This window comes from Bradyrhizobium sp. AZCC 1577 (genome assembly GCF_036924575.1).
Classification (GTDB): Bacteria; Pseudomonadota; Alphaproteobacteria; order Rhizobiales; family Xanthobacteraceae; genus Bradyrhizobium.
Genome location: NZ_JAZHRQ010000001.1, coordinates 911022 through 967916, shown reverse-complemented (window position 1 = coordinate 967916; position 56895 = coordinate 911022). Strand labels below are relative to the sequence as shown.

The 56895-nt window shown below is 63.0% G+C and carries 53 protein-coding genes, 1 tRNA gene and 1 pseudogene (2 of these 55 running past the window's edge); 34 read left to right on the top strand and 21 right to left on the bottom strand.

Annotated features, from left to right (window positions below):
- The 9 genes from V1278_RS04550 to V1278_RS04510 form a co-directional block, all read left to right on the top strand.
- Positions 1-513: the final stretch of a hypothetical protein gene (locus tag V1278_RS04550; protein WP_334379828.1), read on the top strand. 1221 nt of this gene lie to the left of the window's left edge; the window shows 513 of its 1734 coding nt (coding positions 1222-1734); the start codon falls outside the window, past its left edge; the stop codon is at positions 511-513.
- Positions 514-800: 287 nt separating this feature from the next.
- Positions 801-1532: a thermonuclease family protein gene (locus tag V1278_RS04545; protein ID WP_334379827.1), complete on the top strand. Its 732-nt coding sequence runs from the start codon at positions 801-803 to the stop codon at positions 1530-1532.
- A gap of 78 nt (positions 1533-1610) precedes the next feature.
- Entirely contained in the window at positions 1611-2414 is an 804-nt protein-coding gene (locus V1278_RS04540; protein ID WP_334379826.1) for an LssY C-terminal domain-containing protein, read from the top strand.
- Between the two features lie 152 nt (positions 2415-2566).
- The gene (locus V1278_RS04535) at positions 2567-3751 is read left to right on the top strand and encodes a pyridoxal-phosphate-dependent aminotransferase family protein (RefSeq protein ID WP_334379825.1); all 1185 of its coding nucleotides are present in this window, start codon (positions 2567-2569) and stop codon (positions 3749-3751) included.
- 594 nt (positions 3752-4345) lie between these two features.
- Positions 4346-5590 (top strand): IS4 family transposase, encoded by a 1245-nt coding sequence (locus V1278_RS04530; protein ID WP_334384097.1) that lies wholly within the window; start codon positions 4346-4348, stop codon positions 5588-5590.
- A gap of 142 nt (positions 5591-5732) precedes the next feature.
- Positions 5733-6794 (top strand): ABC transporter ATP-binding protein, encoded by a 1062-nt coding sequence (locus V1278_RS04525; RefSeq protein WP_334379824.1) that lies wholly within the window; start codon positions 5733-5735, stop codon positions 6792-6794.
- A gap of 25 nt (positions 6795-6819) precedes the next feature.
- Entirely contained in the window at positions 6820-7887 is a 1068-nt protein-coding gene (locus V1278_RS04520; protein ID WP_334379823.1) for a substrate-binding domain-containing protein, read from the top strand.
- Positions 7888-8471: 584 nt separating this feature from the next.
- Positions 8472-9788, top strand: coding sequence for an ABC transporter permease (locus tag V1278_RS04515; protein WP_334379822.1), 1317 nt, complete (start codon positions 8472-8474; stop codon positions 9786-9788).
- Positions 9789-9995: 207 nt separating this feature from the next.
- The gene (locus tag V1278_RS04510) at positions 9996-12113 is read left to right on the top strand and encodes a S9 family peptidase (RefSeq protein WP_334379821.1); all 2118 of its coding nucleotides are present in this window, start codon (positions 9996-9998) and stop codon (positions 12111-12113) included.
- Positions 12114-12278: 165 nt separating this feature from the next.
- Here V1278_RS04510 and V1278_RS04505 read toward each other — a convergent pair whose 3' ends face one another.
- The 6 genes from V1278_RS04505 to V1278_RS04480 all read right to left on the bottom strand — a co-directional run bounded on the left by V1278_RS04505 (position 12279) and on the right by V1278_RS04480 (position 18745).
- Positions 12279-12998: a ribonuclease activity regulator RraA gene (locus tag V1278_RS04505; RefSeq protein WP_334379820.1), complete on the bottom strand. Its 720-nt coding sequence runs from the start codon at positions 12996-12998 to the stop codon at positions 12279-12281.
- Positions 12999-13132: 134 nt separating this feature from the next.
- A complete protein-coding gene (locus V1278_RS04500) occupies positions 13133-14224 on the bottom strand; it encodes an SMP-30/gluconolactonase/LRE family protein (protein WP_334379819.1) in 1092 nt (363 codons plus the stop codon).
- Positions 14225-14359: 135 nt separating this feature from the next.
- On the bottom strand, positions 14360-16096 hold the full coding sequence (gene araD, locus V1278_RS04495; protein ID WP_334379818.1) for an L-arabinonate dehydratase: 1737 nt from the start codon (positions 16094-16096) through the stop codon (positions 14360-14362).
- Positions 16093-16956, bottom strand: coding sequence for an ABC transporter permease (locus tag V1278_RS04490; RefSeq protein ID WP_334379817.1), 864 nt, complete (start codon positions 16954-16956; stop codon positions 16093-16095). The genes araD and V1278_RS04490 overlap by 4 nt, the downstream gene beginning before the upstream one ends.
- Positions 16957-16967: 11 nt before the next feature.
- Positions 16968-17732 carry an ABC transporter ATP-binding protein gene (locus V1278_RS04485; protein ID WP_334369064.1) on the bottom strand — a complete coding sequence of 255 codons (765 nt, stop codon included), beginning with the start codon at positions 17730-17732 and terminating at the stop codon, positions 16968-16970.
- A gap of 5 nt (positions 17733-17737) precedes the next feature.
- Positions 17738-18745, bottom strand: a complete 1008-nt coding sequence (locus V1278_RS04480; RefSeq protein ID WP_442893784.1) for an ABC transporter substrate-binding protein — start codon at positions 18743-18745, stop codon at positions 17738-17740.
- A 108-nt stretch (positions 18746-18853) separates the two neighbouring features.
- Here V1278_RS04480 and V1278_RS04475 point away from each other — a divergent pair, with 108 nt between their 5' ends.
- The 3 genes from V1278_RS04475 to V1278_RS04465 all read left to right on the top strand — a co-directional run bounded on the left by V1278_RS04475 (position 18854) and on the right by V1278_RS04465 (position 23724).
- Complete coding sequence (locus V1278_RS04475) at positions 18854-19573, top strand: GntR family transcriptional regulator (protein WP_334365542.1); 720 nt, start codon at positions 18854-18856, stop codon at positions 19571-19573.
- Positions 19574-19725: 152 nt separating this feature from the next.
- On the top strand, positions 19726-20163 hold the full coding sequence (locus V1278_RS04470) for a response regulator (protein WP_334379816.1): 438 nt from the start codon (positions 19726-19728) through the stop codon (positions 20161-20163).
- A gap of 57 nt (positions 20164-20220) precedes the next feature.
- Positions 20221-23724 (top strand): PAS domain S-box protein, encoded by a 3504-nt coding sequence (locus V1278_RS04465; protein WP_334379815.1) that lies wholly within the window; start codon positions 20221-20223, stop codon positions 23722-23724.
- A 75-nt stretch (positions 23725-23799) separates the two neighbouring features.
- On the opposite strand, the gene V1278_RS04460 is transcribed toward V1278_RS04465, so the two are convergent.
- The 7 genes from V1278_RS04460 to V1278_RS04430 all read right to left on the bottom strand — a co-directional run bounded on the left by V1278_RS04460 (position 23800) and on the right by V1278_RS04430 (position 32246).
- Positions 23800-24441 carry a response regulator transcription factor gene (locus V1278_RS04460; protein ID WP_057841383.1) on the bottom strand — a complete coding sequence of 214 codons (642 nt, stop codon included), beginning with the start codon at positions 24439-24441 and terminating at the stop codon, positions 23800-23802.
- 343 nt (positions 24442-24784) lie between these two features.
- Complete coding sequence (locus V1278_RS04455) at positions 24785-25108, bottom strand: PilZ domain-containing protein (RefSeq protein WP_334365545.1); 324 nt, start codon at positions 25106-25108, stop codon at positions 24785-24787.
- Positions 25109-25111: 3 nt separating this feature from the next.
- Complete coding sequence (locus tag V1278_RS04450) at positions 25112-25984, bottom strand: CheR family methyltransferase (RefSeq protein ID WP_334379814.1); 873 nt, start codon at positions 25982-25984, stop codon at positions 25112-25114.
- Between the two features lie 29 nt (positions 25985-26013).
- Positions 26014-26403 (bottom strand): response regulator, encoded by a 390-nt coding sequence (locus V1278_RS04445; protein ID WP_334379813.1) that lies wholly within the window; start codon positions 26401-26403, stop codon positions 26014-26016.
- A gap of 24 nt (positions 26404-26427) precedes the next feature.
- A complete protein-coding gene (locus V1278_RS04440; RefSeq protein ID WP_334372052.1) occupies positions 26428-26901 on the bottom strand; it encodes a chemotaxis protein CheW in 474 nt (157 codons plus the stop codon).
- 72 nt (positions 26902-26973) lie between these two features.
- Positions 26974-29712 carry a hybrid sensor histidine kinase/response regulator gene (locus tag V1278_RS04435; protein ID WP_334379812.1) on the bottom strand — a complete coding sequence of 913 codons (2739 nt, stop codon included), beginning with the start codon at positions 29710-29712 and terminating at the stop codon, positions 26974-26976.
- A gap of 254 nt (positions 29713-29966) precedes the next feature.
- Positions 29967-32246 carry a DUF1522 domain-containing protein gene (locus V1278_RS04430; protein ID WP_334379811.1) on the bottom strand — a complete coding sequence of 760 codons (2280 nt, stop codon included), beginning with the start codon at positions 32244-32246 and terminating at the stop codon, positions 29967-29969.
- Here V1278_RS04430 and V1278_RS04425 point away from each other — a divergent pair.
- Positions 32236-32397, top strand: a complete 162-nt coding sequence (locus V1278_RS04425) for a hypothetical protein (RefSeq protein ID WP_334365551.1) — start codon at positions 32236-32238, stop codon at positions 32395-32397. The two genes, V1278_RS04430 and V1278_RS04425, sit on opposite strands and share 11 nt — an antisense overlap.
- Before the next feature lie 74 nt (positions 32398-32471).
- Here V1278_RS04425 and V1278_RS04420 read toward each other — a convergent pair whose 3' ends face one another.
- Complete coding sequence (locus V1278_RS04420) at positions 32472-32888, bottom strand: response regulator (RefSeq protein ID WP_334379810.1); 417 nt, start codon at positions 32886-32888, stop codon at positions 32472-32474.
- 459 nt (positions 32889-33347) lie between these two features.
- On the opposite strand from V1278_RS04420, the gene V1278_RS04415 reads away from it, so the two are divergent.
- The 3 genes from V1278_RS04415 to V1278_RS04405 all read left to right on the top strand — a co-directional run bounded on the left by V1278_RS04415 (position 33348) and on the right by V1278_RS04405 (position 35114).
- Entirely contained in the window at positions 33348-34073 is a 726-nt protein-coding gene (locus V1278_RS04415) for a Crp/Fnr family transcriptional regulator (RefSeq protein WP_334365553.1), read from the top strand.
- A 278-nt stretch (positions 34074-34351) separates the two neighbouring features.
- A complete protein-coding gene (locus V1278_RS04410; RefSeq protein ID WP_028348548.1) occupies positions 34352-34744 on the top strand; it encodes a response regulator in 393 nt (130 codons plus the stop codon).
- A gap of 124 nt (positions 34745-34868) precedes the next feature.
- Entirely contained in the window at positions 34869-35114 is a 246-nt protein-coding gene (locus tag V1278_RS04405) for a hypothetical protein (protein WP_334365554.1), read from the top strand.
- Between the two features lie 100 nt (positions 35115-35214).
- Here V1278_RS04405 and V1278_RS04400 read toward each other — a convergent pair whose 3' ends face one another.
- Positions 35215-35781, bottom strand: a complete 567-nt coding sequence (locus tag V1278_RS04400) for a response regulator transcription factor (protein ID WP_442893689.1) — start codon at positions 35779-35781, stop codon at positions 35215-35217.
- 463 nt (positions 35782-36244) lie between these two features.
- Between V1278_RS04400 and V1278_RS04395 the strand changes: the two genes are divergently transcribed.
- The gene (locus V1278_RS04395; protein ID WP_334379808.1) at positions 36245-36643 is read left to right on the top strand and encodes a hypothetical protein; all 399 of its coding nucleotides are present in this window, start codon (positions 36245-36247) and stop codon (positions 36641-36643) included.
- An 8-nt stretch (positions 36644-36651) separates the two neighbouring features.
- Here the strand turns inward: V1278_RS04395 and V1278_RS04390 are convergent, their stop codons facing one another.
- The gene (locus V1278_RS04390; protein WP_028348539.1) at positions 36652-36858 is read right to left on the bottom strand and encodes a hypothetical protein; all 207 of its coding nucleotides are present in this window, start codon (positions 36856-36858) and stop codon (positions 36652-36654) included.
- Positions 36859-36956: 98 nt separating this feature from the next.
- A complete protein-coding gene (locus tag V1278_RS04385) occupies positions 36957-37961 on the bottom strand; it encodes a glycoside hydrolase family 3 N-terminal domain-containing protein (RefSeq protein ID WP_334379807.1) in 1005 nt (334 codons plus the stop codon).
- A gap of 333 nt (positions 37962-38294) precedes the next feature.
- Between V1278_RS04385 and V1278_RS04380 the strand changes: the two genes are divergently transcribed.
- From V1278_RS04380 to V1278_RS04365, 4 genes are read left to right on the top strand one after another with little or no spacing between them, the layout of a single operon-like run.
- Entirely contained in the window at positions 38295-39056 is a 762-nt protein-coding gene (locus V1278_RS04380) for a tetratricopeptide repeat protein (protein WP_334379806.1), read from the top strand.
- A 15-nt stretch (positions 39057-39071) separates the two neighbouring features.
- A complete protein-coding gene (locus tag V1278_RS04375) occupies positions 39072-40277 on the top strand; it encodes an efflux RND transporter periplasmic adaptor subunit (RefSeq protein ID WP_334379805.1) in 1206 nt (401 codons plus the stop codon).
- 5 nt (positions 40278-40282) lie between these two features.
- On the top strand, positions 40283-41521 hold the full coding sequence (locus V1278_RS04370) for an ABC transporter permease (RefSeq protein ID WP_334379804.1): 1239 nt from the start codon (positions 40283-40285) through the stop codon (positions 41519-41521).
- Positions 41518-42237, top strand: coding sequence for an ABC transporter ATP-binding protein (locus tag V1278_RS04365; protein ID WP_334379803.1), 720 nt, complete (start codon positions 41518-41520; stop codon positions 42235-42237). The genes V1278_RS04370 and V1278_RS04365 overlap by 4 nt, the downstream gene beginning before the upstream one ends.
- A gap of 179 nt (positions 42238-42416) precedes the next feature.
- Here the strand turns inward: V1278_RS04365 and V1278_RS04360 are convergent, their stop codons facing one another.
- The 3 genes from V1278_RS04360 to V1278_RS04350 form a co-directional block, all read right to left on the bottom strand.
- Entirely contained in the window at positions 42417-42803 is a 387-nt protein-coding gene (locus V1278_RS04360) for a hypothetical protein (protein WP_334365566.1), read from the bottom strand.
- A gap of 52 nt (positions 42804-42855) precedes the next feature.
- Positions 42856-42945: transfer RNA gene (locus V1278_RS04355), tRNA-Ser, on the bottom strand.
- Positions 42946-43252: 307 nt separating this feature from the next.
- A complete protein-coding gene (locus V1278_RS04350; protein WP_334365567.1) occupies positions 43253-44353 on the bottom strand; it encodes an ROK family protein in 1101 nt (366 codons plus the stop codon).
- A gap of 334 nt (positions 44354-44687) precedes the next feature.
- Between V1278_RS04350 and rplU the strand changes: the two genes are divergently transcribed.
- The 3 genes from rplU (at position 44688) to V1278_RS04335 (ending at position 46224) form a co-directional block, all read left to right on the top strand.
- Entirely contained in the window at positions 44688-45068 is a 381-nt protein-coding gene (gene rplU, locus V1278_RS04345) for a 50S ribosomal protein L21 (protein ID WP_334365569.1), read from the top strand.
- A gap of 159 nt (positions 45069-45227) precedes the next feature.
- Positions 45228-45497 carry a 50S ribosomal protein L27 gene (gene rpmA, locus V1278_RS04340; RefSeq protein WP_028348532.1) on the top strand — a complete coding sequence of 90 codons (270 nt, stop codon included), beginning with the start codon at positions 45228-45230 and terminating at the stop codon, positions 45495-45497.
- A 124-nt stretch (positions 45498-45621) separates the two neighbouring features.
- On the top strand, positions 45622-46224 hold the full coding sequence (locus tag V1278_RS04335; protein WP_334379802.1) for a GNAT family N-acetyltransferase: 603 nt from the start codon (positions 45622-45624) through the stop codon (positions 46222-46224).
- Between the two features lie 179 nt (positions 46225-46403).
- Here the strand turns inward: V1278_RS04335 and V1278_RS04330 are convergent, their stop codons facing one another.
- Entirely contained in the window at positions 46404-47318 is a 915-nt protein-coding gene (locus V1278_RS04330; RefSeq protein WP_334365570.1) for a DMT family transporter, read from the bottom strand.
- Positions 47319-47535: 217 nt separating this feature from the next.
- Between V1278_RS04330 and V1278_RS04325 the strand changes: the two are divergent.
- The 10 genes and pseudogenes from V1278_RS04325 to V1278_RS04280 form a co-directional block, all read left to right on the top strand.
- A pseudogene (locus V1278_RS04325) lies at positions 47536-48019 on the top strand (MaoC family dehydratase).
- A gap of 203 nt (positions 48020-48222) precedes the next feature.
- A complete protein-coding gene (obgE, locus tag V1278_RS04320) occupies positions 48223-49275 on the top strand; it encodes a GTPase ObgE (RefSeq protein ID WP_065744722.1) in 1053 nt (350 codons plus the stop codon).
- Positions 49276-49365: 90 nt separating this feature from the next.
- Positions 49366-50508, top strand: coding sequence for a glutamate 5-kinase (gene proB, locus V1278_RS04315; RefSeq protein WP_334379801.1), 1143 nt, complete (start codon positions 49366-49368; stop codon positions 50506-50508).
- Positions 50509-50614: 106 nt separating this feature from the next.
- The gene (locus V1278_RS04310; protein ID WP_334379800.1) at positions 50615-51907 is read left to right on the top strand and encodes a glutamate-5-semialdehyde dehydrogenase; all 1293 of its coding nucleotides are present in this window, start codon (positions 50615-50617) and stop codon (positions 51905-51907) included.
- A 31-nt stretch (positions 51908-51938) separates the two neighbouring features.
- Positions 51939-52571, top strand: coding sequence for a nicotinate-nucleotide adenylyltransferase (locus tag V1278_RS04305; RefSeq protein WP_334365575.1), 633 nt, complete (start codon positions 51939-51941; stop codon positions 52569-52571).
- Between the two features lie 231 nt (positions 52572-52802).
- Positions 52803-53156, top strand: coding sequence for a ribosome silencing factor (gene rsfS, locus V1278_RS04300; protein WP_334369066.1), 354 nt, complete (start codon positions 52803-52805; stop codon positions 53154-53156).
- 108 nt (positions 53157-53264) lie between these two features.
- Positions 53265-53747 (top strand): 23S rRNA (pseudouridine(1915)-N(3))-methyltransferase RlmH, encoded by a 483-nt coding sequence (gene rlmH, locus V1278_RS04295; RefSeq protein WP_334379799.1) that lies wholly within the window; start codon positions 53265-53267, stop codon positions 53745-53747.
- A gap of 148 nt (positions 53748-53895) precedes the next feature.
- On the top strand, positions 53896-55170 hold the full coding sequence (locus V1278_RS04290; protein WP_334384095.1) for a murein hydrolase activator EnvC family protein: 1275 nt from the start codon (positions 53896-53898) through the stop codon (positions 55168-55170).
- Complete coding sequence (locus tag V1278_RS04285; protein WP_334365576.1) at positions 55167-56522, top strand: S41 family peptidase; 1356 nt, start codon at positions 55167-55169, stop codon at positions 56520-56522. Before V1278_RS04290 ends, V1278_RS04285 begins: the two co-directional genes overlap by 4 nt.
- 172 nt (positions 56523-56694) lie before the next feature.
- Positions 56695-56895 carry the 5' end (the start) of a divergent polysaccharide deacetylase family protein gene (locus tag V1278_RS04280; RefSeq protein WP_334379798.1) on the top strand. The gene runs 1002 nt beyond the window's last position, so 201 of the gene's 1203 nt are visible here — the first part of the coding sequence; the start codon lies at positions 56695-56697; its stop codon lies off the right edge, out of view.

Below are 56895 nucleotides of genomic sequence, written 5' to 3'. Positions count from 1 at the left end.
ACGCCGCAGCGGCTGCAGACGGTGCATCGCATCCTGGGCTTCCAGCGGCGGCTCGCCGAAAGCGGCGCGTTCAAGAACCCGCGCTCGCACATCTATTACCTGCCGGAACTCTACTCCGCCTATTTCGGCCGCTGCCATGCCGCGTTCATGGCATTGCCCGAGCCCGCGCGGCAGGCGATCGATCCGGACGGAACGTTTGCGTTGATCCGCGAGAAGGTGCTGGCCTATGTCGAGGGTGAACTGATCGCGCGCGAGATGAACCCGTTCGACGCCGCGCTGGCGCTGATGGCGCTGGCGCATCTCGGCGCCGACGTTTCGACATTCGCGCCGGCGCTGCACTGCATCGTCGCAAGTCTCGGCGAGGGCGGCAGGCACGGGCCGTACCGGGCGTACGAGTGGAACAAGATGAAGACGCCGACGCGGATTCTGGTCGGCGGCCCGGAAGTGACGTCGGCGTTCGTGCTGATGGGGCTGGCGTTGGCGCGGCGGGCGATGACGAAGGGCAATGCGTGACACGCGGTGCTTACCCTCCCCTGGAGGGGTCCGAGACGAGCGAAGCTCGCTCGTGGGTCGGCACGGATCGAGCGAAGCGAGATGCGTGACGGGGTGGGGTGATCTCTCCACTCGGGCACTGATCGAAACGAGAGACCGTCACCCCACCCCGCCGCTTCGCGGCGACCCTCCCCCTCCAGGGGAGGGTGAGTATCTCGCGGGAAGTTGAAAGCGGTGCGACACCCCCGCTCTGGCAAGACGGCTCCATTGTCCGCACAATCCGCATCATTTCGCCACCGGGATTGCCGATGAAATTACGGACGTTGCTTTCTGCGTTCCTGCTGCTGTCACTGCCCGCCACCTCACACGCGGCCGACATCACCGGCATTCCAAAAATCCGCGAGGGCGATCAGCTCCAGATCGGCAACCATCGCATTCGCCTCGGCGGCATCGACGCGCCGGCCGTCGATCAGCTCTGCCTCAACACGAGGGCTGAGCGCTGGACCTGCGGCGCCGCCGCGCGCGACGAGCTGATCAAGCGTTTCGGAGCCAGGAGCTGGACCTGTCACACACGGGCGGTGGCGGATCGCCGCGGCCGCACGGTGGCGCGCTGCGAGGCCGACGGTGAGGACATCCAGAAATGGCTGGTGTCTAACGGCTGGGCGCTGGCGCAGACGCGCCTCTCGCGCGACTACGAGGCAGACGAGAAGGCCGCGCGCGAGGCCAAGGCCGGCATGTGGCAGGGCGCGTTCATCGCACCGTGGGACTGGCGCATCCGCAACAAGAAAACCGCCGTTCTCGGCGCCGTCCAGCCGCCGGAGAATGCGCGGGCCGTCCTCTTGGCCTCGGCATCCGGACCGGTGGCGCCCTCGCCCGACTGCACCATCAAGGGCAACGTCAATCGCTCCGGCGAGTGCATCTATCACCAGCCGACAAGCCGCTGGTATGCGAAGATCGAAATGAAGATCTCAAAAGGCACGCGCTGGTTCTGCTCGGTCGAGGAGGCCGAAGCCGCCGGTTGTCGCGAGACGCGGCGGTAGCGGTGCTCTTCAACTGCGCCCCGCCCGCGGGGAGAGGGAGCGGCATCTACGGTGTCCGATCAACGCATCGAAAAACGAATGCAGCAACGACGCGGCTTGCGGCGGGCAATGTTGCTCGCGCTCGTCATCCTCGGCGGTTACGGCTTGCTCGCCTATCTGGTGCTGCCGGGCTTCTGGACGCATTACGAGCATCAGCGCGGGCTGACCAGCATGCCGATGGTGACGCGCACCGCGCAGGGCATTCCCGGCGATCCCATGAATGTCGGGCTTATCGGAGACCAGCGCGACGTGGTCTGCGCCATGCACGCGGCGGGCTGGTATCCGGCCGACCGGATTACGCTGAAATCCTCGATCGAGATTATCGGCAGCGTACTGCTCGATCGCCCCTACAAGGAGGCACCTGTGAGCAACCTCTATTACCTCGGCCGCCGCGAGGATCTCGCCTATGAAAAGCCGATCGGGAGCAGCGCCGACCGCCGCAACCATGTGCGCTACTGGAAGGTGCTGGAGAGCGGCGAGGAAAAGCGACCGGTCTGGCTCGGAGCTGCGACGGAGGATCGCGGCGTCGGCGTCAGCCGATACACCGCCGCCGTCACGCACCACATCTCGCCCGATCTCGACGCCGAGCGCGCGCTGCTTGCGACTGACCTGGAAAATGCCGGCATGGTGGACGCGAAATACCAAGTCACCGGCATCGGCCCCACGATCGCAGGGCGGAACGGCGGCGGCGACGCCTATTACACCGACGGCGAAATCTGGGTGCTGCGGCTGGTCGAGGCCTGCAAGAAGCGCGAGGGGCCTGCGGTGACGATCCCGAGCCCGCGGGCGACCGAACTCAAGGATCAAATCTGGCGCGCGATCGCGAATGCCGTCGGCAAATAGCCCGCCAGGCGCGGAGCAATCAGAGCAATTTGATCTTTTTGCGACTCTGGATTGCTTCGCTGCGCTCGCAATGACCGCTGCGATCCAATATTGTGTTGCCACGTCTCCAACGCCTCCATTTCGCGTATCTGCCGATTAAGGAAAACCAACAAATGACCGTTCGTGCGGGCCGGGAATTTCTGGCCATCCCGGGACCTACCACCATGCCCGACGAAGTGCTGCAGGCGATGCATCGCCCGGCGCTCGACATCTATTCCGACCAGATGCTGGAATTGACCGACGGCCTGCTCGCCGATCTCTCAAAGCTGTTCGCCACCAAAGGCAAATCCTACATCTACATCGCCAACGGCCATGGCGCGTGGGAAGCGACGCTTTCCAACGTGCTGTCGCGTGGCGACAAGCTGCTGGTCCTGGAAAGCGGACGGTTTGCGATCGGCTGGGGCCAGGCGGCGGCGGCGATGGGCGCCGAGGTCGAGGTGCTCAGGGGCGACTGGCGCCGCGCGATCCGCGCGAGCGAGGTCGAGGCGCGGCTGCGGCAAGACAAGGACCGCACCATCAAGGCCATCGTCGCCGTGCAGGTCGATACCGCGTCCGGCGCCTATAACGACATCGAGGCGATCAGCAAGGCGATCAAATCGACCGGGCATCCCGCGCTGTTCATGGTCGACACCGTGGCTTCGCTCGGCTGCATGCCGTTCGAGATGGACGCGTGGGGTATCGACGTCGCGATGTCCGGCTCGCAGAAGGGCCTGATGACGCCCCCCGGCCTAGGCTTTGTCGCCGCCAACGACCGCGCCCGCGAGGTGCATAAAAAGGCCAACCTGCGCACGCCCTATTGGGACTGGACCGAGCGCGAGGGCAGCGAGCATTACCGCAAATATGCCGGCACTGCCCCGGTGCATCTATTGTTCGCGCTGCGCAAGGCGATCGACATGCTGCAGACGGAAGGGCTGGAGAACGCGTTTCAGCGCCATCGTTTGCTCGCCGAGGCGGTGCGCCGCGCGGTCGCGGTCTGGAGCGAGGGTCAGGTGATTGGCTTCAACATCGCGGAGGCCAATGATCGCTCCAACACCGTGACGACCGTGACCATGAACGGCTACGATCCGGCCGCGCTGCAGCGCTACTGCAAGGAGAAATGCGGCGTGGTGCTCGGCACCGGCATCGGCGATTTGTCCGGCCAGGCTTTCCGCATCGCCCATATGGGCCATGTCAATGCGCCGATGATCCTGGGCACCCTCGGCGTCGTCGAGGTCGGCCTCAACGCGCTGAACATTCCCCACGGCAAGGGCGGAACCGAGGCCGCAATCGAGTATCTCGGCGAAAACGTCGAGGCGTAGAAACTGTCGTCCCTGCGAACGCACTAGTGGATGCACACATGTTGCAGTGCGATTCAGGCTTCATATGCAATTTTAGAATCGAAGATGCGCGCTCATCGAAATTTTGGAATCGAGGCTGGCGTTTTCGCGCAAGATCGGAATCCAGCGCTTCGGTGGGGTGGAGAGCGCGCGCAGCAAAACTACGTCGCAACACTTGAGAAGTGCAAAAACCCTTGGCTTTTCATGAGTATTTGCGGCGCAACAAGTGTGCATGCCCTAGTGCGAACGCAGGGACCCATAACCACGACTGTTTGTTGTGAGATGAAGCCGTCTCGCGTAGTGCCATTTCCGCGGGCCGCGGCGTATGGGTCCCTGCGTTCGCACTAGGGCATCTACACGTCTTGGGGACGCGACAGATTGACTCGGGGCGGCATGATGTGCGTTCGCCGCAGCGTTTTGTATGATTCTCTCTCTGGCGCTTTGATTCGAAGGAGCGCCAGAGATGCAGCAGGAACCGGATTTGTCCCTGGGTAAGTTTGGAGACGTTCGCCTCGATAAAAGGGGGCGGCGCTTCTCCGGGCTATGCTTTGCACGCGCAGTGTCTGTTTGCGCCAGATGGCGCAGGGCAACTGGGCCGCGAACATGGCGTTCTGGCGGTTTGTGAACAATCCGCAAGTCACGATCGACAAGCTGATTGAAGGCTGGAGCCTGCAGACGTCGATGGCGGTCAGCGGGCGTCATGTGCTGTCGATCCAGGACACCAGCGAGATCAACTTCCACACTCGTCCGGGACATCGGCGCGACTTGGGCAAGGTCGGCAAAGGCAATGCTCGCGGCGTGCTGCTGCATGCCATGATGGCGGTCGATGCCGATAGCGGGGTCTGTCTCGGGCTCACCGGCGGTGAGGTGTGGACGCGCAAGCGCAAGGCCAGGATCGCTCACGAGAAGCGCGCCTTGGCCGACAAGGAATCGGCGCGCTGGGTGACGACGGCTAAGCAAGGCTGCGAGGTTCTGGTCGCTGCTCGTATGATCACCGTCGTCAACGACCGCGAGGGGGATTTCTTTGCTCACTGGTCGCTGACACCCGCTGACAATGTCCACCTCCTGTCGCGCGCCATGCACGACCATGCGCTGGTCGATGGCGGCACGCTTTATCAGGCGGTCGCGCGGGCCCGCTTCTGCGACAAGGCGGTGATCGATCTACCAAAGCGAATGGATCGCCACGGTCGCCAGGCCCACCTCTCCATGCGCCTGGGAACCGTTGTGCTCAAACGACCGCAGCGCCCCGGCGTGAAAGACCTGCCACAGGGCGTCAAAGTCAGCTTCGTGGAGGTCGTCGAGTTGCACCCCCCGAAGAGCGCCAAGCCCATTCATTGGTTGCTCCTGACCACTCATCCGGTCGTCACCGCCGCCGATGCCTGGCGGATCGTCTCCTGGTACAAGCAGCGCTGGATCATCGAACAGCTCTTTCGCTCGCTGAAGAGCCAGGGTCTGCGCATCGAGGATAGTCAGCTCGACAGCGCTGAAGGCCTGATCAAACTCGTGGCGATCGCCACCAGAGTAGCATGTATCGTCATCCAGCTCGTTCAAGCCCGCAATGGCGGCGAACAATTGCAGGTCGAATTTGTGTTCACGCCGGACGAGATCGAAGCGCTCAAGGCCATCAACAAAACCCTGAAAGGCCGCACCGAGCTCCAGAAGAACCACCATCGCCCCAACACTGTCGCCTGGGCGGCATGGATCATCGCAAAGCTCGGCGGATGGACCGGTTACGCCTCTCATCGCCCACCTAGACCAATCACCTTCCACATGGGAATGGCTCGCTTCCAACTCCTCGTATATGGCCCGGCAAGCGTGTAGATGCCCTAGTGCGTTCGCAGGGACGACAAAAGTTGCTGGTCGTCCTCCAAGCCAACTCTCTTTTCCAAGCCGCATTAGTGCGTATACTGGCATACCAAGCCGGGCGCTGATCCGTGCAAGAACAAGAGTGGGAGTGAGGCGATTGGCGTCCGTTGATTTGCGCGGCCTGACCAAGCGATTTGGCTCGCTTGCGGTGGTCGATAACGTCTCCCTGAAAATCGATCACGGACAACTGGTCTGCCTGCTGGGGCCGTCGGGCTGCGGCAAAACCACCACGCTGCGGCTGATCGCGGGCTTTCTGGAGCCTTCCGACGGCGAGATCCATGTCGGCGAGCGGCTGGTGTCCTCGCGCGCGCGCACGCTGCCGCCCGAACAGCGCAACATGTCGATGATTTTTCAGAGCTACGCGCTGTGGCCGCACATGACGGTGACCGAAAACATCGTCTACGGCCTGCGCCTGCGCAAGCTCGACCGCGACACCATCGCGAAAAAACTGGCGGCGATCCTGGCCACGACAAAACTCGAGGCGTTGGCGCAGCGCTATCCCGGCGAGCTCTCCGGCGGGCAGCAGCAGCGCGTGGCGCTGGCGCGCGCTCTGATCGTCGAACCGGAGACGCTGCTCCTCGACGAGCCGCTTTCGAACCTCGACGCGAATTTGCGCGAGGAGATGCGGTTCGAAATCCGCCGCCTGCACGACGAATATCGCTACACCACCGTCTACGTCACCCACGACCAGTCCGAGGCCATGACCACGGCCGACCTGATCGCGGTCATGAACGGCGGCCGGATCGACCAGCTCGGCACGCCCGAAGACATCTACGCACGGCCGGAGTCCGAATTCGTCGCCCGCTTCATCGGCGCCAGTAATGTCATCAAGGGCACCGCGCGCGATGCCAACCATGTTGCCTTCGCGGGCGCGACGCTGAAGGTGGTCGGCGCACCGCTCACCGCAGGTGAGGGCGCCGTGGTCGCGATCCGCCAGCACGATATCAGGCTTTCGACGCAGGCGCCGGCTTCACCAGAGAATGCGGTCAAGGCGGTCGTCACGCGGCAGGTCTATCTCGGCGCAGTGCGGGACTACATGGTCGAGGTGGCCGACGGCACCAGTTTGCGCGCCACCACGCCGACCGAAACCAGCGTGCAAAAGGGCAGCGAGGTCTGGCTGACGCTGCCGCCCGAGCGCTGCCGGGCATTGAGCCGATAGCCACGAAACGAGACGGGAGGACGCGATGAGGGGACGAAAGCTTTCAAGACGCGACATCCTGCAAGGCTCGGCGGCGCTGGCGGTTGGCACGGTATTCGCCTCCCCTGTTCGCGCCCAGGCGCCGGAGCCGGTCGCGATCACATCAGCGCTGGTGGATGCGGCGAAGAAGGAAGGCAAGCTGATCTTTTATTCGTCGATGGACCTGCCGGTCGGCGAAAAGCTCGGCAAGGCATTCGAGGCCGCCTTTCCGGGCGTAACCATCCAGATCGAGCGCTCCGGGTCGGAGCGGCTGTTTCAGCGTATCGACCAGGAATTTGCGAGCAACATTCGCGCCGCCGACATCGTCAACTCCTCCGACGCCTCGCACTTCATCAGTTGGAAGAAGAACGGCTGGCTGATGCCGTTCGTGCCGGAGGACGTCGCAAAACATTTTCCGGAAAGCTATCGCGATCCCGACGGCATGTTTGCGACCTCGCGGGTGTGGCTGTCGTCGATCGCCTACAACACCAATCTCGTCAAAGCGGAAGACGCGCCGAAGAGTTTTGCCGACCTGCTCGACGCCAAATGGGCGGGCAAGATGGTCAAGGCCCACCCGGCCTATAGCGGCACCATCATGACCGCGACGTTTCAGCTCGTTCGCGAACTCGGCTGGGAGTACATGGAAAAACTGGCGAAGCAGCGCGTGATGCAGGTGCAGTCGTCGACCGATCCGCCGAAGAAGCTGTCGCTCGGCGAGCGCGCCGTGATGGCCGACGGCAACGAATACGGCATCGTGCTGTTGAAGGAAGCCGGCCAGCCGGTCGAGCCGGTGTACCCGACCGAAGGCACGCCGACGATTTCGGGGCCGACCGGCATCTTCAGGAGCGCGCAGCATCCCAATGCCGCGAAGTTGTTTCAGGCATGGCTGCATACGCGCGAGACGCAACAATTCTTCATCGACTTCAGCGCGCAATATTCGGTTCACGCGCAGGTGCAGTCGAAGCCGGGCCGGCGGAAGATTTCCGACATCAAGCTGATGAAGGAGGATGCCGAGGGCGTGGAGAAAATGACGGAAGAAATCAAGACGCGCTATGCGCGGCTGTTCAGGGTTTGAGGATGCAAGTGGCGACGCTCTCTGTCTTGCCTCGCCCCGCTTGCGGGGAGAGGCCGACGCGCATCGCCAGATGCGCGGCGGGTGAGGGGGCTCTCCGCGAGTCCGAATCCGCGGATAGAGCCCCTCACCCCAACCCTCTCCCCGCAAGCGCGGGGCGAGGGGGCTGCACCGCGCCTGCGGGAATAACATGACCGCCATCACCACCGACACCCCAAGATCCCGCCTCGACCTCACCCGCCCTATCCTGTGGCTGTTCGCAGCCTTCATGATCGTGCTGATCGTGCTGCCGCTGTCGTGGCTGGCGGTCTTTGCATTCACCGACAAGGCGCGGCATCCGACGCTGCAGAATTTCGTCACGCTGTTCACCGACCCCGCTTTCCTTGACCCATTGCTGACGACAGCGATCATCGCAACCACTTCCGCGATGGCCTGCTGCCTTGTCGCCGCCCCTATCGGCTGGCTGGTGTCGCGCACCGACATGCCGGGGCGGCAGATCATCCGCGCGCTGGTGACGGCTTCCTTCGTGACACCCGCCGTTTCTGGGCGCGGTTGCCTGGGAACTGCTGGCGGCGCCCAACAGCGGCATGCTGAACCAGCTCTATCGCTACCTCACCGGCGCCGAAGATCCCTTGTTCGACATCTATTCGCTGACCGGGCTGATCTTTGTGATCTCCTGCTACACCTTCCCATTTGTGTTCGTGCTGGTCGCCAATGCGCTCGACAACATGCCGGGCGAACTGGAAGATGCCTCCGCCATTCTCGGCGGCAAGGCTTGGACCACGGCGCGGCGCGTCACCATTCCGCTTGCGCTGCCGGCGCTGGTCGCTGGCGCATTGATCGCGTTCCTGCAGGCGATGACGCTGTTCGGATCGCCGGCGATCCTGGCGCTGCCGGCCGGTTTCCACACCATGACGACGAAGATCTGGAGCCTGTTCCAGTATCCGCCAAAGCTCGAACTGGCGGCTGCCGCCGCCGTGCCGCTATTGCTGCTGACGATCCTGCTGCTGCAGGGCCAGAAAGTTTTGCTCGGCCGCCGCGGCTACTCCGTGCTCGGCGGCAAATATGGCCCGCCGCGGCCGATCGAAATGGGAGCATGGCGCTGGGCCGCGCTGGCATTCTGCCTCCTCGTGCTGCTCAATCCGGTGTTCCTGCCCTATTTCGCGCTGCTCAACGCAGCGTTCTCGCCGAACGCGACCACGCTGGTGACGCCGGCGACGGCGACGCTGCACAACATCGTCTTCGTGTTCACCGAATTGTCGTCGACCCAGCTCGCGCTGAAGAACACGGTGATCCTGGGTGCATCGACGGCGACCATCGGCACCACGCTCGCGCTCGTGGTCGCCTATGTCACGACCCGCCGCGTCATCGCAAGCCACCGGGTGCTCGGCTTTCTCGCCACCGCCCCGGTGGCCGTGCCCGGCATCGTGCTCGGCGTCGGATTGTTCTTGAGCTACACGCGGCCGCCCTTCGTGCTCTATGGCACGCTGTGGATCCTGCTGCTGGCGTTTCTCACCATCAACCTCCCTTCGGCCTATCAGCAATTGCAGGCGGCGTTCGCGACCATTCATCCCGAACTGGAGGACGCCAGCCGCATTCTCGGGGCGAGCCGGCTGCAATCGCTGCGCCAGATCACCGCGCCTTTGTTGCGCACCGGCGTGATCGCAACTTGGTGCTTCATCTTCATCGGCGTGATGCGGGAGTTATCCGCGGCGATCGTGCTGTTCACCTCGCAGACCAAGGTGCTGTCGGTTTTGATCTACGACCTCAACGAAAGCGGCGACCTCGCCGCGATCTCGGTGCTCGGCATCGCGATGCTGGTGATCACCTTTGCGGTGGTGCTCGCGGTGAACCGGATCCCGATGTTCGGCGGCGGCGCCGGGGCGAAGCTGCGGAATAGTTAGGATCGGCTCTGTCGGCTCGTCGTTCCTGCGAAAGCAGGGACCCATAACCACCGCTCAGCGGTGTGAGAGAAACCGTCTCCCGTTGTGCCACTTTCGCAGGCCGCGGCGTATGGGTCCCTGCGTTCGCAGGGACGACGGTTAGCGCATCTGGTAATCCGCCACATTTGCCCCGATATAAGGCGCACCATTGAGCCATGTGAGGACCGCGTGACACAAGCCGCCGCCAAAAAGCCCGCCCTCTCGCCGCCGGTCGCCCCGCGCCGGCCGCATACTTTCACCACGCACGGCATCACCGTGCAGGACGACTATGCCTGGCTGAAGGACCCGAAATGGCAGGAAGTGCTGCGCGACCCCTCGATCCTCGACCCGGACATCCGCAAATATCTGGAAGCCGAGAACGATTACACCGAGAGCCTGCTCGGCCACACCGCCGTCTTGCAGAAGAAGCTGGTCGCGGAAATGCGCGGACGGATCAAGGAAGACGATTCCAGCGTGCCGTCACCGGACGGCCCGTTCGCCTATTTGCGAAAATTCCGCGAAGGCGGGCAGCATGAAATGTTCGGCCGCACGCAGCGTGATGGCGGCGCGGTAAGAATCGTGCTCGACGGCGACGCCCTCGCCAAGGACCATGAGTATTTCAAGTTCGGCGGCGCGCGGCATTCGCCTGACCACACACTGCACGCGTGGAGCGCCGATACCAAGGGCTCGGAATATTTCTCGATCCGCGTGCGCGACTGGGAGACGGGGATCGACCGCGACGATCTTGTCGAAGAGACCGACGGCGGCATCGTCTGGAGCAAGGATTGCCAAAGCTTCTTCTATGTCAAACTCGACGACAACCATCGCCCGATGCAGGTCTGGCGCCATCGGCTCGGCACCAGGCAGGCGGACGACACGCTGGTTTATGAGGAGCAAGACTCCGGCTGGTTCACCCATCTGCACGAGAGCTCTTCCGGCCGTTTCTGCGTGATCGCCGGCGGCGATCATGAGACGTCGGAACAGCGGCTGATCGATCTCGCCAATCCCGAAGTGCCGCCGCGGCTGGTGGCGGAACGCGAAGAAGGCGCGCAGTATTCGATCGCCGACCGCGGCGATGAATTGTTCATTCTAACCAATGCGGATGACGCGATCGACTTCAAGGTCGTCACCGCGCCGCTCGCCTCGCCCGAACGCGCCAACTGGCGCGAATTGATTCCGCATCGCGCCGGCATCTATGTGCTCGATGTCGAACTCTATGCCGGCCACATGGTGCGGCTGGAGCGCGCCAACGCGCTGCCCGCGATCATTATCCGCGATCTCGGTAACGGCGAGGAACATGCCATCGCCTTTGACGAGGCGGCGTATTCGCTGGACACCATGGGCAGCTACGAATTCGAGACCACCAATCTGCGGTTTTCCTATTCGTCAATGACGACGCCGTCGGAAGTCTATGACTACGACATGGCGAAGCGAACGCGCGTCTTGCGCAAGCGGCAGGAGATTCCGTCCGGCCATGACCCGGCCGACTATGTCACCACGCGGATCATGGCGAGGTCGCATGACGGCGCGTCAGTGCCGGTCTCGATCCTGCACCGCAAGGACCTCGTGCGCGACGGTAGCGCGCCGCTGCTGCTCTATGGCTACGGCTCCTACGGCATGGCGATGCCAGCCTCGTTCTCAACCAACCGGCTGTCGCTGGTCGATCGCGGCTTTGTCTATGCGATCGCGCATATCCGCGGCGGCGCGGACAAAGGCTGGGGCTGGTATCTCGACGGCAAGCGCGAGAAGAAGACCAATTCATTCGACGATTTCGCTGCCACCGGGCGCGCCTTGATCGAGGCAAAATACACCAGCGCCAAGCGCATCGTCGGCCATGGCGGCAGCGCCGGCGGCATGCTGATGGGAGCTAGCGCCAACCGCGCCGGCGAATTGTTCGCCGGCATCGTCGCCGAAGTGCCGTTCGTCGACGTACTCAACACCATGCTCGACGACACGCTGCCGCTGACGCCGCCGGAATGGCCGGAATGGGGCAACCCTATCGAGAGCGAAAAGGATTTTCGCACCATCTTGTCGTACTCGCCCTACGACAATATCGCGGCGAAGGAATATCCCGCTGTGCTCGCGATGGGCGGCCTGACCGATCCGCGCGTCACCTACTGGGAGCCGGCGAAATGGATCGCGCGGTTGCGCGCGACCATGACCGGTGGCGGGCCGGTGCTGCTGCGCACCAACATGGGCGCCGGCCACGGCGGCGCGTCGGGCCGCTTCAACCGGCTCGATGAAGTGGCGATTGCTTATGCGTTTGCGCTATGGGCGGTGGGGCTGGCGGAGAAGGGTGAGGCGTGAAGGACGCTACAACCGAGCTGTCGTCCCTGCGAACGCAGGGACCCATACCGCGGAATCTATCTGTGTCGCTCGGTGGTCGTCGATCTTCGTAACAATGCAAGCCTGTGGTTATGGGTCCCGGGTCGCGCTTCGCTTGCCCGGGACGACAGCGTGAGTGGGCGAAAGTCACCGCCCGTTCTTCTTTCGCCACTCCGCGAAATCGGTCAGCGTCTGCGGATCGGTCGCCGGATAGAGCCCGAAAATGCCGCGGCCGTTCTGGACCTGCTCTGTCACGAAATCCTCAAACGCCGTCATCTCGACCGCCTCGTCGGCGATTTCGTCGGCCAGATGCGCGGGGATCACGATCACGCCGTCGGCATCGCCAAGAATAACGTCGCCGGGAAACACCGGCGCGTCGCCGCAACCGATCGGCACGTTGATCTCGATCGCCTGATGCAGCGTGAGATTGGTCGGCGCGCTTGGGCGGTGGTGATAGGCAGGGAAGCCGAGCTTTGCGATCTCGGCGGAGTCCCGAAAGCCGCCGTCGGTGATGACGCCGGCGCAGCCACGCTGCATCAGCCGCGTCACCAGGATGGCGCCGGCGGACGCGGCGCGGGCGTCCTTGCGGCTGTCCATCACCAGCACTGCGCCGGGCGGGCAATCCTCGATCGCCTTGCGCTGCGGGTGGCTGCGGTCGCGGAACACGTCGATCTTGTTGAGGTCCTCGCGCGCCGGCATGTAGCGCAAGGTAAAGGCCTCGCCGACCAGCACCGGTTGATCGGGACCCAAGGGGTGCACATCCTGGATCATCTGAATGCGGAAGCCGCGCTTGAACAACGCGGTGGCGACGGTGGCAGTGGAAACCGTCTTCAGCTTGTTGCGGGTGACGTCGCTCAGTTTTGTCATGGTGTTCTCGCTTTCTTGGTCGTCATTCCGGAGCGCTCGCGTCAGCGAGCGAATCCGGAATCTCGAGATTCCCCGGTGCGCAATTGCGCACCTGAGGTCTGATCCTTCGGACCATCCCGGAATGCCAACATCAATCACACCGCCCCGTGCGCTTCCACGTACAGTGCATAGACCGAGTGGCAGCTTGTCATGTAGAGGCGGTTGTTCTTCGGGCCGCCGAAGGTGAGATTGGCGCACCGCTCCGGCAGCCGGATGTGGGCTAGCGGCTTGCCGGCGGGGCTGAATACCATGACGCCGTCGAGATCCTCCGGCTTGCCCTTGAGCTGATACACCCGGCGGCCGCCAACCTCCGTCGGCTCGGGCTGCAGCGCGCCGTTGGAGCCCCAGCCGCACCATAGATTGCCGTCGCGGTCAACGCGGAAGCCGTCGAGTGCGCCTTGATCGGCGGCGTCGATCAGCTTGGTCTTGCCGCCCACCGTGCCGTCGGCGTTGACGTCAAAACTCCAGATGCTGCGGTTCGGCGTGCCCTTCCATTCCACGACATAGAGCTTCTTCTCGTCGGGCGAGAACGCCAGGCCATTGGGATTGACGATGTCGGTGATCACGGCGGTGAGCTTGCCGTCCTTGGTCAGGCGATAGACGTTGGTAGTCGCCTGCTCGGGCTTTTCCTTCTTGCCTTCCCACTCGCCGTTGATGCCGAACAAGGGATCGGTGAACCAGATGGTGTCGTCGGTTTTCACCACGATGTCGTTCGGCGCGTTCAGCCGCTTGCCCTCGAACTTGTCGGCCAGCACGGTGATCTTGCCGTCCTTCTCGGTGCGGGTGACGCGGCGGGTGACCGAATGCTCGCAGGTGACGAGGCGGCCCTGACGATCGCGCGCGTTGCCGTTGGCGTAGTTGGCATTGGCGCGGAAGACCGAGGTCTGGTTGGTCTTCTCGTCGAACTTCATGATGCGGTTGTTGGGAATGTCGGAGAACAGGAGATAGCCTCCTTCCGGAAAATACGCCGGCCCTTCGGCCCAGCGCATGCCGGTCGCAACCTGTTCAATGGTCGAGGAATAGATCCGATACTTTGCAAAACTCGGATCGAGGATCTGCACCGCCGGATCGGGATAGCGCTGGTTCGGCGTGAACGGGAAAGATTGCGCGAGGGCGGTGCGCGCGAGCAGCGTCGTGGCGGCAGCGGCGCCGGCGCCGGCGAGCAGGTTGCGTCGGGTGATGTTCATTTGTCGTCCTCCCCTGTGATGCTTTTTGTTTGGTGTCGTCTATCCCGTCATTGCGAGGAGCGAAGCGACGAAGCAATCCATTCTTTCTTTGGGTCGTGAGATGGATTGCTTCGCTGCGCTCGCAATGACGGAGGGCTAGTAAATCGGCGGCTCACTCACCGGTGCTCCAAATCCGGTCTCCAGAAAATCGAAGTCGCAGCCTTCATTGGCCTGCTTGATGTGGCGGGTGAACATCCAGCCATAGCCGCGCTCGTAACGCGGCTCCGGCGCCTTCCACTCGGCGCGGCGCATTGCGAGCTCCGCCTCCGGCACATCGAGGTTGATGGTACGGGCGTTGACGTCGAGCGTGATCTTGTCGCCGGTTCGCACCAGCGCCAGCGGCCCGCCGATGTAGGATTCCGGCGAGACGTGCAGGATGCAGGCGCCATAGCTGGTGCCGCTCATGCGCGCATCCGACAGCCGCACCATGTCGCGCACGCCCTGCTTCACCAGTTTCGTCGGGATCGGCAGCATGCCCCATTCCGGCATACCCGGCCCTCCCTGCGGACCGGCATTGCGCAGGATCAGCACGTGATCCGCCGTGACGTCGAGATTGGGATCGTCGATCGCTTTCTTCAGCGAAGGGTAATCGTCGAACACCAGCGCCGGCCCGGTGTGCTTGAGGAAGCGCGGCTCACAGGCACTCGGCTTGATCACGCAGCCATCGGGCGCGAGATTGCCCTTGAGCACCGCAAGCGCACCTTCCTTGTAGATGGGATTCTCGATGGTGCGGATAACGTCGTCATTATAGACTTCGGCGCGCGCGATGTTCTCGCCGAGCGTCTGGCCAGTGACCGTCATGACGTCGAGATGCAGATGCTCCTTGATGCGGCTCATCAGGCCCGGCAGGCCGCCGGCGTAGAAGAAATCTTCCATCAGATATTTGTCGCCGCTCGGCCGCACATTGGCGATCACAGGCACCTTGCGGCTGGCCTTCTCGAAATCGTCGAGCCCGATGTCCTGGCCGGCACGGCGCGCCTGCGCGATCAGATGGATGATCGCATTGGTCGAGCAGCCCATCGCCATCGCGACCGTAATCGCGTTCTCGAAGGCTTTTCGGGTCTGAATCTTCTCCGGCGTCAGGTCCTCCCACACCATCTCGACGATGCGGCGGCCGCATTCGGAGGCCATGCGGATGTGGCCGGCATCGGCTGCGGGAATCGAGGAGGCGCCCGGCAGCGTCATGCCGATCGATTCCGCAATCGCCGTCATGGTCGACGCCGTGCCCATCGTCATGCAGGTGCCGTAGCTGCGGGCGATGCCGGCCTCGACGTCAACCCAGTCCTTGTCGGAGATTTTTCCGGCACGGCGCTCGTCCCAGTATTTCCAGGCATCCGAGCCCGAACCCAGCGTCTTGCCCTTCCAGTTGCCGCGCAGCATCGGCCCGGCCGGCAGATAGATCGTCGGTAGGTTCATGCTGGTGGCACCGAGCAGCAGGCCGGGCGTGGTCTTGTCGCAGCCGCCCATCAGCACCACGCCATCGACCGGATGGCCGCGCAACAATTCCTCGGCATCCATCGCCAGCATGTTGCGGTAGAGCATGGTGGTCGGCTTCAGGAACGATTCCGACAGCGACAGCGCCGGCAGTTCCATCGGGAAGCCGCCCGCCATCAGGATGCCGCGCTTGACGTCGTCGACGCGGCTCTTGAAATGCATGTGACAGGGCTGCGCATCCGACCAGGTGTTGAGGATCGCTATGACAGGCCGGCCCTTCCATTCCTCCGGCGTGTAGCCCATCTGCATGGCGCGCGAGCGGTGGCCGAAGGCGCGGAGATCATCAGGCGCGAACCAGCGCGCGCTGCGGAGATCAGCGGGGTTCTTCTTGTTGCTCATGACTGAGTCCCCCATTTCTGGACGGTGTTGCGCTCGATCGTGCGGAAGATCAGGTTCTCCACGATCAGGCCAATGACGATCACGGTCAACAGGCCGGCGAACACGGCGGGGATATCCAGCAAGTTGCGGTTCTCGAAAATGAACCAGCCGAGCCCGCCCTGCCCCGACGACACGCCGAACACCAGTTCGGCGGCGATCAGCGTACGCCAGGCAAACGCCCAGCCGATCTTCAGGCCCGTCAGGATCGAGGCGAATGCCGCGGGGATCAGGATGCGGAATACGTAGGGCAATCCGCGCAGGCCGTAATTGCGGCCGACCATGCGCAGCGTGTTCGAGACGCTCTTGAAGCCGGAATGGGTGTTGAGCGCGACCGGCCACAGCACCGAATGGATCAGCACGAACACGAGGCTGCCGTTGCCGAGACCGAACCAGATCAGGGCCAGCGGCAACAGCGCGATTGCCGGCAAGGGATTGAACATCGCCGTGATGGTTTCGAGGAAATCCGTGCCGATCCGGGTCGAGATCGCGAGAATCGTGAAGATAGCAGCCAGCGCAATGCCGGCGGCATAGCCCATGAACAGCACCTTCAGCGACGCCCAGGCGCGCAAGGGGATGGTGCCGTCGCGCACCTTGTCGAACATGGTGACGATGGTGTCGTGGAAGGTCGGGAACAGCAGCGGATTGTTCAGGATGGCGCCGTAGGCCTCCCAGGCCGCGGCGAGGAAGATGATGATCACGGCCTTGCGTACAAAGCCGTCGTTCCACAACAGCTCCAGCACCGTCAGCTTGCGCTCGACCTCGGCCGGCACCGCCGCCGTCAGTTCGGCGGCATCGCGCAACAGAATTCTGGCCTCACCCATCGCGCGCTCCTTTAGTGTGCCGTGACAGCGTCGGCGAACAAGAGATCATGGATCTGCTTTTCCAGCCGCGCCGCGCTGCCGTCCTCGCCGGAAACCTTGTCGACGTCGATCACCTCGGCCTTGACCCGGCCGGGATGCGGCGACAGCAGCAGGATGCGGTTGCCGATCTTGATTGCCTCCGCGATCGAATGGGTGACGAACAGCACGGTGAATTTGGTCTCCGCCCAAAGCTGCAGCAGTTCGTCCTGGCAGGTGCGCCGCGTCAGCGCATCGAGGGCTGCAAACGGCTCGTCCATCAGCAAAATATCCGGCTCCATCGCCATGCCGCGCGCGATCGCGACGCGCTGCTTCATGCCGCCGGATAGGGTGTGCGGATAGGCATCGACGACGCGGGTGAGGCTGACTTTTTCGATATAGGCGCGCGCCCGCATCTCCGCTTCCTTGCGCGGCAGTTTCCGTGTCATCAGCAGCGGAAACATCACGTTCTCCAGCACCGTTTTCCACGGCAGAAGCTGGTCGAACTCCTGAAAAATCATCATGCGGTCGGCGCCGGGCTCGGATATTTCGCGGCCCGAGATCCGCATCTTGCCCTCGCTCGGCCTCATGTAGCCGCCGACGGCTTTCAACAGCGTCGACTTGCCGCAACCGGAGGGGCCGAGCAGCACGAAGCGATCGGAACGATCGACCGTGAAGCTGACCCGCTCGGTCGCGGTCACGACCGCGCTCGAGGTCTTATAGCGCAGTGTTACGTCACTGACGTCGAGAAGCGCGGCCATGTCGATCAATTGCCCTTCAGGTCGTGTGCGACCGGCAGGTAATAATCGGTCCACGCCTTGGGCATGGTCTTCAGCGTGCCGACCTTGAACAGATGCGCGGCGAACTTCATGGTACCCTGCGGCTGCAGGTTCCATTCCATCATGCCGGGCTCCTTCAGCCAGGCCAGCAGGTCCTCGACGCTGGTCTTGTCGCCGGTGACTTCCTTGTAGATCTCAACCGCGGCCCTGGTGTCGCTGCGGATCAAATCCTGCGCTTCCTTGGTGGCGTCGCGCACGGCCTGCACGATCTTCGGATTGGCGTCGGCGAATTTGGTCGTGGTGAAGAACTGCGCCTGGCTGAGCGGGCCGCCCATCACGTCCGGCGACGACAGCACCACATGCGCGCCGGGGACGTTCTTCAGTTCGAGGAAGGTGAACGGCGGGATCGCAAAATGGTTGCGGACCTCGTGCTGGGCATTGGTCATCGCCACATAGGCGTCGGGATGGCCGAGCTGTACCGTGCTGGCATCGAGCTTCGACCACTGGTCGGCGCCGAAGATCTCGCTTGCCGCGATCTGCAGCACGATCGCCTGCGTCGAGACCTTCACCGTCGGCACCGCGATCTTGTCGTTCGGGCCGAAATCCTTGATCGACTTGATATTCGGATCGCGGCTGATCAGCGTCATCGGTTGCGCCGAGGTGGCGACGATGCCCTTGACGCCGCCGCGGGTGCGATCCCACAGCAACAAGAGATTGCCGGTCCCGGTGTTGAGGATATCGACGCTGCCTGCCAATAGCGCGTCGGTCTGCGCGCCGCCGCCGCTTAAGTTGATCCACTTGGTGGTGACGCTGGGCACGCCGAGCGAAGCTGCGTGCTTCTCGATCAGCTTGTGTTTTTCCATGATGTGCGAAGGCATGTAGAAAATGCCCGGCTGCCGCGACAGCGAAATCTCCGTTTTCTGCTGGGCCGCGGCCTGAGAGCCCGGCAGCACCATGGCAAGCGCCGCGACGGCGCCCGCGCAGGCGCTCCACATTCTGTTTCTCATTGTGCATCTCCTCCGGCGTTTCATTGACGCTGCGAAGGAAATGCACTAATGTATTAGTGCATTTGAAGCAAGCGCCTTTTGAGGCCGATTCGTTCGATGGCTGCATCCCAGATCGTTTCCCGCCGGACCGTTCCGCGCTCCGCCGATCGGCTCGATCGCGATCGTCAGGCCGCGCCGCAGGTGTTCGAGCGCCTGCGCGGCATGATCATTTCGCTGGAGCTGCCGCCGGGATCGCCGCTATCGCGCGCTGCGCTGGCCGGGCAATTCGGGGTGAGTTCGACACCGATCCGCGATGCGCTGATGCGGCTCGAGGAGGAAGGGCTGGTCGACGTCTTTCCGCAATATGCCACGGTGGTCAGCCGGGTCGACGTGCGGCTGGCGCAGCAGGCGCATTTCCTGCGGCAGGCGGTCGAGCTCGAAATTGTCCGCATGCTGGCAATGCGCCATGACGAAGCCTTGGCGGCCGAGCTCCATGCGACCATCGTCCGCCAACAGCAATTCGCGAAAGCCGGCGACTTCGAAAAATTCATGGCCGCCGACAACGAGTTCCATGCCCAGCTCTACGCCGCCACCGACAAGCAGGACATCTGGTCGCTGGTGCGCAGCCGCAGCGGACATATCGACCGGCTGCGCCGGTTGCATCTGCCCTCCCCCGGCAAGGCGCAGGATATCCTGCGCCATCACAAGCTGATTGCAAAAGCGATCGAGGCAGGCCAACCCGAAGAGGCGCAGAAGCACCTGCGTACCCATTTGTCGGGAACACTGAGCGAACTCGACCAAATTCGCTCGCGCTATCCGGAATATCTCAGCAACTGACTGCTGCGACATCGGGAATCACGCTCGCAGGCTTTTTTGACCGCCCAACCGGAACGTTCCTGCCGGGGGAGCAGTTGCGGCAATACGAGGATTCGGCAAAACTCGCAACCTGCGGTGACTTGATTCCAGCGGGGCCCGGAGAACCTTTCAATTTGGCAAAGATTCTCGTCGTGGATGACGATGTGGCGGTCCAGATGACCGTCCGCCTGCTGCTGGAGCGCGCCGGGCATAGCGTGGTCACCGCCGGTGACGGGCGACACGGCCTCGCATTGTGCCAGAGCGGCGATTTCGATTTGCTGTTCCTCGACATTTTTATGCCTGGAATGGACGGATTTGAAACCATGCGGATGGTTCGCCAGCAGCGGCCGCAAATGCCGACCATTGTCATCTCCGGCCGGCCGATCTCGCCCGAAGCGGAATCGGCGCCCGACTTCCTGACCATGGCGACCAAGCTCGGGGCGATTTCGAGTCTGCAGAAGCCGTTCCGGCCGGCCGACCTTCTGGCTGCCGTCACGGGCTGCCTGGAAGCCGTTGAACGTGGCTCGCCGCCACGCCCCGCGGTGTTGCGTCCTCCCCGTAATGCGCCATAGCATCCGATTCGTCCGGTGGATTGCTGGATTGGAGCGGGAGGGCGAGCGAACACCGACATGACGCTCACAACCAGGCTAGCCATCGCGATGATTGCGTTGGTCGCGATCGCGGTTACCGCGGTCGGATGGCTGAGCTATCACAACCTGGAACAGGCGCTCCTGCAGCGTGCCCGCGACCGCATCGAGACGCATTCACGGCAGCTTGCGACCGATCTGGAATATTACGCGGCGAGCGCGACCGGAGATGTTGCTGGCTTTCGCTCGGCGGTGGCGTTGCACGGACTGGTCCGCGCCCGCCAAGCGGGCGGCATCGATCCGGTCGATGGCGTCTCCGAAAAGATCTGGCGCGACCGGATAGCGTCACGTTTCGCTGCGGAACTTGAAGCCAAGCCGACATACGCGATGTTTCGAATTGTCGGCCTCGACGACGACGGCCGCGAGCTGGTCCGCGTCGATCGCAATGGACCGAACGGCACGGTTCGGATCGTCCCTGAAGCGGGCCTGCAGAAGCGAGGCGATCGCGGCTATTTCCAGGAAACGATCCGGCTCGGTCCTAAACAGCTCTACGTCTCGCCGCTCGATCTCGGCCGCTTCAACGGTCTGATCGAAGAGGTGCACCGGCCGACAGTCCGCGTCGCGACGCCGATTTTCACGACCGACGGCAAGCCGTTCGGAATTTTCATGATCAATGTCGACATGCGGCGCGCGTTCGACCGCATCAGGGCATCGGCGTGGCCGGGCGAGACGATCTACGTCGTCAACCGGCAGGGCGACTATCTCATTCACCCCGACCGGTCGCGCGAATTCGGCTTGTTGCTCGGCAAACCCAACGACTGGAAAGCTGACTTCCCGCATCTGGCGTCGCAGGCCGGAGCAAAACAAGGTAGCGCCGAAATCGTTGCGGACCAGGCTGGGCGGTCCAACGGTGTCGCGTTTGCTCCCGCCGTCCTGGCCGGTTCCGAATGGGTTGGGGTCATCGAGACCGCCCCGAACGCCGTGATCATGGCGCCGGCAGCAAGCATCCAAAATACCTCGTTTCTGGTCGGGGCGATCGCGGTGTTGTGCGCAGCAGTGCTGGCGCTGCTGATCGCGAGGTCGCTGGCCCGGCCGATCGTCCGGCTGACCGAAGCCGTTCAGGGCGTGGCTAAAGGGAAGGCGGCCATCCCGGTCGATGCGCGCGGCGAGACCGGCGTGCTCGCGCGGGCGTTTGCGCACGCGATCGAGGAGATCAATGCAAAAACCGCAGCGCTCCAACAGGAGGTCGAGGAGCATCGCCGCACCGTAGCTGCGCGCGATCATCACGCGGAACGGGAACGGCTGTTCAGCGCAGCGGTCGAATCCTCCAGTGACGCCATCGTCACGACGTCGCTCAATGGCACGATCACCGGCTGGAATTCGGCCGCGGAGCGGCTGTACGGGTACACGGCTGCGGAAACTGTGGGCAAGAGCATCACCCTTGTCGTTCCGATGGACCGGCTGCCCGAGTTGCATGACACGTTACGCCGGATCGGCTCGGGCGAACGCATCGAGCAACATGAAACCGTCCGCCTGAAAAAAGATGGCAGCCGGATCGAAGTGTCGCTCAGCGTCTCCCCGATCAAGGCCCCCTCGGGCGCGACCATCGGCATCTCGAAGGTGGCACGCGACATCACCGAAACCAACAAGACCAGGCAGGTGCTGCGGCAACAGACCGAAGAGCTTCGCCGCATCTTCGAGACCTCGCAGGATCTGATCATGGTGATGGATTCCCGAGGATTCCTGGTTCAGATCAGCCCGAGCTGCGAGGCCATATTAGGTTATCGGCCGGAAGAAATGATCGGACGCAGCGGCGAGGATTTCATCCACACCGACCACCTCGAGACCTCGCGTCGGGAAATGCGTGCAGCACGGCGCGGGCTGCGCCCGAAGATGTCCGATACCCGCTGCATTCACAAGGACGGACGAGAGGTGTGGTTGTCATGGCTCGGGACATGGTCCGAGCCGGTCAAGCGCTTCTTCTTCGTCGGCCGTGACATGACCGAGGGCCGGTTGGCGCAAGAGACGTTGCGCGAAAGCGAACAGCTCGCGCGCGGCATCATCGACACCGCGCTCGATGCCTTCGTGCAGATGGACGATCAGGGCATCGTCACCGACTGGAACTCGCAGGCGGAGAAGATATTCGGCTGGTCGCGCGCGGAGGCGATCGGCACCAAACTGAGCGAGCTGATCATTCCCGATGTCCATCGCGCCGCCCACAAGGTCGGCCTAGAGCGGTTTCTGCGCACCGGCGAGGCCGCCATCCTCGGCCGCCGCTTCGAAATCGAGGCGATGCGGCGAGATGGAAAGGAAATCAAGGTCGAGCTCAGCATTACCGCGCTTCGGCGACGCAATGGATTCGTGTTCAACGGCTTCATGCGCGACCTCACCGACAGGATCGCGGCCGAGGACAGGATCCGGCAGGCCGAGAAGATGGAGGCGATGGGACAGCTCACCGGCGGCATCGCGCACGATTTCAACAATATCCTGACGGTGATCACGGGAACGATCGAAATTCTGGCCGACGCCGTCAAGGGCGAACCGCAGCTTGCCGCCATCACGCGAATGATCGACGAGGCGGCCTCACGCGGCGCCGACCTCACCCAGCACCTGCTCGCCTTCGCGCGCAAGCAGCCGCTGGAGCCGAAGGTAACCGACGTCAATACGCTGATCATCGACACCGCGAAACTGCTACAGCGGACGCTCGGCGAGCATGTCGAGATCGAATCCGTGTTCGAAGACGAAACCTGCGCTGCGATCGTCGATCCCAATCAACTCGCCACCGCGATCCTCAATCTGGCCCTAAACGCCCGCGACGCGATGCCCGATGGCGGCAAGCTCATCATCGAAACCGGCTTCGTCATGCTCGACGACAATTATGCGAGGATGCACAGCGACGTCCGGCCCGGTCGCTACGCCATGATTGGGGTGAGCGATACCGGAACCGGCATTCCGACGGCGATGCTCGACAAGGTATTCAATCCGTTCTTCACCTCGAAGGGGCCCGGCAAAGGTACCGGCCTCGGGCTGAGCATGGTGTACGGCTTCATCAAACAATCGGCCGGCCACGTCATGATCTACAGCGAAGAAGGCCATGGCACGACGATCAAGATGTATCTGCCGCCGGCCACGGGCGCATTGCCGGCGGCCGAGGCTACACTGGCGCCGGCTGTCGAGGGCGGCCATGAAACAATTCTGGTAGTGGAGGACGACAAGCTGGTGCGCGACTATGTGCTGGCGCAACTGCATTCACTCGGTTACGTCACGCTGGATGCGGCGAACGCCACTGAAGCCCTCGCGTTGGTCCATACCGGCCGTCCGTTTGATCTGCTGTTCACCGACGTGATCATGCCCGGCATGAACGGCCGCCAGCTCGCCGACGAGATAGCGAAGGCCAGGCCCGGACTAAGGGTACTGTTCACCTCGGGCTATACCGAGAATGCCATCATTCATCACGGGCGACTCGACGAAGGCGTATTGCTGCTCGCCAAGCCCTATCGGAAATCGGATATGGCGATGATGATCCGCAAAGCGCTCGCCGATTGATCGCAACGGTGGCACCTGCATCCAGCGCAAGGCTACGGTGGATCCGGCCTGCGATCAGCCTTGACCAGCCTTGGATCAGATCTGGCCCTGTCGCTGGGTGGTCATCACGATGCGAACCAGATCGGCGGCATTCCGCGCGCCGAGTTTCTTCATGATATTGGCGCGGTGGTCCTCAATCGTGCGCGGGCTGATCCCGAGATGCCGCCCTGCTTCCTTGTTGGAAGCGCCGGCGGTGAACTGCTCCAGCACCTCGCGTTCGCGTCGCGTGAGCGGTTCCCGTCCCGGAAAATGCAGGGCCGCGATGCGCGACGACGTACTTTGCGCCTGCCGGCGAGCATAGGCCTCGATCGCCTCATCGAGTCTTGCCACGATTTCGCTGCCGCGAAACGGCTTTTCGATGAAGTCCAGCGCGCCGTTCTTGATGGCGCTGACCGCCATGGCGATATCGCCCTGCCCCGAGACCATGAAGATCGGTGCAGGGTAGTCCTCACCATGAAGCTCTTTCAGGATATCGAGGCCGGACTTACCGGGGATATGCACGTCGAGCAGGATGCAGGCTGGCGTCCGTGTTCGTGCAATCGCCAGCAGCGCGGCGCCGTCGGCGAAACAGATGACCTGATAGCCGGCTGCCGACAGCACCATCGAAAGCGTGTCGCGAACGGCTGGATCGTCATCGACTACGAAAATTTCCCCGCGGGAGGGGGCTTTTTCAGCCATGTTCCATCGTCCATGCGTGGTTGAATGTGACGCACACTCGGATAACGGTATTGAACTTCATACCGGACCGTATTTGTACGGGACCGCGGCATAACGCACAAGTAGCAACGCATCAACTTGGTCGAACACGTCCAGAACAGCCTGCGACTGATTGAACAAATGATTGGAAGTTTCGCCCGGCGCTCCCGAGAGTTCCATCAACGTCATCGTGCTTGACGACGTATCTCCCCGCTACACAAAGGCGGCAGGCACCGCCTATCGCGACCTCGGACAATACGGATCGAAACTGCTGACCAAATCGTCTGCGCTCTCCGGGGCCTTTGGCCCCGCAGAGCCATCCGCTTCAGCTCATCGCCTCTTCGGATTTTGACGACGCGCCTGACTTTTTCTTGCTGTGCTTGCCTCTCAGGAAGCGGATGTCCATTTCCGTGCCGTTGACACGAACGAGCTCGCACCGGCGATAGGCGAGGCCGGTCGACGACAGCAGCAGGAAGAACTCCTTGAGATTGAGGCCTTGAATGGAGCCTTCCACAGTCAGTTCGGCGTCGGTGTCCGAGATCGCGTTGAGCTGGCAGTCCCTGCGCCAGGTCCCGTCAATCGCCATGATGCAGACATCATAGCCGCGGCTGAATGTAACCCGCTCCGTGCCTTTGCCGTCCTCTGTCATCGCTCACCGTCCCGCCATTGCCGCGATTTTTGGCATTGCCGCTGCGCCCTGCGGAGATGCGGCACGCGCGCCGCTCGGCCGATAGAGGCCGCGCCTGTCCGGGAACGGCTTGAAGACATCAGTCAGGCCGACGACCGTTTCCGCCGCGCCCAGCACCAGGAAGCCATCGCCTTCCATTGTCTTGGCGAGGCGGCCAAAGATATTGATCTTGGTCTCCTGATCGAAATAGATCAGGACGTTCCGGCAGAAGATGACGTCGAAGGTGCCGAACTGGGAGAAATCGTGCAGCAGATTGAGCTGGCGATGCTGCACCATGCCGCGCAGTTCCGGACTGATCTGCCACAGTTCGCCGTTCTGCTTGAAATATTTGACGAGAAGCTGAATCGGAAGGCCGCGCTGGACCTCGAACTGGCTGTAGACGCCCGACTTCGATTTTTCGAGCACTTCCTGCGACAGGTCGGTCGCGATGATCTCGATCCGCCAGCCGGCAAGCGCCGCGCCCATTTCCTTCAGCGACATGGCAAGCGAATACGGCTCCTGGCCGGTCGAGCCGGCGGCACACCATATCCTGATGCTCCTGCGGCCGGCGCGCGCCTTCAACAGCTCCGGCATAATCGTATCGCGGAAGTGTTCGAAGGGCACCTTGTCGCGAAAGAAGAAGGTCTCGTTGGTGGTCATGGCCTCGACCACCTGGACGGTGATCGATGACGATCCGCCCTTCATTTTCTGCACGAGTTCGCCGATGCCCGACACACCGCATTTGCGCGAGAGCGGAAGCAGGCGGCTTTCGATCAGGTATTGCTTGTCTGCGGACAGGTCGAGACCGGAATGATCCTTCAGGAGCTTACGCAGATACTCATAGTCTGGCGGGGTCACGGGAGCCTCTCAAGGACAAGCGATAAGATTTAGATCGGGCTCTGTTCCGGGAGCGCGACCAGGCCGACTTCCTGGAATTTTGCCGCGACGATGTCCTTGTCGAACGGCTTCATGATGTATTCATTGGCGCCGGCATGCAGCGCACGAGAAATATGATCCATGCCGTTCTCGGTGGTGCAGAACACCACCTTGGGCGCGTCGCCGCCGGGCAGGCGGCGCAGATGGCCGAGGAATTCGTAGCCGTCCATGACCGGCATATTCCAGTCGAGCAGAACTGCCGTGGGCATGGCATTCTTGCAGGCTTCAAGCGCCTGCTCGCCGTCCTCGGCTTCAGTAATTTGGAAGTCCAGCTCTTCCAGGATGCGGCGCGCGATCTTTCGCACGACGCTGGAGTCATCGACGACAAGACAGGTTTTCATCTCGGCCTCCTTGCTTGACGAGCGCTACGCTGCGAGGGTTGTTTTCGGTATGATTTCGAGAACGCGATCGACGTCGAGGACGACCATGAGCTGGCCGTCGAGGCGGTGCACGCCGCCGGCGAGCTTGGCGAAGCGGGGGTCGAGGTTGACGGGGTTTTCCTCGCGGCCATTGTCGGGCAGCCGCAGCACCTCGCCGATCTGGTCGATCAACAGGCCGTAGGACTCGCCGCGCAAGTCGACGCCGACCGCCATCGGCGGCTTGCCGTCGTCGTTCTTCGGCAAGCCGAGCCGGGCGCGCATGTCGACCACGGTGACGATGCGGCCGCGCAGGTTGAGCACGCCGGCGATCTCGGCGGAGGACAGCGGCACCCGCGTCAGCCGTTCCGGCATGAACACGTCCTGGACGCGGGAGATCGGCAGGCCGAACAATTGCCCGCCGATCACGGCGGTGACGTATTCGGCCACGGTGCCCTCGATGGTCTCGGTCTTGGTTGTCATGGTCTGTTACCGTTCTCTCGTTTTGAGCATGATCATTTCGGAAAACCGGTTCCCACTTTTCCGGATCATGCTCTAGGCCGCGCGCCGGGTCTCGGCGGTCTGTTCCTTCAGCGCCGCGATCAGGCCGGGGCGGTCGAACTTGGCGACGTAGTCGTGGAAGCCGGCCTGCCGGCCGCGCTCGATCGCCGCCGGCGACACCAGCGAGGACAGCGCGATGATCGGCAGCGTGCCCAGATTGTTGTCGGCGCGGATGACTTCCGCGAACTCGAAGCCGTTCATGTCGGGCATCTCGATGTCGGTCAGCACCACGTCGAAGGTCTGGCCCGAGCGCAGCGCCGAGAGCCCCTCCTGGGCGTTGACGGCGACCCGCACCTTGTAGCCGGCGGCTTTCAAGACCGGCGCCAGCATGTTGCGGAAGAAGGCGGAGTCGTCGACCAGCAGCACCGATTGCGCGGTCGAGGAGGCCCGCATCTCCTTGCGCGAGAACCAGTCGGCAAACGCCATCGGCAGGAAGTGGCCGACGTCGATCACCTCGGTGGCCTGGCCCTTGATCACGGCGGAACCCAGAATGCCGTCCTGCTGGCCGGCGACCTCGATGTGCAGCCGCTCCTCGACGATGTCGATGATCTCGTCGACCACGAGCCCCATCGAGCGGCCGTCGTCGGCGAACACCAGGATCGGCTGCGAGCCGGTGCTCTGGACCGTGACGCCGGCCATCTGCACCAGCGGCATGAGCTGGTCGCGGTACTGCACCATGTAGCGGCCGTTGGAGAGCTCGATCTTGTCGGTGGCGATCTCTTCCAGCCGGGTGACGAGGCCGAGCGGCACCGCCTTGGGCTGCGAGGAGCCGGCGCGGAACACGAGCAGCGAGGTGAGCTGCTCGCCGGACATGGCATGCGCCGCGGAGGCTTCGTCGGCCATCTCATGGGCCGAGGCGCCGGAGGCGCCGAGCGCCTTGGCAATGCCGTTGGGGTCGATGATCATGATCACGGCGCCATCGCCCAGAATGGTGTTGCCGGAGAACATGTCGATGTGCCGCAGCTTGGTCGACATCGGCTTGACCACGATTTCTTCGGTGTGGAACACGCCGTCGACCACGATGCCGAAGGTCTGGCTGCCGACCTGCGTCACCACGATGAAGCCGTTCTCGGGGTCGCTGGACGAGCCGTCGTCGATCTTCAGCAGCTTCTTCAGGTGCATCAGCGGCAACAGCTTGTTGCGCAACCGCAAGACCGCGGTGTCCTTGATGCGCTCGATGCGGTGTTCGGAGTTGGCGCGGGCGCGCACCAGCTCGACCACCGACAATTGCGGGATCGCAAAGCGGTCGCCGGCGGCTTCCACGATCAGGGCCGAGACGATCGCCAGGGTCAGCGGGATCTTGATGGTGACGGAAGAACCTTCGCCGGCCACGCTCTTGATGTCGATGGTGCCGCCGATCTGGTCGATATTGGTGCGCACCACGTCCATGCCGACCCCGCGGCCGGAGACCGAGGTGACGGCGGCGGCGGTGGAGAAGCCCGGCGCGAAGATGAACTTGTGGATCTGGGCTTCGGTCATCTTCTCCAGTTCGGCCTCGGTGACGAGACCGTTCTGCAGCGCTTTGGCCTTGATCCGCTCGGTGTTCAGCCCGCGGCCATTGTCCGCGATGCAGATGATGATGTGGCCGCCCTCGTGATAGGCGGAGAGCCGAATCGTGCCCTGCTCGCCCTTGCCGGCGGCGAGCCGCTCCGCCGGGGTCTCCAGGCCATGGTCGGCGGAGTTGCGCACCATGTGCGTCAACGGATCCTTGATCAAATCGAGCACCTGGCGGTCGAGCTCGGTGTCGGCGCCGTGCATCTCGAGCTCGATCTGCTTGCCGAGTTCGCCCGAGAGGTCGCGCACGATGCGCGGCAGCTTCTGCCAGGCATTGCCGATCGGCTGCATCCGCGTCTTCATGACGCCTTCCTGCAGCTCGGCGGTGACGTTGGAGAGCCGCTGCAGCGGCACCTTGAACTCGGTGTCCTCGTTGCGGCGGGAGATTTCCAGGAGCTGGTTGCGGGTCAAGACCAGCTCGGAGACCATCGTCATCAGATGTTCGAGGGTGTCGACGTTGACGCGGATCGACTGGTTGGCGATCTTGTCGGCGACCTCGCCGTCGGCATCCATGGCAACCGGCTTGCGGGCCGGCTTTGCCTTCGTTTCCTTCGCAGCTTCCTTGGCTTCCTTGGCTTCCTTAACCTCCGGCGCCGGCGCAGCCTTGGCAACAGGTGCCGGCGCGGCTTCGGTCGCGGTCTCGCGGAAGGCGCGCTCGAGGTCGTCGAGCGAGACTTCGCCCGGACGCAACGGGCGTTCCAGCACCTGCTCGACCAGCGTGCCCTTGGTCATCGCGGGCGCAACCGGCGGTGCCGCCACGACAGGCGCGGGCGCGGGTTCAGGCGGCGCTTCCGCCGCATGGTGACCGCCTTCGGCCATCGCATGCAGCTTCTCGATCAGGTCTTCGTCGGTGCCCTCGGGCTCGGTCTCGGTGGCTTCCAGGCCTGCGAGGATTTCCTTGATGCGGTCGATGCTCGACAGGATCAGCGTCACGGCTTCGGCCTTGACCGGCATGCCGTCGCGGAATTTGCCCATCAAGGTCTCGCCGGCATGGGCCAGTGCTTCCAGCCGCGGCAGTCCCAGAAAGCCGCAGGTGCCCTTGATGGTGTGGACCAGGCGGAAGATGTTATCCAGAATCTTCGCGTCGCTCGGGTCCTGCTCGAACCGCACCAACTGATTGTCGACCGTATCCAGGCTCTCGCTGGTCTCCGTCAGGAACTCCCGCAACAGATCATCCATATGAGCACGCCCTCTAAATCAGATACTGGCCTTCTGTAGAAATAACCCTCGGGTTTTCACGGCTGCGTTAATTTCATCGTCCGTGCTAATACGGATATGGTGAATAATTTCGTGAGCTGTGCGTTTGCGGTGATGCGACTGCGCGATCGAGAGACGATCGACGACGCGCATCTCGTGCGGGATGACAAATATTGAACGCTCATAAAAAAACGGCGGGGAGATCCCCGCCGTTTTGATCTTGTATTTGCCGCTTATTAGCGGAGCAACTGCAGCACGCTCTGCTGGCTCTGGTTGGCCAGCGCCAGCGCGGACACCGCGATCGACTGGCGGGTCGACAGCGCCTGGCTGTTCGCCGCTTCCTCGTTGGTGTCGGCCAGCGTCAGGTTCGACGAGCCGGTCTGCAGCACGTTGATCAGGTTCTTCGAGAAGTCCTGACGGATCTGCACGATCGACAGGTTCGAACCCAAGGCAGAAGCCTGGGAGCGCAGCAGGGTCGAGGCCGAACTCAGGTTGGCAATGACCTTGTTGGTGGCGGAGTTGTCGATGAAGTCGACGCCGCTCGTCAGGTTCGCCAGACCGAGACCGGCGGCATCGAAGTTGACGCCGGTGATGCTCAGGGTCGACTTGCCGGTTTCGTTGAACGTCAGCTTGAGCTGATCGCCGCCGAGCAGGTTGACGCCGTTGAACGACGCGTCCGCTGCGGTGGTGGTGATCTGGGCCAGGATGCCATTGAACTGGTTGACCAGACCGCTGCGAACCGTCTGCGCGGCATTATCGACGACGGGAGCCGACGCGGTGGTGAAGCTGATCGCGCTGGTGAGCGTGCCGCCGATAGCACCACCCGATGTCACCGAACCGATGGTGGTCGACGCATAGTCGTTGGTGGCGGAGATCGTCAGCTTGCCGGTCGAGTCCAGCGTCGCGCTGAGGTTGTTAGCCAGCAGCGCGGCGTTGAGCTGGTCGAGCGTCTTGACCGTGCCGTTGCTGCCGTCGCCGAAGGTGACGTTGACCGCCGTGCCGCCGTTGAAGGAGGTGAAGGACAAGGTCTTCCCGGCGACGCCGCCAGCGAGAGCAGTACGGGTGGCCTCGAAGCTCGTAGCCGTGCCCTGGTTGCCGCCGAGGCCGAGCGCGGAGAGCGCATTGCCCGTGCCGGTGATGTTGAGGTCCGAGGCAGTGCCGGTGCTGATCTGCAGCTGGCCGTTGGCGGCGATCGAGGAGGCTGTCACACCTTGTGCGGTCGACAGCGTCGCGGTGCCGCCTGCGTTGACGGTCGTCTTGACGCCGGTCGCCAGGTCGATGGCGTTTAGCACGTCAGAGATCGCCGCGCCCTGCAGGTAGACGGTCGAGTTACCGGCGCCATCGGTCACGATGTTGCCGCTGACGCCGGAGCCGGCCGGGACGGCCGCTGCGGCAGGCGCCTTCGCCGACGTAAAGGTGATGGTCCTGCCGTTGACGTTGAGCGTCGAGCCGTCCTGCACCAGGTTGGCCGTCGTGTTCGAGCTGGTCACGCTGCCCACCGTGACGGTGCCGGTGCTGGAACCGGTCGCGCTGGTCAAGCCGAAGAACTTCAGAATGTCGTTGGCGCCGGTGATAGTGGTGGTGCCGCCGCCTGTGGACGAGATCGCCAGTTCGCCTGCCGCGGTGACGCTGCTGGCCTGGGTGTTCGAAGCCGTCGTATATGCCGCCACACCGGCGGTGTTGACTGAGGTCTTGACGCCACTGGCAAGGTCGATCGCGTTCAGGATGTCGCCAACGGTCGTGGCGCTGGTCGCGGCGGCGCCGAGATGAACGGTCGAATTGCCGTTGCCGTCGTTCACGACGTTGCCGAGCACACCCGAACCGGCGGGGAGAGTGGCGGCAGCGGGGGTAGCCGTTGCCGAGAACGTAATCGTCTTGCCATTAACGGTGATGCTCTTGCCGGCCAGGCCGGTCGCCGCAACGGTATCAGCAAGGGCGTCCGACGCAACGGCGGAAGTCGCAGCAATCACGGTCGCGGAGGTGATCGCGGCCGGCGTCGAGTTGTTGTTCAGCTTAACACCGAACGCAGTCGATCCGCCGACACCGCCGATCAGAGCTGTAGAGCCTGCTGCAGTGGTGCCACCCGCGGCACCAGTATAGAGCACGTTGCTGCTCGCGGTCGCATTGGTGTAGCTGTTGGTGCCGCGCAGGTCGGTGGCGGTGGCGCCGGCGATCGTCGCCGACACGTTCGACTTGGTGGAGTAACCAACCGCGCTCTGCAGCGCCTGGTTGGCGATCGACTTTGCGGTATCGACCAGCTTCTGCAGCGAGGTGATGCCGGTGTTGGCGGCCTGCAGCACCTGCACGCCGTTGCCGATGCCGTCGAGGAGGTTGTTGATGTCACCGGCGCGCGAATCGAGCGACTGCGCGGTGAAGAAGTTCGTGGGATTGTCGAGGGCCGTGTTGACCTTCTTGCCGGTGGCAAGGCGGTTCTGCGTGGTGGCGAGCAGATCAGCGGTCGACTGGAGGGAGAGGAGGTTCTGGCGAACCGACGCGGAGAGGACAATGCCTGACATGTCTATTTCCTTCTGGTTTCGAAGCCATTTCTTTGGCCATGCCAGCAATACAGAGCGAGATTTAACAATGCCTCAACTTGGCGGCTCTGATTTGCAGCAATCGGACACTGAACTGCCGATGGTTAAAGCTGAGCTAAGCAGCAAACCGTAAAAGTACGGTTAAGTGGCCGTGACCGCGGCTTGCAAAAATTCTGGCGATTGCTGCGGAGAGAAATTCGCCGGCCGCTAGTTCGACTGGGCGATGCCGCCGAAACGGGAGCGGGCTTCGGCGAGACATTCGTTGACGACCGCCAGCAGCGCGCCCGGCGTGAACGGCTTGCGCAGGCAGCGCGTGGCACCGAGCTCGAGCGCCATGCGCAAGAAGTCCGGCGCCGGCGAGTCGAGATTGGCAAAGGCGTATCCCGACATCGCAACGAGCGGGATCGTCGGCGCGCGCTCGTGAAAAATCCTGATCGATTCGAAGCCGCGCATGTGCGGCATGAAGATATCGACGAGCATCAGGTCGAAGCCGGAATCTTCCAGCGCACGGAGCCCGGCTTCGCCGCCATCGGCTACCGTCACCTCAAAGCCGTGACGTTCGAGATAGACCTCGATGGCCGAGCAGACCATGGGATCGTCATCGACCACCAAGATGCGACGCATGATCCATCTCCCTCGCGGCGTAGGACGCGCTCCGTCCACCGGCGGTTCCACAAAGGGAACCTCTCGGCTGATCGTGCGGCAGTTTTATCTTGCGAATCAGTGCACTACCGCATCTCCGTCGAAAACAGGCCACTCTGTCTGCCCTCTACAGTGTATAAGGTCGGTTCCACAACCTGGGCTGATCCGGATTGGGAATTTGTAGCTCGCCTGCCAGGGCAACTCGCGCGGCCGCTGCTTCGAAGATGTTCGCAAGGTTGCCGGCGACGAGGTCGCATCGCCGTGCTTGCATCGCGAAGCGTCGGAGCGGTTAAAGCCCACCTGGCCGAGCCGATGCGCCGGCGCCATCGATCCACGTTTGCCAGTTTTTCTTGCCAATATAATGTGCGAGGATCATCCTGCAGTTCGGACTGTACGCAGCAGACGCCAGAGACCGGCTTGGCCGTAAGGCAGGAGACTGCTTTGGATTCAGCTCCTCGTTCTCCGAATGGATTCTTGTCCTCGCTGACCGCGGATGATTTCGAATTGATCCGCCCGCATCTGCGCGCCGCCGATCTCAGCCAGGAGATGGTGCTGGTCGAAGTCGACGAAACGCTCAAGCGTGCGTACCTTCCGCACAAGGGCGTCATCTCGCTGGTCGTGAAGCTCGCGCGCGGCGAGCACGTCCAGATCGCGATGATCGGCCGCGACAGCATCTTCGGTGCATTCGCCGCCCTCGGCGACGCCGTGGCGTTGAACACCGCCGTGGTGCTGGTGCCGGGCGCGGCCTCGACGATCGATCTCGACCAGCTTCGTGCTGCCGCCGACCAGAGCGCGACGTTGCGTACCGCACTGACGCGGCACGGCCTCGCCGTCTATGCGCAAATCCAGCAGACCGCCGGCTGCAATGCCTCGCACACGGTGGAATCCCGGCTGGCGCGATGCCTGTTGCATACACGCGACCTCTCCGGCAGCGACAAGCTGGTCCTGACCCAGGAAGCGATGGCCCAGATGATCGGCGCACGCCGCAACAGCGTTTCGCTGGTGGCCCATACGCTGCAGCAAGCGGACTTCATCCACTACAGCCGCGGGCATATCGAAATCACCAACGTGGACGGCCTGATCAAGACGTCCTGCGAATGCTACGCGACGGTCAGGGCGCAGTACACGAGGCTGCTGCATCCGCGCATCCACAGCGCGGCCGCGTAATCGCTTCCTGCGATCGACCGCGGCCGCAGCCCGATCTGCGATACGCACCGCATCGCCGTTGCGCGCGAAGATTGCGGTGACCCTCTACTTCACCGTATTACTACGGCCAATCGCGGCTTCTGCGACGTTTCAGTCCCACGGGGGATTAACGCGCTGTTCAACGAGCCCTGATAGTTGTCACGGTGCTGACGGGTGCGGGTTCGAGACTCTTTCGCGTGCAACGCGCATTCACCTGTGTTCGGCGGCATATTGTTTGCTTGTTTGCGCGGAGTACGAACATGGCTTTTGATCTGTCGATGCCGATCCTGGTGGTCGATGACTACAGCACCATGATCCGCATCATCCGCAACCTTCTCAAGCAGCTCGGGTTCGAGAATGTCGACGAGGCCAGCGATGGATCGGCTGCGCTCGCCAAGATGCAGACCAAGCGATACGGCCTCGTGATCTCCGACTGGAACATGGAGCCGATGACCGGCTACGACCTGCTCAGGGAAGTCCGCGCCAGCCCGGAATTCTCCAAGACGCCCTTCATCATGATCACCGCTGAATCCAAGACCGAAAACGTGATCGCCGCGAAGAAGGCCGGCGTCAACAATTACATCGTCAAGCCGTTCAACGCCGCAACGCTGAAGACCAAGATGGAAGCGGTGTTTCCCGACGCAGCCGGCTGACACCATCCCGGAAGAGCGCGCTGCACACCGCAGACGCGCAGTTAGCCGTACTTCTACGGTTTGAGATTTTCACCTCCGGATAACGTTGACTGAGGATAGTTGCGTGGACCAAGGGAGTGCCCTCATGTTCACGTTTGAAACGAGCGATCAGAAAGAAGTGCGGCGTCTCCGTATCGCCCAGTTCAATGGCAGGACTGCAACCGTGCATTCGGCCGGATCGGCGGTCACCGGCCACGTTCGATCGATCGTGGCAAGCAAGTCGAGCGTTCCGGCGGCGTGGACCATCACGATCATCCCGGAAGAGCCCAAGCCGACGCGCTCGCCGCGCCCCGCGGCGCGCAGCCGCTCCTTGATGGAAGATTTTTGCTGAACGGCAGAACGGCCCGATCGCGCAGAATCGCAAGCCCCGATTCCGGCAGCGCAAAACCGCGCCGCTCAGCCGCGCATCGCAAGCTTCGCTTCGGGATAGATCAGGCGGGCTGCAGCAGCGCCTTGCGAACCAGATCCGCGGTGTTGCGGGCGCCAAGCTTGCGCATGGCCTCGGCGCGATGGCTCTCGAATGTTCTTGGGCTGATATTCATCCGCAAGGCGCCTTGCTTGTTGGAGCAACCTTCGCTGATCAGGCTCAGCACCTCGCGCTCGCGCCTGGTCAGAGGCTTCTGGCCTGACCCCGGGGCCAACATCAGGCCCGGCCTGCGGGCGCCATCCGCGGAGCGGCCGGGCTGGCCCTCGCCCGCCTGCTTGCGAACGGGGTCGGACACCGGATGATTGTCCGACATCTGCTTCACCAGAGCGCAGACGCGCTCGGTTTGCTGAAGCGCGTTCTCCACCACCTGTTGCAGGTAGAGCCGGTTGCCGGATCCCTGCGAAAGCTGGTGGCTGTGCTGCTTGATCTCATTCATGTAGAGCAGCAGCGCTGTCAGCGGCCCGTTCAATTGCCGGGCGATCGCCGCTCCCGCCTCTTCCGCGGCACGCGAGCGCGCGGCGGATAGCTGCACGATCTCAGGATTCTCTTCGAGAGGTGTGACGTTTTCCATCCACTTCGTGAAGTGCGAATCAGCGGCGCGATGATCTTGTCCCGACATATAACTATTTTATCGGTTCCACCCTCTTTCATGGTTAACTTCTTAACCGGTAAGAATACGGAGAAGTCCGCCAGCCCGTCTCGCCGCCGGACTAAATCGGGCTAAAATCATTCGAAATCAGGTGTCTTCAGCCGAAATACATGCTCCGAACATAAAAGCCGTTGCACGCCAGCCCCGTATTTTAACGGTGAGCGCATTTGCTTTGTTAATAGACCTCCGCCGGTTCTCGGTGTGATTTCCTGTCGGCGCCCCAAGCCGGCGTCTCCCTTCCCCCTCGACGCCCGTTGCGCGCGACGGCTTGCTCGCGGCATCGCCCTGATTACATGCGCCGGCAGCCCCGCAATGATCGAGGCCCAAATCATCCCGCAACGAATCCAAAAAGGGAGACCGCGATGTCGCAGGCAAGGGATTATGGATGGCGATGGCCGTGCTGGCCGGCGTCCTGACGTTCAGCTCGGGCGTGGCGGCGCAAAACCCACCGGCAGCGGCGGAGAACGCCCCGCCGACGGCCGACAACGCCGTGATGCTCACCGTATTCCTCAAACATGACCAGTCGCGGCCCCTGAGCGAACTCAACGCGCAGCTTCAGCGGCAGGGATACTACAAGGCTTTCCCGCCTGACGGCGTCGAAGTCGTGAGCTGGTATGTCATGATGGGGATCGGACAGGTGGTCACACTGCGGCTGCCGGCGTCGCGATTGCGCGAGGTCAACCGCATCCTCGAGAACACGGCCTGGGGCAGTTACCGCACCGAGTTCTATCCGACCTACGATTACAAGGCGATCGGCACCGCAGCGCACGAGAAGGCGCAGTAGGCTTGAGGTCAGCCGAGCCTGGAGATCTGCTCCTCGGTCACGACGCGCTCGACATTCTCGGATTTGCTCCTGATGCGATAGCGCGGGCGGCCGTCGGCTTCGATCGGCAGGCAGGAAACGATGGTGTAGACGCTTCGTTCCTTCGCCACGGCGCGGCCCTGCGGCCCCTGCTGCTGGTGATGAACGTCGTCGTTGATCGCGAAATTATGGGCCATCGTCGGTCTTTCCGCTGAAAAAGCGCTTGTAGTCTCAACGGCCTGGCAACGCAACACCTTGTGCGCCTGATGTGCTTCGGATTTCGGGGTCCACCGCGTCAGGCCGTCAGGAGCGCCTTTCGCTTGCCGACGCGCGCGATCGATTTCTCGATCGCCGAACCGGACAAGGTTCCCTCGCGCAGGCTGTCTGCGATGTATTCGGCAATCCCGGCCATCTGCTGTTCCTGATCGAACAAATTGTTGCCGATGCAGAGCATGTCCATGCCGGCTTTGAGCGATTGCAGGCTGGCTTCCCGCGTGCCCAACGCCTTCTGCAATCCCTGCATCTGCATGTCGTCGGTGATCAAGAGCGTATCCGGAAGGCGCTTGCGCAAGCGGCCAAGCCCCGCCGCGGACAGCGTCATCGGGCAATGTTCGTCCCATTGTCTGACGATGGCGTGGCTGACCAGCACCGCATCGCCGAACATTGCTGGCGCAAGCGAATAGAATAGCTCTTCCTGCTCCCCGCGAAGGGTTTTGGAGATATCCATGAATTCCTGATGCGAATCCACCACCGCGCCGCCGATGCCAGGGAAATGCTTCAGGCACAGGCCGATGCGCTGCGCCCGCGCCACCTCGCTTGCCAGCAACGCATTGGCTTCCACCTCGGCGATGTCGGCGGAGTAGGAACGCTTGATCCTGCCGATATTGGGGTTGTCGGGATTGTAGTCGACGTCGATGACCGGCGCGAAATCATAGTGGATGCCGAGCCGCCGCATCTCGGCAAAGCTCGTGGTGAGGATCGCGTGCTTTTGATCCGATGCGAGGAGATTGAATTCCCTCGCACTGGGAAGCGGCGCAAACCCGCGGTTTTCCTTCAGCCGCCGCACCAATCCACCTTCCTGGTCGATGAACACCATCGGCCGCGACGGCAGCGCGGAAATCTCCGCGCAAAGGCGTTGCACCTGTTCAGGCGATTCAATGTTGTTGTCGTATTCTCGCGTCCGGCAGGAATAATCGAACAGGATCACCCCGCCGAGACCGTAGCGGGCCGCAAATTCCTTCAGCCAATTGGGAACGATCTTGCCGAAGAAGCCGAGAATGAAGAGTTCGCCGATGGGCATGCTGGCAGCTCCAAGAGCAATCCTGCCAATACTGCGTCCTGAAGTCGACCATCTTGGTCGCAATTGCACCAACGCAGTTACGTTAGGGACCACGCCTTAGGTTCCAGCCGCGGCTAGCTGGATATGTGATGGGTCGCACATTTGTCAGCGCGCGAATGGGCTAGGCTTTTGGTCGCGAGAGGTGCTGTGCCAGGCGCGGCTTGGGCGCTTCTGGGGCGAAAGACACAAGCTGAAGGCGTGTACGCAATGTGGCGCATTCTGAATTTCCCATCGATCAATCCAGTCTCAACCCGCTCATGTCGGCCGGGCGTTCGTGACGCGATTTCGAGGCCCATGAAGCGAGCCGTCGTCGTTATGGCTTGCTGCCTCGCTGTGCTGACGGCCCCCCACGCCGCACTTGCCGACGCCGCGTCCGACCGGGACATGGCCACTCGCTACGAGCAGGCGGCGCAAGCAGGCGATGATGAGGCCCAGTTCTATCTCGGGGCGCTCTATTCGTCAGGCGTCGGTCGTCCGCGCAGCGACCAGGAGGCATTTCGCTGGTTCTCGCGCGCGGCCGATCAGGGACATGCCCACGCCATGCTGATCGTTGCCGGCCTCTACGCGAGCGGGCGCGGCGTAGCGAAGGAAAATGTGAAGGCCTATTCCTGGGCCCACATCGTCGCCTCCGCCAGCAAGCTCGACGAGGACCGCAACGGTGCGCGGCAACTGATGTCCCTTCTCATGAAGAAGATGACGAGCGACGAGATCGGCCGTGCCGTGGTGGCCGCAAGAGAATGGCGCGCCGTTCGGGTTGCTGGCGCGCCAAAGGACTCCGTCAAGGCTTCCGACAAGGCGTCGAAAATCGAAAGAGCACTAGACAGCCCGGACCAACCCGCGCCGGCCGCGCCCCCACCTGCACCCGCCGTCGTGCAGCCAGCGCCCGCCGCCACGCCGTCGCCTGCTATCCCGCAGCCGGCGCCATCCAACACCACGGTATTGCAGGCATCTCCCAAGGCCACGTCGGCAGCTCCAATGAAGAATGCAAGGAAAGAAGATGTTCGTGATCTGCTCGACCAGGTTCCATCGGGCCTGCGCAAGCGGTTTGGCTTCTAGGTCAGGGGACGCGCCATGAAATTGCAGCATATGATCGCAACCGGCATTCTGGCCGTCGCCACGGCAGGGGTTGGCTATTACGCCTATCCCCACTTGCTTCGTGCACCGTTGGTGACCACCAGCATTGCGGGCCTCGCGCCGGTTTCCGAAGCGGTTTACGGAACCGGCACCGTCGAGCCCGAGCGCTGGGCCAAAGTAGTGCCGCTGCAGCGCCGCCGGCTGGTCGAGCTTTGCAGATGCGAGGGACAGGTGGTGAAGGCCGGCCAGGTCCTCGGTCGCCAGGACGACGCCGAGGAGCGCAGCGCGCTGGATCAGATGGAAATCAATCGCGGCCAGCTCGAACGCGATCTGGCGCGCGCCGAGAAGGATCGCGACAAGAGCGACGCCGCGCGCACTGACTACGAGCAGCGCTGGACCAAGCTCGAGGAAACAAAATCGCGGATCGCCGCGCAGAAGGTACGGCTCGACTCGCTGCTGCTGAGAGCTCCGCTCGACGGCATGGTGCTGCGGCGCGACGGCGAGGTCGGCGAGATCGCCGGCCCCACCGATGTCTTGTTCTGGGTTGGACCGCCTGCGCCGATGCAGGTCGTTGCCGAAATCAATGAGGAGGAAATCAACCGCATCGCGACCGGCCAGAAGGCTTTTCTGCGAAGCGAAGCTTTCCCCGGAAGGGCCCTGCGAGCCACGGTCTCCCAGATCACGCCAAAGGGCGACCCGACCCGCAAAACCTTCCGCGTCTATCTGCGGCTGCCGCAGGACACGCCGCTGCGAATTGGCATGTCGGCCGAGGTCAATATCATCTTCCGCGAGAAGCAGGCGGCCATTGTCGTACCGGCGGAGGCCGTCGCAGCCGGTTCGGTTCAGATGGTCGATGACGGCCGGATCAAACGTGTGCCGGTGACGGTCGGCATCCGTGGCAACCGCAACATCGAGATCCTCGGCGACATATCCAAGGGCACCTCGGTGCTTTCGCCCGCCCGCACGGATCTCGCCGAGGGCGCCAGGATTCGCATCGACAGCAACTCGGCCAAAGTTGTGGAGCCGGCGCCCACGAGTGAACCGACCGATCAGCCAGCCGGGACACCCGAATCTGTCGCGGTAGCTTCGGCCACCACAGCTCCTTCGGATCCCGATGATGCGGTGATCTCGGCAGCCATGACCGCCCACATCGATTCCGTCGTCAACGACGCCCGTCGCAACCTCATCAGCAACAGCCGGTAAGTGCCGTGAAGCTTCTGTTCAACATCGCATGGACCCATGTCAGCGCCCGGGTACGCCAGACTCTGGTGGGTATGGCCGGCGTCGCCATGGGGGTCGGCTTCACCATCATGATGGCCGGCCTGATGCAGGGCTCGCAGATCGATTTCCTGCGGCAGCTCGTCGACACCATGCCGCACATCACGGTCGATGATGAACGGCGCTCCGTGCCGACGCAACCCGCAGAGCAGGAATATGCAGCGGTCCAAATGGCCGACATCGCCAATGTCGGCAAGCGTCCCGGCATCAAATATCCGGAATCGGTGATGACTTCGCTGCGCTCCTGGATACCCGGCGACGTGACGCCCTCGGTGACGACCAGCGCGATCATCGATCATGGCGGCGCCCGCATCGGCATCACCTTGACCGGCATCGACCCCCGCCGTGAGATCCAGGTCTCGAAACTCGGCTCGCAGATGCGCGAGGGAAAGCTCGACGATCTTTCACGCGCGCCGAACGGCATCATCGTCGGCGAGGCGCTCGCCGAAAAACTCGGCGTGAAAACCGGCAACACTGTCCTCCTGGTCGGCGGCCAGGGCACCCGGCTGAATTCGACGGTGGCCGGGCTGTTTCGCTCCGGCTTGAAGCGCGTCGATGAGAGCCAGATCTATTCGCTGGCCGGGACGGCGCAGCTCATGATGGGGCAAAGCGGGGTCGTCAACCAGTTGCGGCTGCGGTTGAACGATCCGATGTCGGCGCAAAAGGTTGCCGCCCAGGTCGAAGCGCAAACCGGTTACAAGTCGGTGTCCTGGCAGGAAGCCAACGCCGACTTGCTGTCGACCTTTACCGTGCGTGATTTCATCGTGCTCACGGTGATGGGAGCGATGCTGCTGACATCGTCCTTTGCCACCTACAACATCATCTCGACGATCACGCACGAGAAGCGTCAGGACATCGCGATCATGAAATCGCTGGGCATGCGCGAGTATGCAGTGCGGCGGATCTTCATCATCGAATCCATCATTATCGGCGTGGTCGGCATCCTGTTCGGGTGGATCCTCGGTTACCTGCTCTGCTACGGCTGGTCGAAGATCACGATCTTCAATCCGCTGACCGGCACGACCGTTCCGCTGCAAATCTATTACTCTGCGATGCACTATGTGGTCGCCGGCGGCATTTCGCTGCTCTGCTGCGCAGGCGCGGCCTATTTCCCGGCACGCAAGGCAACGCGCGTGCATCCAGTCGACATCATCCGGGGGGCATCATGACCGAAGTCGCTTTGCAAGCAGTGGAGCTGGTTCGCCGCATCGAAGGCGTCGTTTCGCACACCCTCGTCAACGGCATTGATCTTGCGGTGAACAAAGGCGAATTCGTCGCCATTACCGGGCCGTCGGGATCGGGCAAATCGTCGCTGCTCTATCTCCTGGGCCTGCTCGATGCTCCCAGCGAAGGCGAGATCATGATCTGCGGCCAGCCGACCTCGAAATTGTCGGAGACGGAGCGAGCCGACGTTCGCCTGACCAAATGCGGTTTTGTGTTCCAGTTTCATTTCCTGCTGCCGGAGTTCACCTCGCTCGACAATGTGCTGCTGCCGATGCGCGCAGCCGGCAGGATGACCGAAAGCGAGATGCGCGAGCGCGGCCTTGCGCTGCTGGGCTCGCTTGGGCTTGGCGAGCACGCCAACAAGCGTCCCAACCAGCTCTCCGGCGGCCAGCGCCAGCGCGTCGCGATCGCCCGCGCGCTTGCCAACCGCCCCGAGATCATCGTCGCCGACGAGCCGACAGGCGCCCTCGACACGGCGTCCACGGAACAGGTGTTTTCGATCCTTCGCGACATCGCCGACCAGGGCCAGACCGTGGTCGTCGTAACCCACGATCCAGCGCTCGCCGCCCGCGCCGACCGCCGCATCCACATCGTCGACGGCAAGGTTGCGGAGATCATCGGACGGGGTGAAGGCGGGCTGGTGTGCGAGATGGCGAGTTAGTCGGAGGCAGCCCACCGTCGCGGCTCCGTCGCCATGGTACGGCCAGCTTCAGCCTGGCTCGTTGCGCCGAAGAGCAAGCGAAGGAGGGTAGCGGACCGAGGGATTCTCAAGCTCCTCTTCGGATGAAACGCTCGCTATCGAGTCGTTGCACGTCCAGGCGGAGATAGTGCCTGCGACCATCAACCTTGATCCAATTCCCCGGTCCACCGATCTCGTCCCTTCCAATATGGGCATCGGGGGCAAGATTCGCCCATCGGATAATCGATCCCTTCTTCGTGAGGACAGCCCATGATTCCATCCGCCATCGCTACCGACCGCGCCGAATGCTGGCGCAAATACGCGGTGATCTCGGCGAGAATAGTCTTGTCCGTCCGCACATCGCCGGCTTCCGAAAACCACCGGTGCAGTTTGGGCTCGGCTCCTTCCTGCGGAATGACAGAAACGGCAACTTTCGAAGCGCGCTGGTTGTCAGGACCATAGAAGGCGATCGTGCCGACGGGATAGCCGCGCATGCCTTGCTTGGCTTTCTTTCGGAGCCATTTGTCCGGCTGCGGTCCAATCTTCATTGCCGCTCCGTGCATTCGGCTCGGACAATTTGCTTGGAAAGAACCAGCGCGCTGGCGGAGAGGGAGGGATTCGAACCCCCGATAGGCTTGCACCTATGCCGCATTTCGAGTGCGGTGCATTCAACCACTCTGCCACCTCTCCAGGCGCCAAGGCGGGCCGGATTCGGCCCTGCGGTCGGGGCGTGTTCTAGGCGAGGAAGCCGGGGCAGACAAGGCGCAGGGTGGAGAAATTCGCCAAAAGCGGCCCAGTCGGCTGTTGGAAAAGAGGTGGGACCGCCAGACGCGACAAAAACTGACGGTCCCGTGCCGCTGCTTTGAAATCCTGGCCGGGAAGTGCGGCTTCGCCGGTCAGCCGGAGCGACGAAATGACGGTAGCAAGGCGGCGCGAAACGGCAACGCGAACCCGGTTTTAACCTAACCAGTCAACCTTACTACCCGCGTAAAAGCTACTAATCCCGGCCCTTCTTGGCCTTCTTCTCATCCTTGCCATTGTCCTTTCGCCGGTTGGTGAAGCGCGCATTGCCGAGGCCGGTGCCGATGGTCAACACGCCCCAGTGCTCGACATCCTGCATGAAGGGAACTTCGGAGAGGCCCTGCACCACGCCGTCATTGTGCATCACCACGGCGGTGTCGTGATCGCCGATCTGCGGGATCGCTTCCACCAGGCTTGTCGGCAGGTTGAACGTGCTGCTCTCCCAATTGCCGGGCAGGTTCTGCGCGCCCTTCTCGATCGAGCCGTCCTCGTCGATCACGCCGGGACAAGCGATGCCGATGAAGGGCGCAAGCTTCAGGCCTTCGGCCTCTGTGGCCGCGATCAGGTCCTTCAGCATCTTGACCAGCCGCTTCACCGCACCTTCGCGCGTCGGCTCATCGTCGGCATGCCGCCACAGTTCGGACGTCCACACTTCAGCCCTGGAAAGATCGGGTGCTTTCTTCCAGCGCGTCTCGACCACGCCGCAACGGATGTTGGTGCCGCCGATATCGACGCTGAGGATGCTGTCATGGGCCTCGAAAATCCAGGACGGCGCCAGATGCAGCGTGCCGATCAGGCCGGCATCGTCGGGATGAAAGCGGATCGGCACCACATCGACCTCAAGCCCCTCCGCCTTGAGGATGATGTCGGTGCGGGCGATCGCGAGCTCGCCTACCCGGCTCTGCCTGAAGCCACCGCCCACCACTATGCGCTCGGTATCGGCCCACGCTTTGGTCTTGAGGAACCGCCGCGTCACATAGGCCAGTTCCTGGGCGAATTCCTCGATCGCGCTATGCACCAGCGCGGCGGCGCCGACATCGGCGCCGACCAACGCCTCATCGAGATCGTCCTTGGGAATCTCGCCGGCGGACTTCTTGCCCAAGGGATCGTCGCCGTTCTTCCTGAGCGGCTTGCGCAAGCTGTCCAGGATCTTGCGGAAGGCTCCCTTGCTGGCGCGGTCGCCGAGAAAGCCCTCATCGTCCTTCAACTCGATGTTGAAACTGTCGACCTCGACCGACGGCAGGCGGGTGGCCCCGTGGCGGGCAATCCCCGTGGTCGTTATGCTGTCGTCTGCCATGTGCCGAGCCCCTGCCGGATCTTCGCTGGCGACAACGGGCGGGGAACCCATTGGTTTCATGGAAGGGCGAGTAGCCATTCGCGCTTTTTTGGCCCAAATCCTTCATTGTTGGCCGGTTTTGGGGCCTCTTTGCCTTGACTCACGGCATTCTGCGGCTATAAGTCCCCGCATCCGGCGCGGGATTTCTCGCGCCGCTTGTTTTGCGCGAAATCTTAAGGGGTTTGCTCCCCGGCCGCGCGAAAATCGTACCCATAACGACTGACCAAAAAGCCGACCCGGACAGCCCTTTCGGGAATACGTCCGAGGCCGGGATCGAACACGAAGGAAAAAAACGATGTTCGCAGTCATCAAAACCGGCGGCCGGCAGTACCGCGTCGTTCCGGATGATGTGCTCGAGATAGGCAAGATCGCCGGCGAAGTCGGCACGATCGTGCAGCTTGGTGAAGTTCTGGTGGTCGGCGGTGACACGCCGATGCTGGGCGCGCCGACGGTGGCAGGCGCTTCCGTTGCGGCCGAAGTGCTGGACCACAAGCGCGGCCCCAAGGTGATCGCGTTCAAGAAGCGTCGCCGCAAGAATTCGCGCCGCAAGCGCGGCTATCGCGACGAGATCACGGTGCTTCGCGTCACCGAGATCCTGACCGATAACGCCAAGCCTTCGATCGGCCCGCGGCCGAAGAGGGAAAAGGTCGCCGCACCGGCTGCCAAGGACGACTAGGCGGCGAAGGCCGCCAAGAAGTAGCGGCCAGGAAAGCCGCCGCGAACGGCTAGAGCGATCGGAAGTAATGCGCCTCGACGAAAGTTGAGGCGTGAGAAAAAGTGAAATGATTCCGTCAAGGAATTGATCTAGAAATATTCGAGAGATCGGAGACGGGCCATGGCTCACAAAAAAGCAGGCGGTTCATCGCGAAACGGACGCGATTCAGCGGGCAAGCGCCTTGGTATCAAGGCGTATGGCGGCGAACACGTGATTCCCGGCAACATTATCGCGCGTCAACGCGGCACCACCTGGCATCCCGGCCTTAATGTCGGCATGGGCACCGACCATACTCTCTTTGCCAAAGTCGAAGGTCATGTCGAATTCCGTGCAAAAGCCAATGGCCGCACCTTCGTATCGGTAGTTCCGATGACGGAGGCGGCCGAATAGACGGTGGACAAAATTCGAGTCTGCCGGATCCTGTTGAACCGGCGGAGTCGAAATGGGCTCCAGGGGAGGCGGGAAACCGGCCTCCCCTTTTTAATTTGCGCATATTCGCAATCAGGAGCCCGACATGTTGCAGGACATCCCGATCCAGACCCCGACGCTGCGTCAGACGAGTAGTTGCGTCCTCGAGACCGAACGGCTGACACTGCGCCGGCCGACGCTCGCGGACGTAAAAGCGATTGCGCATCTCGCCAATGATCGCCGCATTGCGGAAAACACCCGCCGCCTGCCGCATCCCTACCTGCAGGACCACGCGGTCGAATTCGTGCGGGCGAACGCCACCGATAACAGCGAGACGGTGTTTCTGATCGAACACAACTATTCGCCGATCGGCATGGTCGGCATCGACCGCGCTGACCCGGATGCACCGGAACTCGGCTATTGGCTCGGCGTCGCGCATTGGGGCCAGGGTTTCGGCACCGAAGCCGCACGCGCCGTGATCGATTTTTTCTTCGAGGAGTTCGACGCCGAACATCTGATTTCGGGCGCCCGCTGCGCCAACCCGGGGTCGCGAAACATCCTGGAGAAATGCGGCTTCCAGTGGAGCGGTGTCGAGTTGCACCGCTTCGAAGCGCTGGGATGCTCGACCCCGGTCGACCGCTTCCGCCTGACACGCAGCGTGTGGGCATCACTGAAGAACTGGGGAAGTTCGACGCGAAGGGAGCGATAGGCTCGCTCGACAACAACACCGTCGTCCCTGCGAACGCAGGGACCCATAACCACAGGACCACGTTGTTGAATCAAGCTGTTGAATCAAGCTGTCGCTCCGGCTCGCTTCTACAATTGATGATGGTGGGTATGGGTCCCGGCTCGCGCTTCGCTTGGCCGGGACGGCGGCTGTGGTGGATCTCACGCCGGCGGATTGACCACCGCTTCTTCACGCCCGAGCTTCTGTTCTCGCAGGAAGATATAAATGCCCGCGCCGATGATGATGGCGGCGCCGACGAGGGTCGAGATTGACGGCACGTCGCCGAACACGACGAAGCCGAAGATCACTGCCCATACGATCATCGAATATTGATACGGCACCACGACGCTGGCCGGCGCAAGTTTCAGCGACCGGTTGATGCACAAGAGTGCAACGACGGAAACCACGCCCGCCGCGGCAAACAGGCCGAGACTGCCGGCGCTCGGCGTCACCCAGCCGATCGGCGACATCAGCGCGCCGAGCAGGAACGTGCCGCCGAACTGCGTGGTCGTCAGCACGATATCCGGCGTGTCCCGCAGCGAGCGCGTGATCAGCATCAGGAACGCGAACGACAGGCTGCCGCCGAGCGCGATCATTGCCGGCCAGCTTACGGTTTGCGTGGACGGGCGCAGCGCAATCAGGACGCCGCAGAATCCGACCAGGATCGCGGTCCAGCGCCGCCAGCCGACCCGCTCGCCGAGCACGATGCCGGAGAGCGCGGTGACGAAAATCGGCGAGGCCAGATAATAGGTGATGACGTCGGCGAGCGGCAGATAGACGGTGGCGAGAAAGAACGCCGCAACCTCGAGCGTCGAGAGCGTCACGCGCAATAGCTGCAGCCACGGCCGCTCGAGGCGCGAGAACTCGGCGCGCTGCTTCCAGATCACCGGCAACAGCACCAGCAGCGCCGCGCAGGCGCGCAGCCACAGCAACTGCCCGACCGAATAGGTCGCGACCATGAATTTCCCAAGCGCATCGCCGAACGAGAACATGAAGATTGACAGCAGCATCAATCCAATGCCGGCCAAGCGCGCGGAGCGCTCGTCATAGGTCGAGATTTTGCCGAACAGGCTCATGACGTTTCCTGCTTGTTGCTCTTCGTCATGGCCAGCGCGTCCGGCCATCCACTTTTTTTGTGCTAGCCACGTTGTCGAGACGCGGATGCCCGGGGACATTTAGCGCGAAGACGCGCTTCGCGCTATTGCCCGGGTATGACCAATTGAGATGGATCGATTTGCCGCAGCTACAGCGCTGCGATACCGGTATCGCTCCAAAAACGGCAGGAAATCCGAGATGACCGAGTTCGACCCCGCCCAGCATCGCATGGTGAGCGAACAGCGCTGGTTCGAGGATTTCGTGCTCGGCGAACGTTTCGTCATTCCTAGCCGGACCCAGACCTCGGCGGTGTTCGCCGCGTTCCAGACCGCGAGCGGCGATACCCATCCGATCCATTACGATGTCGAATATTGCCGCGCCCGCGGCATGCCTGACCTGCTCGCCCATGGCTTCCAAACGCTGGTCCACACCGCGCCGGGTGCAGGCCTGTTCCCCTATCTCGTCGAGGACTCGCTGGTCGGCTTCCTCGAGCAATCGAGCAGGTTCCTGAAACCGGTCTATGCCGGTGACACCATCTACCCCGCGCTCGAGGTGATCGAACTCGTCCCCGGTCGCACCACCGGCGTCGTGACGCTGCGCTCGACGGTGTTCAATCAGCGCAAGGAGCTCGTGCTGGAAGGAATGCAGAAAATTTCTGGTTCGCCGGCGACCGCCCTCATAGGAGGCCGTGGCTTCCGGTTCCGAAAAAGGCCCGAAAATTAAGGCTTTTCGCCAATGTTGCGGTGCTTGAGGGTTGCCGCGCGGGAGCCCCTGCCCTAACTACAGACTGGTTCTGATTGAACCAGTCTGTAAAGTCTTTGTTTTGACGCGTTTTCTTGACGCGAACCGGTGTCCACTTCGCTCGAAAACGCTATAGTAGAAATCATGAAATTCCTTGACGAGGCAAAGGTCTATATCCGCTCCGGCGACGGCGGCAACGGCTGCGTGGCGTTCCGCCGCGAGAAGTTCATCGAGTTCGGCGGGCCCTCCGGCGGCAATGGCGGTCGCGGCGGCGACGTCATCGTCGAGGTGGTCGATGGGCTGAACACGCTGATCGACTATCGCTACCAGCAGCACTTCAAGGCGCAGAAAGGCACCAATGGCATGGGCAAGGACCGCCATGGCGCCAACGGCAAACCGATCGTTCTCAAGGTGCCGGTCGGCACGCAGATATTCGACGAGGACCGCGAGACGTTGATCCACGACTTCACCGAACTCGGCGAAAAATTCGTGCTCGCCGAAGGCGGCAATGGCGGTTTTGGCAACGCGCATTTCAAATCCTCCACGAACCGCGCACCACGCAATGCCAATCCCGGGCAGGAAGGCGAGGAGCGCTGGATCTGGCTGCGGCTGAAGCTGATCGCGGACGCCGGCCTCGTCGGCCTGCCCAATGCCGGCAAGTCGACTTTCCTTTCCGTCGTCAGCGCGGCCAAGCCGAAGATCGCCGACTATCCCTTCACCACGCTGCATCCGCAGCTCGGCGTCGTGAACGCGCAGGGCCGCGAATTCGTGCTCGCCGATATTCCCGGCCTGATCGAAGGCGCGCATGAAGGCGCCGGCCTCGGCGATCGGTTTTTGGGCCATGTCGAGCGCTGCCGCGTGCTGCTGCATTTGATCGATGCAACCTGCGAACACGCCGGCAAGGCGTACAAGACGGTGCGGACCGAGCTCGAAGCCTATGAGGGGCATCTCGCCGAGAAGATCGAGATCGTCGCGCTCAACAAGATCGATGCGGTCGCGCCGGATGAATTGAAGAAGCAGAAAGACCGGCTGAAACGCGCGGCGAAGAAGACGCCGCTGTTGCTTTCCGCCGCCACCGGCGAAGGCGTACCGGAAGCGCTGAAAGCACTGGTCGAAGTCATCGGCGAGGCCCCGGTTTCCCTGAAGGCCAAGGGCGGTCAGGACCCGTGGGCGCCGGTCCCGCCGCCGCAGGGCTGATACAAAGTTAGCCTTCCCGCGGCCGCGCCACTTCCAAATCAGGGGACTGGCGCGTATTGCTTCCGACCATCCGCATCAGCCGACCGCATCATGAAACGCCCCGCGCTCAAAAACTTCCGCCGCATCGTCGTCAAGGTCGGCTCCTCGCTGCTGATCGACTCCAATGCTGGCGAAGTCCGTTCGGCATGGCTGTCGGCGCTGGCCGCCGATATCGCCAAGCTGCACGGCGAGGGCCGCGATGTTCTCGTCGTCTCGTCAGGCTCGATCGCGCTCGGACGCAGCCGGTTGAAACTGCCGCGTGGCCCGCTGAAGCTGGAAGAAAGCCAGGGCGCCGCCGCCGTCGGGCAGATCGCGCTGGCACGGATCTGGTCGGAGGTGCTCGGCGCTCATGGCATCGGCGCCGGGCAGATCCTGGTAACGCTGCAGGACACCGAGGAGCGCCGCCGCTATCTCAACGCGCGCTCGACCATCGCCAAGCTGCTGGAGTGGCGCGCAGTACCCGTGATCAACGAGAACGACACGGTCGCCACCAACGAGATCCGCTACGGCGACAATGATCGTCTTGCCGCGCGCGTCGCCACCATGACGAGCGCCGATCTGCTGATTCTGTTGTCCGATATCGACGGGCTCTATGACGCGCCGCCCGGCGCCAATCCCAACGCAAAGCTGATTCCGATCGTCGAGTCCGTCACCTCGGAGATCGAAAGCATGGCGGGCGCGGCCGAATCCGAACTGTCGCGCGGCGGCATGTTCACCAAGATCGAGGCGGCGAAAATCGCGACGACGTCAGGCACGCATATGCTGATCGCGTCGGGCAAGATCGAGCATCCGCTGCAGGCAATATCAGACGGCGGACGCTGCACCTGGTTCCTGACGCCGGCCAATCCCGTCACCGCGCGCAAGCGATGGATCGCGGGCTCGCTGGAGCCGAAGGGCACGCTGACCATCGATGCAGGTGCGGTCGCAGCGCTCCGCGCGGGAAAAAGCCTGCTGCCGGCCGGCGTGATCCGGATCGACGGCCAGTTCGCCCGCGGCGATGCCGTGGTGGTGCGCGGCCCTGATACCCACGAGATCGGCCGCGGCCTCGTCGCCTACGACGCCGAGGATGCGGAGAAGATCAAAGGTCGCTCCTCGCCGGACGTGATGGCAATCCTTGGCATCAGCGGCCGGGCAGAGATGATCCACCGCGACGATCTGGTGGTGGGCCCTAGTGGAGCCATTCCAGCCAAGTAGGCCAATGGCCGAGTGGTACCGGCAACCAGCCATGCCGGTTCCGGACCTCGCAAAAGCGCGATTTCCGTGCTAGCACATAACCTTACTCTTGACCCTGAGACCTCCGATGACCGCGCCGCTCAAGGCTATCGACGGTAACGCCGATCTGCCCGCTTTGATGACCGACCTCGCCTCCCATGCGCGCGACGCCGCGCGGATGCTGGCGCTGGCGCCGCCGGAGCAGAAGGACCGGGCGCTGGAGGCGATCGAGCGGGCGATCCGCGCCAACGCGGCAAACATTCTTGCGGCCAATGCCGAGGACGTCGCGGAGGTCCGCGCCACAGGCGCGACCTCGGCCTTCATCGACCGCCTGACGCTGACACCGGCTCGCATCGACGCGATGGCCGATGGCGTTGCGACTGTGCGCGGCATCCCCGATCCGGTCGGCGCCGTCACCGAAAGCTGGCAGCGGCCGAACGGCATGACCATCGAGCGCGTGCGCGTGCCGCTCGGCGTGATCGGCGTGATCTTCGAGAGCCGCCCCAATGTCGCGGCCGACGCCGGCGTGCTGTGCCTGAAGTCCGGCAATGCGGTGATCCTGCGCGGTGGCTCAGACAGCTTCCGCTCCTGCCGGGCGATTCACGAAGCCTTGGTACAGGGCCTGCGCGAGGCCGGTCTGCCGGAAGCCGCGATCACGCTGGTGCCGACGCGCGACCGCGCGGCGGTCGGGCTGATGCTGTCAGGCCTGAACGGCGGCATCGACGTCATCGTGCCGCGCGGCGGCAAGAGCCTGGTGGCGCGGGTTGAAACGGAAGCGCGCGTGCCGGTGTTTGCCCATCTCGAAGGCGTCAACCACGTCTATGTCGACCGCACCGCCAATCTCGATATGGCCAAGTCGATCGTGTTGAACGCCAAGATGCGCCGGACCGGCGTCTGCGGCGCCGCCGAGACGCTGCTGGTCGATCGCGCGGGCGCCGCCGCCAATCTGAAGCCGCTGATCGAGATGCTGATCGAATCCGGCTGCGAGGTGCGCGGCGACGACGCCGTGCAGAAGGTCGACGAGCGGGTGAAGCCGGCATCGGACGATGACTGGGATACCGAGTATCTCGATGCCATCATCGCCGCGCGTGTCGTCGACGGCGTTGACGGGGCCATCACGCACATCCGGAACCACGGCTCGCGCCACACCGATGCGATCGTGGCCGAGGATGCCAAAGCGGCCGAGAAATTCCTCAGAGAGGTCGATTCGGCGATCGTGCTGCATAACGCGTCGACGCAGTTCGCCGACGGCGGCGAGTTCGGCTTCGGCGCCGAGATCGGGATTGCCACCGGCAAATTCCACGCCCGCGGGCCGGTCGGAGCCGAGCAACTGACCAGCTTCAAATACCGCGTTCACGGCACCGGGCAGACGCGGCCGTGACCGCAAGCCCGCGCCCGCGGTGACCCGTCCGATGAAGTTGCAATCCGCCGCGCAAGCCATTCCCTTCCATACCAATGGCATGCGCGTCGGCCTGCTCGGCGGCTCATTCAATCCGCCACACGCGGCGCATCGCGCCATCAGCCTGTTTGCGCTGAAGCGCTTGAAGCTCGATCGCGTTTGGTGGCTGCTGACCCCCGGCAATCCGCTCAAGGATACCGGCCGGCTGCACGGCCTTGGCGAACGGGCGAGTGCCGCGCGCGACGTCGCCGACGATCCGCGCATCGATATCAGTTGTCTCGAAGCTGTCATCGGCACCAAGTACACTGTCGACACGATCATTCATTTGCGTCGCCGCGTTTCCGGCGTGCGCTTCGTCTGGATCATGGGCGCCGACAATCTCGCGCAGTTCCATCGCTGGAAGGATTGGCGGCGTATCGCTGCCGAGGTGCCGCTCGCCGTGATCGATCGTCCGCCGCAGAGTTTCCGGGCGCTCGCCGCGCCGGCTGCCCAGGCGCTGGCGCGGTATAGGTTGCCCGAGAATCAGGCGGCCCGGCTAGCCGATCAGCAGGCGCCGGCCTGGGTTTTCCTCCCCGGCATGAAACTGAACCTGTCGTCGACGGGCCTGCGGAACTCCGACGGGAGCTGGAAGGCAAAAAAGAAGTGACAGTTCGGTCTGAACCGGCGGGTGGGGTCACTGGAATATTGAAACCATTAACCCCACATGCCTAATATGGTCCGCGGACGTCGGGATTCGGCGTTCGCGATACAGTGAAAGGAATGGTCCCTGGCCACATCTGTATTGTCCAAGTCCAAGTCTGTTTTACCCAAGGCAACTAGCAAGACTTCTGGCAAGTCCGCCAAGAACACGGGTAAAACATCGACACAAGCTGCAGCCTTGAAGGCGCAACCCGACGCCGACAAGACGCTGAATATGATCCTCTCCCGCCTCGACGATATGAAGGCGGAAGAAACGATCACCATCGACCTTCGCGGCAAATCCGCCTTTTCCGACTACATGATCGTCACGTCAGGCCGGGCCAACCGGCATGTCGGCGCGATTGCGGAAAACGTCACGAAAGCCCTGAAGGAAACCGGCATCAGGAACATCCATGTCGAGGGCTTGCCTAATTGCGACTGGGTGCTGATCGATTCCGGCGATGTGGTCGTGCACGTGTTCAGACCCGAGGTGCGCGAATTCTACAATCTTGAAAGGTTGTGGACGCAAAACCCGGCGGCGGCAGCGATCTGAAACCTCGGCCGATGCGAAATCGGCTAAGGCGCACGTAGTTTGCCAGCGCGCGCGAAAAGCGCGCGCGCCGAAACGCGTGCCGGAAAGTGCACGCCAGAAACAGCATTCATGCGCCTCGTCGTGGTTTCAATAGGCCGGCTGAAGCAGGGCCCGGAGCAGGAGCTGGCCGAACGCTACCGCGAGCGCTTCGAGGACATCGGCCGCAAGCTCGGTTTTCGCGGTCTTTCGATCCATGAAATTCCCGAAAGCCGCGCACGCGATACTGCGACCCGGATATCGGAGGAGGCCGCCGCGATCGCGGCGGCGATACCGGAGAAATCCATGCTGGTGGCGCTGGACGAGCACGGCAAGAACATCGATAGCGCGACCTTCGCCCGACAGCTCGGCGATTGGCGGGATGAAGGGGTCGCCAACACAATTTTCGCCATCGGTGGCGCGGACGGACTTTCGCCCGATTTGCAGCGCAAGGCTAAATTACGCATTGCGTTCGGCTCGGCGACCTGGCCGCATCAAATGGTTCGCGTCATGCTTCTTGAACAGATTTATCGGGCCGCCACCATTCTGGCCGGCCACCCCTACCACCGCGCGTAAGGCACGGTGACGTGAATACAGAGAACGCTGAATAGGCCGGATGCATTCAACGCAGCACATTCATTCATACCCTGACACCGGCCATCGCGGCGTACCGCTGATGTCAGCCGTCTCGCTTCCCCTGATTCTGCTGTCCGCAAGCTTTGCCATGACGTCGCTTTTGCCGGCGGCGGCGCAACCCGCCGCAACCGCGCAGCAAGCAACTGCCGTTTCGCCTGATGCCATCAAGCAGCGTGAGCAGGAGCTGGAAGCCGCGCGCGAGGAGCAGCGCAAGGCGGCCGAATTGCAACAGAAGCTAAAGGCCGACATCGCCGCGATCGGGCAGGACCGCTCCAAGCTCAACCAGCAACTGATCGACATCGCTACCCAGGTGCGCAACATCGAAACCCGCATCGGCGAGACCGAGGGACGATTGCGTCCGCTCGACAGCCGAGAGCAGCAGGCCCGCGCTTCGCTCGATTCACGCCGCGCTGAAATCATCGAGGTGCTGGCGGCCTTGCAGCGCGCCGGCCGGCGCACGCCGCCGGCGCTGCTGGTCCGGCCTGAGGACGCACTGCAGTCGCTGCGCACCGCCATGCTGCTCGGCGCGGTCGTCCCCGAGCTGCGCGGCCGCGCGGAGAAGCTTGCCGCCGACCTCGGCGAGCTCGTGACCCTGCGCAAGAACATCGCCACCGAGCGCGACATACTTGCGCGGGACCGCGACAGGCTGAAGGATGATTCCATCCGACTGGCGGCGCTGGTGGAAGAACGACAGCGCAAGCAGAGCGCGATCGAAAAGGACATGGAGGCCGAAGGCGCACGCGCCATCAACCTGTCCAGGCAGGTCGACAGCCTGCAGGGTCTGATCGGGAAAATGGAACAGGATCTGAAGAGCGCCGCCAAGGCGGCCGCGACCGCCAGCCTGCAGGGCGCCCCGGCTGCCCCGGGCGGCAAGCCCAATCTGGGAGCATTGAAAGATCCCGCCCGGCTGAGCCCGGCCATCGCATTCGCTTCTGCGAAGGGGCTGTTCGCTTTTCCGGTCAATGGCCGCAAGATTCGCAATTTTGGCGGTTCCGACGGCGCGGGCGGCGTGGAAAAAGGCATTTCTTTGGCGACGCGCGCCGGGGCCCAGGTCACAACACCGTGTGACGGCTGGGTTGTTTACGCCGGACCCTTCCGCAGCTACGGACAACTCTTGATCCTCAATGCCGGGGGCGGGTATCATGTCCTGATCGCCGGGATGGAGCGCATTTCGGTAAACATCGGCCAGTTTGTACTTACGGGAGAGCCGGTCGCGACCATGGGAACAACATCCCAAGTCGCATCCATCCTCGCGACGACCGCGAGCCAGCCGGTGCTCTACGTCGAGTTCCGCAAAGACGGCACTCCAATCGACTCAGGCCCATGGTGGGCCGCAAGTGAAGGCGAAAAGGTTCGCGGATGATGCGCAAGACTTCTGTAATTCTTCTCAGCGCCGCCACCGGTGCGGCTTTGACGCTCTTCGTCACGCAGCCTCGTTCCGTGCTGATGGGATCGAGTGCGCGTGCGGCGACGTCGGACACCTACCGCCAGCTCAATCTGTTCGGCGACGTGTTCGAACGCGTGCGCAGCGACTATGTCGAGAAGCCCGACGACTCCAAGCTGGTCGAATCGGCGATCTCGGGCATGCTGACCGGCCTCGATCCGCATTCCAGCTACATGGACGCCAAGAGCTTCCGTGACATGCAGGTACAGACCCGCGGTGAGTTCGGCGGGCTCGGCATCGAGGTCACGATGGAAGACGGGCTGATCAAGGTCGTCTCGCCGATCGACGACACGCCAGCGTCGAAGGCCGGCATCATGGCCAACGATATCATCACCAATCTCGACGACGAAGCCGTGCAGGGTCTCACCCTCAACCAGGCGGTCGAGAAGATGCGCGGACCGGTCAACACCAAGATCCGTCTCAAGATCATCCGCAAGGGCCAGGAAAATCCGATCGAAGTGACGCTGGTGCGCGACAACATCCGCGTCCGCTCCGTACGCGCGCGCGTCGAACAGGACGACATCGCCTATATCCGCGTCACCACCTTCAACGAGCAGACCACCGAAGGCCTGAAGCGCGAGATCGGCAACCTCTCGAACCAGATCGGCGACAAGCTGAAGGGCTACATCATCGACCTGCGCAATAATCCCGGCGGCTTGCTGGAGGAAGCGGTCACCGTTTCCGACACCTTCCTGGAGCGCGGCGAGATCGTCTCGACCCGCGGCCGCAATGCCGAGGAGACCCAGCGCCGCGCCGCCCATGCAGGTGACCTGACCAAGGGCAAGCCGATCATCGTGCTGGTCAACGGCGGCTCGGCTTCGGCTTCCGAAATCGTCGCCGGCGCGCTGCAGGACCACAAGCGCGCGACGCTTGTCGGCACGCGCTCATTCGGCAAGGGCTCGGTGCAGACCATCATCCCGCTCGGCAGCGGCAACGGCGCGCTGCGCCTCACCACCGCGCGCTACTTCACGCCGTCGGGCAAGTCGATCCAGGCCAAGGGCATCGTGCCCGATATCGAGGTGCTCCAGGACGTGCCGGACGAATTGAAGGCGCGCACCGACACCAAGGGCGAGGCCTCGCTGCGTGGCCATCTGAAGACCGACGGCGACGAGAAGACCGGCTCGCAATCCTACGTGCCGCCGGACGCCAAGGACGACAAGGCGCTGAAGACCGCCGCCGACCTGCTGCACGGCATCAAGTCGACGGCAAGCAGCGCACCGGCGCCCGGCGACAAGGCGGCAGTCGACAAGCCAGCCAAGGCGGCGAACTGATCGTAGCCCCGTAAATTTCCGTGAAGAAAAGGCGGCCTCCGGGCCGCCTTTTTGTTGCGCTTCGGCCGTCCGCTTGCCCTGGCGAGGGCCAAGCGAGGCGCTTTTGCGCGCGGCGCAGCGCTCGAATCCGACTCCTCGTGGTATCGTCAGCGCGGTTGATTCGGGGAGGTCTATGACGGAAACGGCCGACGAACTGAGCACGCCGCTTGGACAGAAGACGGAGCGCCAGAAGCGGCGGTTTCGGCTGCCGTTCACCGCGGTGCAGGCGCTGGCCATGCTGCTCGGCCTGTTCCTGATCGCCTTCCTGACGATCGCTCTGTTTACCGACAATCCGTTGGGTGGCGAGCCCGTCGCCCACGTCGCATTGCGCGGG

What these genes read in the sequence shown, in the direction of transcription:
- V1278_RS04360 (WP_334365566.1), bottom strand. Translation starts at nt 42,803, where the DNA reads ATGAAGATTGGACCGCAGCCGGACAAATGGCTCCGAAAGAAAGCCAAG.
- V1278_RS04435 (WP_334379812.1), bottom strand. Translation starts at nt 29,712, where the DNA reads ATGGATGATCTGTTGCGGGAGTTCCTGACGGAGACCAGCGAGAGCCTG.
- V1278_RS04545 (WP_334379827.1), top strand. Translation starts at nt 801, where the DNA reads ATGAAATTACGGACGTTGCTTTCTGCGTTCCTGCTGCTGTCACTGCCC.
- V1278_RS04335 (WP_334379802.1), top strand. Translation starts at nt 45,622, where the DNA reads ATGTTGCAGGACATCCCGATCCAGACCCCGACGCTGCGTCAGACGAGT.
- V1278_RS04290 (WP_334384095.1), top strand. Translation starts at nt 53,896, where the DNA reads ATGACGTCGCTTTTGCCGGCGGCGGCGCAACCCGCCGCAACCGCGCAG.
- V1278_RS04405 (WP_334365554.1), top strand. Translation starts at nt 34,869, where the DNA reads ATGTTCACGTTTGAAACGAGCGATCAGAAAGAAGTGCGGCGTCTCCGT.
- V1278_RS04505 (WP_334379820.1), bottom strand. Translation starts at nt 12,998, where the DNA reads ATGACAAAACTGAGCGACGTCACCCGCAACAAGCTGAAGACGGTTTCC.
- obgE (WP_065744722.1), top strand. Translation starts at nt 48,223, where the DNA reads ATGAAATTCCTTGACGAGGCAAAGGTCTATATCCGCTCCGGCGACGGC.
- V1278_RS04455 (WP_334365545.1), bottom strand. Translation starts at nt 25,108, where the DNA reads ATGACAGAGGACGGCAAAGGCACGGAGCGGGTTACATTCAGCCGCGGC.
- V1278_RS04515 (WP_334379822.1), top strand. Translation starts at nt 8,472, where the DNA reads ATGCTGAACCAGCTCTATCGCTACCTCACCGGCGCCGAAGATCCCTTG.
- rlmH (WP_334379799.1), top strand. Translation starts at nt 53,265, where the DNA reads ATGCGCCTCGTCGTGGTTTCAATAGGCCGGCTGAAGCAGGGCCCGGAG.
- V1278_RS04430 (WP_334379811.1), bottom strand. Translation starts at nt 32,246, where the DNA reads ATGTCAGGCATTGTCCTCTCCGCGTCGGTTCGCCAGAACCTCCTCTCC.
- V1278_RS04410 (WP_028348548.1), top strand. Translation starts at nt 34,352, where the DNA reads ATGGCTTTTGATCTGTCGATGCCGATCCTGGTGGTCGATGACTACAGC.
- V1278_RS04305 (WP_334365575.1), top strand. Translation starts at nt 51,939, where the DNA reads ATGAAGTTGCAATCCGCCGCGCAAGCCATTCCCTTCCATACCAATGGC.
- V1278_RS04480 (WP_442893784.1), bottom strand. Translation starts at nt 18,745, where the DNA reads ATGTGGAGCGCCTGCGCGGGCGCCGTCGCGGCGCTTGCCATGGTGCTG.
- V1278_RS04490 (WP_334379817.1), bottom strand. Translation starts at nt 16,956, where the DNA reads ATGGGTGAGGCCAGAATTCTGTTGCGCGATGCCGCCGAACTGACGGCG.
- V1278_RS04530 (WP_334384097.1), top strand. Translation starts at nt 4,346, where the DNA reads ATGGCGCAGGGCAACTGGGCCGCGAACATGGCGTTCTGGCGGTTTGTG.
- V1278_RS04535 (WP_334379825.1), top strand. Translation starts at nt 2,567, where the DNA reads ATGACCGTTCGTGCGGGCCGGGAATTTCTGGCCATCCCGGGACCTACC.
- V1278_RS04425 (WP_334365551.1), top strand. Translation starts at nt 32,236, where the DNA reads ATGCCTGACATGTCTATTTCCTTCTGGTTTCGAAGCCATTTCTTTGGC.
- V1278_RS04465 (WP_334379815.1), top strand. Translation starts at nt 20,221, where the DNA reads ATGACGCTCACAACCAGGCTAGCCATCGCGATGATTGCGTTGGTCGCG.
- V1278_RS04445 (WP_334379813.1), bottom strand. Translation starts at nt 26,403, where the DNA reads ATGAAAACCTGTCTTGTCGTCGATGACTCCAGCGTCGTGCGAAAGATC.
- V1278_RS04540 (WP_334379826.1), top strand. Translation starts at nt 1,611, where the DNA reads ATGCAGCAACGACGCGGCTTGCGGCGGGCAATGTTGCTCGCGCTCGTC.
- V1278_RS04420 (WP_334379810.1), bottom strand. Translation starts at nt 32,888, where the DNA reads ATGCGTCGCATCTTGGTGGTCGATGACGATCCCATGGTCTGCTCGGCC.
- V1278_RS04475 (WP_334365542.1), top strand. Translation starts at nt 18,854, where the DNA reads ATGGCTGCATCCCAGATCGTTTCCCGCCGGACCGTTCCGCGCTCCGCC.
- V1278_RS04285 (WP_334365576.1), top strand. Translation starts at nt 55,167, where the DNA reads ATGATGCGCAAGACTTCTGTAATTCTTCTCAGCGCCGCCACCGGTGCG.
- V1278_RS04500 (WP_334379819.1), bottom strand. Translation starts at nt 14,224, where the DNA reads ATGAACATCACCCGACGCAACCTGCTCGCCGGCGCCGGCGCCGCTGCC.
- V1278_RS04380 (WP_334379806.1), top strand. Translation starts at nt 38,295, where the DNA reads ATGAAGCGAGCCGTCGTCGTTATGGCTTGCTGCCTCGCTGTGCTGACG.
- V1278_RS04365 (WP_334379803.1), top strand. Translation starts at nt 41,518, where the DNA reads ATGACCGAAGTCGCTTTGCAAGCAGTGGAGCTGGTTCGCCGCATCGAA.
- V1278_RS04330 (WP_334365570.1), bottom strand. Translation starts at nt 47,318, where the DNA reads ATGAGCCTGTTCGGCAAAATCTCGACCTATGACGAGCGCTCCGCGCGC.
- V1278_RS04350 (WP_334365567.1), bottom strand. Translation starts at nt 44,353, where the DNA reads ATGGCAGACGACAGCATAACGACCACGGGGATTGCCCGCCACGGGGCC.
- rplU (WP_334365569.1), top strand. Translation starts at nt 44,688, where the DNA reads ATGTTCGCAGTCATCAAAACCGGCGGCCGGCAGTACCGCGTCGTTCCG.
- V1278_RS04400 (WP_442893689.1), bottom strand. Translation starts at nt 35,781, where the DNA reads ATGGAAAACGTCACACCTCTCGAAGAGAATCCTGAGATCGTGCAGCTA.
- araD (WP_334379818.1), bottom strand. Translation starts at nt 16,096, where the DNA reads ATGAGCAACAAGAAGAACCCCGCTGATCTCCGCAGCGCGCGCTGGTTC.
- V1278_RS04440 (WP_334372052.1), bottom strand. Translation starts at nt 26,901, where the DNA reads ATGACAACCAAGACCGAGACCATCGAGGGCACCGTGGCCGAATACGTC.
- rpmA (WP_028348532.1), top strand. Translation starts at nt 45,228, where the DNA reads ATGGCTCACAAAAAAGCAGGCGGTTCATCGCGAAACGGACGCGATTCA.
- V1278_RS04460 (WP_057841383.1), bottom strand. Translation starts at nt 24,441, where the DNA reads ATGGCTGAAAAAGCCCCCTCCCGCGGGGAAATTTTCGTAGTCGATGAC.
- V1278_RS04390 (WP_028348539.1), bottom strand. Translation starts at nt 36,858, where the DNA reads ATGGCCCATAATTTCGCGATCAACGACGACGTTCATCACCAGCAGCAG.
- proB (WP_334379801.1), top strand. Translation starts at nt 49,366, where the DNA reads ATGAAACGCCCCGCGCTCAAAAACTTCCGCCGCATCGTCGTCAAGGTC.
- V1278_RS04485 (WP_334369064.1), bottom strand. Translation starts at nt 17,732, where the DNA reads ATGGCCGCGCTTCTCGACGTCAGTGACGTAACACTGCGCTATAAGACC.
- V1278_RS04375 (WP_334379805.1), top strand. Translation starts at nt 39,072, where the DNA reads ATGAAATTGCAGCATATGATCGCAACCGGCATTCTGGCCGTCGCCACG.
- V1278_RS04395 (WP_334379808.1), top strand. Translation starts at nt 36,245, where the DNA reads ATGGCGATGGCCGTGCTGGCCGGCGTCCTGACGTTCAGCTCGGGCGTG.
- V1278_RS04385 (WP_334379807.1), bottom strand. Translation starts at nt 37,961, where the DNA reads ATGCCCATCGGCGAACTCTTCATTCTCGGCTTCTTCGGCAAGATCGTT.
- V1278_RS04520 (WP_334379823.1), top strand. Translation starts at nt 6,820, where the DNA reads ATGAGGGGACGAAAGCTTTCAAGACGCGACATCCTGCAAGGCTCGGCG.
- V1278_RS04310 (WP_334379800.1), top strand. Translation starts at nt 50,615, where the DNA reads ATGACCGCGCCGCTCAAGGCTATCGACGGTAACGCCGATCTGCCCGCT.